54 protein-coding genes and 3 tRNA genes (2 of these 57 cut by a window edge) are annotated in these 55,840 nt (G+C 61.0%); 27 read left to right on the top strand and 30 right to left on the bottom strand.

From position 1 onward, the window contains the following. Both GRI42_RS13775 and GRI42_RS13770 read left to right on the top strand, forming a co-directional pair. Window positions 1-137: the end of a hypothetical protein gene (locus GRI42_RS13775; RefSeq protein WP_160609029.1), read on the top strand. It extends 559 nt beyond the left edge of the window; the window shows 137 of its 696 coding nt (coding positions 560-696); its start codon lies beyond the left edge, outside the window; its stop codon occupies window positions 135-137. A gap of 101 nt (window positions 138-238) precedes the next feature. Further along, a complete protein-coding gene (locus GRI42_RS13770; protein ID WP_234033961.1) occupies window positions 239-916 on the top strand; it encodes a thermonuclease family protein in 678 nt (225 codons plus the stop codon). On the opposite strand, the gene GRI42_RS13765 is transcribed toward GRI42_RS13770, so the two are convergent. From GRI42_RS13765 to GRI42_RS13735, 7 genes are all read right to left on the bottom strand, one after another. Beyond that, entirely contained in the window at window positions 913-2,130 is a 1,218-nt protein-coding gene (locus tag GRI42_RS13765; protein ID WP_160609028.1) for a hypothetical protein, read from the bottom strand. The two genes, GRI42_RS13770 and GRI42_RS13765, sit on opposite strands and share 4 nt — an antisense overlap. Before the next feature lie 6 nt (window positions 2,131-2,136). Beyond that, window positions 2,137-3,144, bottom strand: a complete 1,008-nt coding sequence (locus GRI42_RS13760; protein WP_160609027.1) for a 5-methylcytosine restriction system specificity protein McrC — start codon at window positions 3,142-3,144, stop codon at window positions 2,137-2,139. A gap of 31 nt (window positions 3,145-3,175) precedes the next feature. Next, the gene (locus GRI42_RS13755; RefSeq protein ID WP_160609026.1) at window positions 3,176-5,533 is read right to left on the bottom strand and encodes an MrcB family domain-containing protein; all 2,358 of its coding nucleotides are present in this window, start codon (window positions 5,531-5,533) and stop codon (window positions 3,176-3,178) included. A gap of 125 nt (window positions 5,534-5,658) precedes the next feature. Next, a complete protein-coding gene (locus tag GRI42_RS13750) occupies window positions 5,659-6,366 on the bottom strand; it encodes an endonuclease/exonuclease/phosphatase family protein (protein ID WP_160609025.1) in 708 nt (235 codons plus the stop codon). A gap of 1,051 nt (window positions 6,367-7,417) precedes the next feature. Continuing rightward, window positions 7,418-8,578 carry a site-specific integrase gene (locus tag GRI42_RS13745; RefSeq protein WP_160609024.1) on the bottom strand — a complete coding sequence of 387 codons (1,161 nt, stop codon included), beginning with the start codon at window positions 8,576-8,578 and terminating at the stop codon, window positions 7,418-7,420. A 268-nt stretch (window positions 8,579-8,846) separates the two neighbouring features. Further along, on the bottom strand, window positions 8,847-9,896 hold the full coding sequence (locus GRI42_RS13740) for a VapE domain-containing protein (protein ID WP_160609023.1): 1,050 nt from the start codon (window positions 9,894-9,896) through the stop codon (window positions 8,847-8,849). Window positions 9,897-10,128: 232 nt separating this feature from the next. Continuing rightward, window positions 10,129-10,491 (bottom strand): hypothetical protein, encoded by a 363-nt coding sequence (locus GRI42_RS13735; protein WP_160609022.1) that lies wholly within the window; start codon window positions 10,489-10,491, stop codon window positions 10,129-10,131. Window positions 10,492-10,598: 107 nt separating this feature from the next. On the opposite strand from GRI42_RS13735, the gene GRI42_RS13730 reads away from it, so the two are divergent. After that, a complete protein-coding gene (locus tag GRI42_RS13730) occupies window positions 10,599-10,910 on the top strand; it encodes a hypothetical protein (protein WP_160609021.1) in 312 nt (103 codons plus the stop codon). 315 nt (window positions 10,911-11,225) lie between these two features. On the opposite strand, the gene GRI42_RS13725 is transcribed toward GRI42_RS13730, so the two are convergent. Next, a complete protein-coding gene (locus GRI42_RS13725) occupies window positions 11,226-11,600 on the bottom strand; it encodes a hypothetical protein (protein WP_160609020.1) in 375 nt (124 codons plus the stop codon). Window positions 11,601-11,682: 82 nt separating this feature from the next. Beyond that, window positions 11,683-12,027, bottom strand: a complete 345-nt coding sequence (locus GRI42_RS13720) for a hypothetical protein (protein WP_160609019.1) — start codon at window positions 12,025-12,027, stop codon at window positions 11,683-11,685. A gap of 255 nt (window positions 12,028-12,282) precedes the next feature. Between GRI42_RS13720 and GRI42_RS13715 the strand changes: the two genes are divergently transcribed. From GRI42_RS13715 to GRI42_RS13700, 4 genes are all read left to right on the top strand, one after another. Then, window positions 12,283-12,960 (top strand): vWA domain-containing protein, encoded by a 678-nt coding sequence (locus GRI42_RS13715; RefSeq protein WP_160609018.1) that lies wholly within the window; start codon window positions 12,283-12,285, stop codon window positions 12,958-12,960. Next, the gene (locus GRI42_RS13710; protein WP_160609017.1) at window positions 12,950-13,717 is read left to right on the top strand and encodes a PP2C family serine/threonine-protein phosphatase; all 768 of its coding nucleotides are present in this window, start codon (window positions 12,950-12,952) and stop codon (window positions 13,715-13,717) included. Before GRI42_RS13715 ends, GRI42_RS13710 begins: the two co-directional genes overlap by 11 nt. Then, window positions 13,714-15,882, top strand: a complete 2,169-nt coding sequence (locus GRI42_RS13705; RefSeq protein WP_160609234.1) for a topoisomerase DNA-binding C4 zinc finger domain-containing protein — start codon at window positions 13,714-13,716, stop codon at window positions 15,880-15,882. Before GRI42_RS13710 ends, GRI42_RS13705 begins: the two co-directional genes overlap by 4 nt. A 616-nt stretch (window positions 15,883-16,498) precedes the next feature. Further along, window positions 16,499-17,992: a ComEC/Rec2 family competence protein gene (locus GRI42_RS13700; RefSeq protein ID WP_160609016.1), complete on the top strand. Its 1,494-nt coding sequence runs from the start codon at window positions 16,499-16,501 to the stop codon at window positions 17,990-17,992. Between the two features lie 63 nt (window positions 17,993-18,055). On the opposite strand, the gene GRI42_RS13695 is transcribed toward GRI42_RS13700, so the two are convergent. From GRI42_RS13695 to GRI42_RS13665, 7 genes are all read right to left on the bottom strand, one after another. Beyond that, entirely contained in the window at window positions 18,056-19,420 is a 1,365-nt protein-coding gene (locus tag GRI42_RS13695) for a hypothetical protein (RefSeq protein ID WP_160609015.1), read from the bottom strand. A 4-nt stretch (window positions 19,421-19,424) separates the two neighbouring features. Then, window positions 19,425-20,642 (bottom strand): hypothetical protein, encoded by a 1,218-nt coding sequence (locus GRI42_RS13690; RefSeq protein WP_160609014.1) that lies wholly within the window; start codon window positions 20,640-20,642, stop codon window positions 19,425-19,427. Between the two features lie 208 nt (window positions 20,643-20,850). After that, the gene (locus GRI42_RS13685; protein ID WP_160609013.1) at window positions 20,851-24,255 is read right to left on the bottom strand and encodes a DEAD/DEAH box helicase family protein; all 3,405 of its coding nucleotides are present in this window, start codon (window positions 24,253-24,255) and stop codon (window positions 20,851-20,853) included. 2 nt (window positions 24,256-24,257) lie between these two features. Further along, window positions 24,258-25,430 carry a restriction endonuclease subunit S gene (locus GRI42_RS13680; RefSeq protein ID WP_160609012.1) on the bottom strand — a complete coding sequence of 391 codons (1,173 nt, stop codon included), beginning with the start codon at window positions 25,428-25,430 and terminating at the stop codon, window positions 24,258-24,260. After that, window positions 25,427-26,968 carry a type I restriction-modification system subunit M gene (locus tag GRI42_RS13675; RefSeq protein WP_160609011.1) on the bottom strand — a complete coding sequence of 514 codons (1,542 nt, stop codon included), beginning with the start codon at window positions 26,966-26,968 and terminating at the stop codon, window positions 25,427-25,429. Before GRI42_RS13675 ends, GRI42_RS13680 begins: the two co-directional genes overlap by 4 nt. 202 nt (window positions 26,969-27,170) lie before the next feature. Beyond that, window positions 27,171-27,246, bottom strand: a tRNA-Thr gene (locus GRI42_RS13670). A gap of 20 nt (window positions 27,247-27,266) precedes the next feature. Continuing rightward, window positions 27,267-27,340: transfer RNA gene (locus GRI42_RS13665), tRNA-Cys, on the bottom strand. Between the two features lie 129 nt (window positions 27,341-27,469). Between GRI42_RS13665 and GRI42_RS13660 the strand changes: the two genes are divergently transcribed. Together GRI42_RS13660 and GRI42_RS13655 are read left to right on the top strand one after the other, a co-directional pair. Further along, on the top strand, window positions 27,470-28,249 hold the full coding sequence (locus GRI42_RS13660) for an acyl-CoA thioesterase (RefSeq protein WP_160609010.1): 780 nt from the start codon (window positions 27,470-27,472) through the stop codon (window positions 28,247-28,249). Window positions 28,250-28,365: 116 nt separating this feature from the next. After that, window positions 28,366-29,160, top strand: a complete 795-nt coding sequence (locus tag GRI42_RS13655) for a transglutaminase-like cysteine peptidase (RefSeq protein WP_160609009.1) — start codon at window positions 28,366-28,368, stop codon at window positions 29,158-29,160. A gap of 36 nt (window positions 29,161-29,196) precedes the next feature. On the opposite strand, the gene GRI42_RS13650 is transcribed toward GRI42_RS13655, so the two are convergent. The 4 genes from GRI42_RS13650 to GRI42_RS13635 all read right to left on the bottom strand — a co-directional run bounded on the left by GRI42_RS13650 (window position 29,197) and on the right by GRI42_RS13635 (window position 32,013). Further along, window positions 29,197-29,994 (bottom strand): crotonase/enoyl-CoA hydratase family protein, encoded by a 798-nt coding sequence (locus tag GRI42_RS13650; protein WP_160609008.1) that lies wholly within the window; start codon window positions 29,992-29,994, stop codon window positions 29,197-29,199. Further along, window positions 29,969-30,301, bottom strand: coding sequence for a helix-turn-helix domain-containing protein (locus GRI42_RS13645; RefSeq protein ID WP_160609007.1), 333 nt, complete (start codon window positions 30,299-30,301; stop codon window positions 29,969-29,971). The genes GRI42_RS13650 and GRI42_RS13645 overlap by 26 nt, the downstream gene beginning before the upstream one ends. A gap of 45 nt (window positions 30,302-30,346) precedes the next feature. Then, window positions 30,347-30,706: a hypothetical protein gene (locus GRI42_RS14030; RefSeq protein WP_234033960.1), complete on the bottom strand. Its 360-nt coding sequence runs from the start codon at window positions 30,704-30,706 to the stop codon at window positions 30,347-30,349. Window positions 30,707-30,828: 122 nt separating this feature from the next. Next, the gene (locus tag GRI42_RS13635; RefSeq protein WP_160609005.1) at window positions 30,829-32,013 is read right to left on the bottom strand and encodes an LL-diaminopimelate aminotransferase; all 1,185 of its coding nucleotides are present in this window, start codon (window positions 32,011-32,013) and stop codon (window positions 30,829-30,831) included. Between the two features lie 151 nt (window positions 32,014-32,164). Between GRI42_RS13635 and GRI42_RS13630 the strand changes: the two genes are divergently transcribed. The 7 genes from GRI42_RS13630 (at window position 32,165) to GRI42_RS13600 (ending at window position 38,787) form a co-directional block, all read left to right on the top strand. Beyond that, window positions 32,165-34,042, top strand: a complete 1,878-nt coding sequence (locus GRI42_RS13630; RefSeq protein ID WP_160609004.1) for a PHA/PHB synthase family protein — start codon at window positions 32,165-32,167, stop codon at window positions 34,040-34,042. A 108-nt stretch (window positions 34,043-34,150) separates the two neighbouring features. After that, window positions 34,151-34,966 (top strand): phasin family protein, encoded by an 816-nt coding sequence (locus GRI42_RS13625; RefSeq protein ID WP_160609003.1) that lies wholly within the window; start codon window positions 34,151-34,153, stop codon window positions 34,964-34,966. Between the two features lie 212 nt (window positions 34,967-35,178). Continuing rightward, window positions 35,179-35,541 carry an ATP-dependent Clp protease adapter ClpS gene (gene clpS / locus GRI42_RS13620; RefSeq protein WP_199800472.1) on the top strand — a complete coding sequence of 121 codons (363 nt, stop codon included), beginning with the start codon at window positions 35,179-35,181 and terminating at the stop codon, window positions 35,539-35,541. An 83-nt stretch (window positions 35,542-35,624) separates the two neighbouring features. Continuing rightward, window positions 35,625-36,854 (top strand): LptF/LptG family permease, encoded by a 1,230-nt coding sequence (locus GRI42_RS13615; protein ID WP_160609002.1) that lies wholly within the window; start codon window positions 35,625-35,627, stop codon window positions 36,852-36,854. A gap of 4 nt (window positions 36,855-36,858) precedes the next feature. Next, a complete protein-coding gene (gene lptG, locus GRI42_RS13610) occupies window positions 36,859-37,956 on the top strand; it encodes an LPS export ABC transporter permease LptG (protein WP_160609001.1) in 1,098 nt (365 codons plus the stop codon). Beyond that, on the top strand, window positions 37,953-38,471 hold the full coding sequence (locus GRI42_RS13605) for a GNAT family N-acetyltransferase (protein WP_160609000.1): 519 nt from the start codon (window positions 37,953-37,955) through the stop codon (window positions 38,469-38,471). Before lptG ends, GRI42_RS13605 begins: the two co-directional genes overlap by 4 nt. Window positions 38,472-38,532: 61 nt before the next feature. Continuing rightward, entirely contained in the window at window positions 38,533-38,787 is a 255-nt protein-coding gene (locus GRI42_RS13600) for a hypothetical protein (protein WP_160608999.1), read from the top strand. A 96-nt stretch (window positions 38,788-38,883) separates the two neighbouring features. Here the strand turns inward: GRI42_RS13600 and GRI42_RS13595 are convergent, their stop codons facing one another. After that, window positions 38,884-39,972 (bottom strand): fatty acid desaturase family protein, encoded by a 1,089-nt coding sequence (locus GRI42_RS13595; protein WP_160608998.1) that lies wholly within the window; start codon window positions 39,970-39,972, stop codon window positions 38,884-38,886. Between the two features lie 149 nt (window positions 39,973-40,121). On the opposite strand from GRI42_RS13595, the gene GRI42_RS13590 reads away from it, so the two are divergent. Continuing rightward, the gene (locus GRI42_RS13590; protein WP_160608997.1) at window positions 40,122-41,279 is read left to right on the top strand and encodes an N-acetyltransferase; all 1,158 of its coding nucleotides are present in this window, start codon (window positions 40,122-40,124) and stop codon (window positions 41,277-41,279) included. Window positions 41,280-41,456: 177 nt separating this feature from the next. Then, window positions 41,457-41,837, top strand: a complete 381-nt coding sequence (locus tag GRI42_RS13585) for a response regulator (protein WP_325065341.1) — start codon at window positions 41,457-41,459, stop codon at window positions 41,835-41,837. Window positions 41,838-42,040: 203 nt separating this feature from the next. On the opposite strand, the gene GRI42_RS13580 is transcribed toward GRI42_RS13585, so the two are convergent. Next, on the bottom strand, window positions 42,041-42,787 hold the full coding sequence (locus tag GRI42_RS13580; protein WP_160608996.1) for a Crp/Fnr family transcriptional regulator: 747 nt from the start codon (window positions 42,785-42,787) through the stop codon (window positions 42,041-42,043). Window positions 42,788-42,945: 158 nt separating this feature from the next. Here GRI42_RS13580 and GRI42_RS13575 point away from each other — a divergent pair, with 158 nt between their 5' ends. After that, window positions 42,946-43,734, top strand: coding sequence for a response regulator (locus GRI42_RS13575; protein WP_160608995.1), 789 nt, complete (start codon window positions 42,946-42,948; stop codon window positions 43,732-43,734). 83 nt (window positions 43,735-43,817) lie between these two features. On the opposite strand, the gene GRI42_RS13570 is transcribed toward GRI42_RS13575, so the two are convergent. Continuing rightward, window positions 43,818-45,497, bottom strand: a complete 1,680-nt coding sequence (locus GRI42_RS13570) for a CHASE domain-containing protein (RefSeq protein WP_170290023.1) — start codon at window positions 45,495-45,497, stop codon at window positions 43,818-43,820. Window positions 45,498-45,707: 210 nt separating this feature from the next. Here GRI42_RS13570 and GRI42_RS13565 point away from each other — a divergent pair, with 210 nt between their 5' ends. From GRI42_RS13565 to GRI42_RS13555, 3 genes are read left to right on the top strand one after another with little or no spacing between them, the layout of a single operon-like run. After that, complete coding sequence (locus GRI42_RS13565) at window positions 45,708-45,875, top strand: NepR family anti-sigma factor (protein ID WP_160608994.1); 168 nt, start codon at window positions 45,708-45,710, stop codon at window positions 45,873-45,875. Continuing rightward, window positions 45,875-46,483, top strand: coding sequence for a sigma-70 family RNA polymerase sigma factor (locus GRI42_RS13560; protein ID WP_160608993.1), 609 nt, complete (start codon window positions 45,875-45,877; stop codon window positions 46,481-46,483). Before GRI42_RS13565 ends, GRI42_RS13560 begins: the two co-directional genes overlap by 1 nt. Window positions 46,484-46,538: 55 nt before the next feature. Beyond that, window positions 46,539-47,717, top strand: coding sequence for an AI-2E family transporter (locus GRI42_RS13555; RefSeq protein WP_160608992.1), 1,179 nt, complete (start codon window positions 46,539-46,541; stop codon window positions 47,715-47,717). A gap of 58 nt (window positions 47,718-47,775) precedes the next feature. Here the strand turns inward: GRI42_RS13555 and GRI42_RS13550 are convergent, their stop codons facing one another. After that, window positions 47,776-48,387 (bottom strand): superoxide dismutase, encoded by a 612-nt coding sequence (locus GRI42_RS13550; RefSeq protein WP_160608991.1) that lies wholly within the window; start codon window positions 48,385-48,387, stop codon window positions 47,776-47,778. 162 nt (window positions 48,388-48,549) lie between these two features. Between GRI42_RS13550 and glmM the strand changes: the two genes are divergently transcribed. The 3 genes from glmM to thiD are packed head-to-tail and all read left to right on the top strand — an operon-like array spanning window position 48,550 to window position 50,908. Continuing rightward, a complete protein-coding gene (glmM, locus tag GRI42_RS13545) occupies window positions 48,550-49,887 on the top strand; it encodes a phosphoglucosamine mutase (RefSeq protein ID WP_160608990.1) in 1,338 nt (445 codons plus the stop codon). Beyond that, window positions 49,887-50,111 (top strand): DUF1272 domain-containing protein, encoded by a 225-nt coding sequence (locus tag GRI42_RS13540; RefSeq protein ID WP_160608989.1) that lies wholly within the window; start codon window positions 49,887-49,889, stop codon window positions 50,109-50,111. Before glmM ends, GRI42_RS13540 begins: the two co-directional genes overlap by 1 nt. Beyond that, a complete protein-coding gene (gene thiD / locus GRI42_RS13535; RefSeq protein WP_160608988.1) occupies window positions 50,108-50,908 on the top strand; it encodes a bifunctional hydroxymethylpyrimidine kinase/phosphomethylpyrimidine kinase in 801 nt (266 codons plus the stop codon). The genes GRI42_RS13540 and thiD overlap by 4 nt, the downstream gene beginning before the upstream one ends. A 7-nt stretch (window positions 50,909-50,915) precedes the next feature. Here thiD and GRI42_RS13530 read toward each other — a convergent pair whose 3' ends face one another. Both GRI42_RS13530 and GRI42_RS13525 read right to left on the bottom strand, forming a co-directional pair. Next, on the bottom strand, window positions 50,916-51,806 hold the full coding sequence (locus GRI42_RS13530; RefSeq protein ID WP_160608987.1) for an LOG family protein: 891 nt from the start codon (window positions 51,804-51,806) through the stop codon (window positions 50,916-50,918). A 54-nt stretch (window positions 51,807-51,860) separates the two neighbouring features. Beyond that, a tRNA-Trp gene (locus tag GRI42_RS13525) sits at window positions 51,861-51,936 on the bottom strand. Between the two features lie 88 nt (window positions 51,937-52,024). Between GRI42_RS13525 and aat the strand changes: the two genes are divergently transcribed. Then, on the top strand, window positions 52,025-52,708 hold the full coding sequence (gene aat / locus GRI42_RS13520) for a leucyl/phenylalanyl-tRNA--protein transferase (RefSeq protein WP_160609230.1): 684 nt from the start codon (window positions 52,025-52,027) through the stop codon (window positions 52,706-52,708). On the opposite strand, the gene GRI42_RS13515 is transcribed toward aat, so the two are convergent. The 4 genes from GRI42_RS13515 to GRI42_RS13500 are packed head-to-tail and all read right to left on the bottom strand — an operon-like array spanning window position 52,657 to window position 54,704. Next, window positions 52,657-53,145: a DUF2155 domain-containing protein gene (locus GRI42_RS13515; RefSeq protein WP_160608986.1), complete on the bottom strand. Its 489-nt coding sequence runs from the start codon at window positions 53,143-53,145 to the stop codon at window positions 52,657-52,659. The two genes, aat and GRI42_RS13515, sit on opposite strands and share 52 nt — an antisense overlap. 2 nt (window positions 53,146-53,147) lie before the next feature. Next, window positions 53,148-53,546: an NADH:ubiquinone oxidoreductase subunit NDUFA12 gene (locus GRI42_RS13510; RefSeq protein WP_160608985.1), complete on the bottom strand. Its 399-nt coding sequence runs from the start codon at window positions 53,544-53,546 to the stop codon at window positions 53,148-53,150. A gap of 58 nt (window positions 53,547-53,604) precedes the next feature. Next, window positions 53,605-54,102, bottom strand: a complete 498-nt coding sequence (locus GRI42_RS13505; protein ID WP_160608984.1) for a DUF192 domain-containing protein — start codon at window positions 54,100-54,102, stop codon at window positions 53,605-53,607. Further along, the gene (locus GRI42_RS13500) at window positions 54,099-54,704 is read right to left on the bottom strand and encodes a regulatory protein RecX (protein WP_160608983.1); all 606 of its coding nucleotides are present in this window, start codon (window positions 54,702-54,704) and stop codon (window positions 54,099-54,101) included. Before GRI42_RS13500 ends, GRI42_RS13505 begins: the two co-directional genes overlap by 4 nt. Window positions 54,705-54,832: 128 nt before the next feature. Between GRI42_RS13500 and GRI42_RS13495 the strand changes: the two genes are divergently transcribed. Then, window positions 54,833-55,840, top strand: the 5' portion of a protein-coding gene (locus GRI42_RS13495) for a fatty acyl-AMP ligase (protein WP_160608982.1). Its footprint extends 726 nt past the window's final position; 1,008 of the gene's 1,734 nt are visible here — the first part of the coding sequence; the start codon lies at window positions 54,833-54,835; its stop codon lies beyond the right edge, outside the window.

The raw sequence follows: 55,840 nt of genomic DNA, 5'->3' as shown, positions 1-55,840 counted from the left end.
AGCCAGTGACGGCCGGTTACATGCCTGGCTCGCCCGAGGCTGCTGCAGCTGAAGAAGCTCGCGTTCAGGAGGCGGCTGCCGAAGCTGAAGCCAATCGTCCACCTGCCGAGGTTAAAATTAAGACCCGTGGCAACTGATGACCTGATGTGGTGGCGCGTAAGAATGCTGCCCGCGAGGGGACGCAAGTCCCTGTAAAGACCCCGCGTCCCCTCGCTATCGCACTCGGAGCTTTCCCTGGATGAATTTCGCTATGCGCTGGCTTCTGCTTTTCGCTGCCCTTCAGTTCCCTTCAGCTGCCAGCGCGCAGGTCTTCACCGGTACGGCTATCGCCGTTGACGGCGACTCTCTTGAGATGACAGGCGCGCGAATTCGCCTTCACGGCATTGATGCGCCCGAGGGCACCCAAGCGTGTCAGCGGAACGGCGAGGCTTGGGCCTGTGGCGCTGAGGCCAAAGCTATGTTGGCAGGCCTCGTGGATGGAAAGTTGGTGACCTGCGAACAGCGTGACATCGACGTGTACGGCCGTTTGGTCGCCACCTGCAAAGCCGGTCGCGTCGATCCCGCGCAAGCTCTAGTGCGCAGCGGTATGGCGATAGCACTTTCCGAGTTCAGCGATGCCTATCTCGCCAGTGAAGCCTCTGCAAAGCAGGCAAAGGTCGGGCTGTGGAGCAGCGAGTTCCAACTGCCAGCAGACTTCCGGGCGGCCAACCCGCAAAGCGCCCCGCAGGTCTATAAGCGCCCAACCGCACCAGGCGTACGCTATGACCAAGCAACTGGCGGCGGACTCTACTTTCGGAGTTGCAGGGAGGCCCGAGCGGCTGGTCGCGCGCCAATCTATCGTGGGCAGCCCGGGTACAGAAGCGGTCTGGATGGTGACAACGATGGGATCGCTTGCGAGCCCTATCGCGGACGCTAGTTCGGGTCTCCGACCAGTTCGGCAACCAGAGACCTGACCTCCGGTCGTAATACATTGATCCACTCGTTCACGCGTTCACGCAACCAGGCGAAGGCGCGTCCTCTAACGCTTGGGTCCGCCAAGTCGCCCGCCTTGTACCTTTCCGTGATCGTGAGTCGGTCCCGGATCTCCGCCAAAGTAGCGTCCCCTCCCAATTGCGGTTGCAGGGTCTCCCACTCACCCACAAGGGCTTGTCCGGCATCTTCTCCCAGATAACCTCTCGACCAGCCAAGGGTCAGGCCAACTTCCCCAGTCGCCACTTCGCGCCACACCGTAATCCAACTGCTTCCGCTCGGAGCGGGCAACATGAAAGCCAGGTAACCTTGCTTTGAGGGCTTAGGGATTGGTTGCTCCGGATCGTCGAGGCGAAGGCCGGTCAAGAACTCGGACCAAAACTGCTGGCGTTCGTTCGACAGCTCGGAGACTTGTCGATCTTCGCTCGTCTCCTCTGCACTTTCTTCCTGCAGGGCAAATCCGTCAGGGAGCGAGACTACATTTCGTGAAATAATCGACGTTCTCGCGAGGATGCGAGGCGCAACCAATCTCGACTGATCGGGCAGAGTGAAGATCGGCATCTCAACGAGCCCCATCGAAAAATGAAGGCCGAGATGGCTCTGGAGGTAACCGGCGATCGCTTCAGTTCCCTCACGAATACCGTCCCCAACAATTAGTAGCAGAAATCGGCCGCGTCGTAGGTTGGCCGTGAGCGCATCGTTAAATGCCACTTCATCGATCTCGTGTCCCGCCTCGCGAAGAAGACGGAGGATCGGATTGCCCTCGCCGCCAACCCGCCGAGCAACTTCTCTTTGCAGGTCGGAAGAGGTCCATAAGGCCAACTCCTTCGCATAATCCAAGATTTGACCGACGACCTCGCGACGCCCCTCCGGATTGCGCCAGAGCTTACATTCCACGAGCACTGGAAGTCCTGACGGCGTAACCAGAAAGTTGTCGATCGGGCCTGCGGGCGTGTTCAGTTCGCAGCAGATCGAAACTGGGTTGGCGAAAACCGAGTCCACCTCCTCAATGGGCAGACAAGAGGGGTGTCGGTGCACAAGCTCCTGTATCCAAGCCTCGCTGACACTTTCCGGTGATGGACCGTAGGTGAGCTGCACGAGAGGGCTCGAGGTCTCACCATCCGCCGAGACTAGAATGGGTTTGGTGTGCTGCCTGCTCATGCTGTCCTAGATCTCCGCGAGTTTGAGCAATCGTGCATGGATCACCTGCCACTCCTGACCAAGGTCGATGGTCGCGACACGGACAGGGCGGCCGAATATCGTTAGCTGACTGTCTATCGGCTGCTCGCGCTGAGCGTAAAGCAGTAGACCCCGATGGGCAGCGGCTGCCTGGTAATGTGCAGCATGCGAAAGGTACGCGTGGAGCTGATAGAGATGGCCGGACCGCAGCTTCTCGCCTCCGTGTTGCGACGGGACCAGGACCTTACGATTGAACTTCGCTTCGATTGTAAGTGTTTCCTGCGGCGAACGTACCGTGATGTCTGTTCGCATTTTCGGTAGCAGCGCTAGCCCAGGCGCATCTTGCGGCCCTGCGGCCCAAGTATACTCCTTGGCTACTACCTCTCGTCCTGCGAGGTGCGCGCGGTAAAACGCCCGTAAGAACTCCTCAAAGAGTGCTTCCATGCGCGTCTTGTCATCTTGAATACCCTTGAACTGGGTTTGGCTGCCTTCCGGATCCGGCATGAGCTCATGGAAGAGAAGCTCGCAGATATGCATAAGAAGTGCGTACTGGGAGGTGTTCCGCGACAGCACCACCCGGCGAAAAATGCCCTGAGTCAGATGGACCCGAGAAACGTCTCGAAAGCGCCGAGCTGTCAGGCCGACCTCATGCCTAGTTTTCTGCTCCACTCCTTCCGACCGTGCCAGCCGCAGCAAAGTCTCGTAAATGATCTGGTTGTGCAGGACGTCGGGGGAGAGTTCATCGTACTCGTAGATGGCCGTCCCGCGCAGCCTCACTGTCTGTCGCTTCGCGATGTCGCTGACCTGAATTCGTCCACGAACCGAGCGCCCCTCTTCCACCTGGCTGAGGTAACCGCGGTCTAGGCCTCTGCGCAGCAGGCGGTGGACGTTCGCGTCGAGGACTCGCGCTAGCAGAGTCGGCAGGTTTGGACTTTCATCGCGCCCAACCAACTCGAGTTCGCTCGGCCGAAAGTGCCCCCAGGCGTAGAGGAGCATGTAGTAGATGTTGCGAGGCGGGATCACCTGCTTACTCGGCTAGTAGCTTTTCGCGCCACTGGTCGGCCTTCTCGGGCTCGTCGAACCAGTACTCCAGCAAGAGCGGATAAATCTCGGTTCGCACGACGCGATCGTACCAGACTTCCGGCTGATGCACCGGCGCACGCGGCACGAAAAAGCTGTGCCCGATCCTAAAGCCGGGCCCTAGGTTGTTCTTGTCCGCAGCAATTGTGGCGTTCAGCTCCTCCATGCGCGTCGCAATCTTCTTCCGGAGCTCACCTGGGATGCCACTCTGCGCGAGTTTCCCCTGAAAGCCTGCAGAGCTGAACTTGGGCGGCACTTCAGCAAAGGCGAACCGGCGACGCAAAGCGTAGTCCACAAGGGACAAGGAGCGGTCGGCCGTGTTCATCATGCCAAGAATGAAGAGGTTATCGGGGACCCAGAACTCTTCTTCGTCCGGGTTGGAGTAGGCCAGGCGCGCGGTCCACTCGCGCTGTCCCTCACTCGCGGCTTCACGTTTGTCTGCCTCAATAAGCAGCATCAGTTCGCCAAGTATCTTGGAGAGGTTCCCGCGGTTTATCTCGTCGATGAGCAGGACATAGCGGTTTTCCGGATCATCCGCAGCCTGCTTGCAGAACTCGTAGAAGACGCCGTCCTGCAGACTGAACCCGCCGTCCGAGCTCGGCCTATATCCTCGGACAAAGTCCTCGTAGCTGTAGGACTGGTGAAACTGGACAGACCGGACCCGCTCAGGCGCCTTCTCACCGAGTAGGCAGTAAGCCAGTCGGCGAGACACGAACGATTTCCCAACCCCGGGAGCGCCCTGCAAAATGAGGTTGAACTTGTTCTCCCAGGTCGCGAGCAACTCTTCGAGCTCTGCTCGCTCAAGAAACAGCTCGTGGAGAGCGTCGTTCAAACTGTAGGGTTGGGCAGTTTCCTGCTCGTCTTGGCTATGACCTTCCTGGAGAGCGATGAGCTTGTCGTAGGCGGTCAGGAGCTCTTCAAGATCCGCTAGGACCTCTTCGTCACCTGGGATGGACCCGGTGTCGTAGCTCTTGTGGGCGATCGTCCCGACTTCATAGTTGGCTGAGGCGGAGGTCGGCGATTGCAGATCGATGTCGTTTGACAGTGCAAAGCGATCTTCCAGCAGCGCCCCAACCTTTTCGCGCGCGTCAGCGGCAAAGTTTTCCATTTGCTCGACCGCACCCCGTTGGCCACGCCGTTGTACGAGCTCGGTCATTCCCTGGTTCAGCGTAAGGTAGGTGACGGAAAGGTCGTCCGACACCAGGAAGACGATGTAAAATCCGCGCTGGGTCGAAGTCGTCACGCGGTCGTCGAGCAAGGCGATCCAGGGCGTCCGCGTCCAGTTCCCCTGGCCCACGCTTATCTTAACCCTGATCGTGTCGCGCGACGCAATTGGCCGACTGTTTTGCAGCCAGGTCTGCAGGGCGGTCTTCGTCCTAGAGACGGCTCCTACCGTGGTGAACGGCCCTGTTCTCCCTTCGCCGTAGGCGTCCAAGAACGCGGTCAGCGTAGCTGCAAAGGTGTTCGACGGCTCTTCGTCAGTCTCGTCAGCTACGACCGCTGGGCTCGGTTGCCAGACGGCCTTCATGTCGGGCGAGTAAAAGTCGATAGGCCGGCCTTCGCGCTCTTCCAGTTCTCCCCGCAGGCCGAGCAACGCCTGATCGATCTCTTCTTGGCTTCTCCTGTTCCAAACCGCCCTGGTCTCGCCCTTGAAGGCGACGAGGATGGCGACTTTGTCCTTCTTCGAAGAGATGCGCTCAAAGGTCTCCGGGAAGATGAGGTGCGGGAGAATCTGATAGATTGCCCGGGTATGTATCTCCTCTTGTTCACCAAGCCAGGAGAGGAATGCCCACGGATCCCCGAGCTTACTCTCCTGCCAGTCGCGAGGCCGCTCTTTCCACGCGCTCATGACGTTGATGAAGGCAACCACTTCCTTCCAGCGGAGGGTGTTGAAGGCAACGCCGGCGTGCCCAACTCCTTCGAGCACCTCGTCGGACAGCAGCGTTTCGTTCAGCTCTTGCACGCTCCCCGACCACGACCAGATCCGCGTGACGGTGTCGCGCTTAGTCGCCGGCGATATCCGGGACGCGAACAGCAAGATGATCCAGTTGATCTCAGCCATAAGCTTGATGGCGCTTGCGGACGCCCCATCGAGCTGGGCCTCAAGTTTGGTGAGGAAGTCGCCCTCCCCTTCGTCGAGGTTCTGGACAAAGTACTCGTCCAGCTGGTCAAGGCTCTCTGACGTCCACACGTTTGCCTCTCCCGTGAGAACCGACGCCGTCCCAAGCAGGGAAGATTGGACCCACTGCTGGACCGCGGAGTAGGTCTGCTGGATGTGGGCGTGGTGAGGATTGTACGTAGACATTGAGCAAACGTCCCCGAGCTAGGTGCGCGTTGATTTAGCGTCCTTCTTTTACGCTTCAGTCGGAAAAGAAAAGGAAAGTTCGGCCAAATCTTTAGCTACGGCGGCCAAACCAGCCACCGAGCGGATCATGCTGCTACGCACTTAACCCTAAGCCCAAAGTGATCGCTGATAAGCCGGCCGGCCGGCCCGACGTTCGAGATTGCGTCTAGGTGTTGGAGCTGAAGGTCGGGCGACAAACAAATGTGGTCGATGGCCTGTCGTTCGATGCCAGCGATCAAGCCCGCCGTCGCCGGAGCGAACTTCCCCAGGACAACTCGATCAAGCTCATCAAAGATGGACTGCGGCTGGTACTTGCGGGGGATCCGCTGATTAAAGTCGCCCAAGACGATGCTGCGCTCCGGTCGATTAGGCAGCCGGTCGTCGAGTGCAGTCAAAAAGGCGCGATGCAACTCCCACGTCTGCCTCTTGGGGTTCCCGTACCTGACGCCGCTGAACCGGTACGGGATCACTATCCCATAGACCCGCAACGGGCCGAGCGCGGTGTCGGTCGTCGCCGCCAGGTAATAGCCGGCCAGCGCGCTTTCGCCCTCGTCGACGGCCGTCCACGGCTGCCGGCTCCAAAGCAGGACCTTGGTTCGCGAACCGTCGGGCCCAGCCGCCGCCAAAACGTGCCCCTCTTCCCCGAAGAATTTCCGATCCGCTTCGGTTAGGCAAACTATGTCCACGCGTCCCAGCCGCTCGCGGATCAGGACCGCATCATCGGAGTGTGCCCGCCGCCACTCCGTGTTGAAAGTCGCGACAGTTAGCTTTGCCGGCTTACCGTCCGCCGACATCGGGAAATACCTTCAGGACGTACCGAGCTAGTCGATGCTGCGAACTTAGCCCCAGAGCATGTAGAGCAACGTGGTAGGCTGCCTGCCATTCCTGTGGCGAGCTCGGTCCTCCCATCTCCGTGTCGTTGATAAAGTTGACCAAGACCAGGCGGGCGTCGACTCCTTGGCTTCTTAACCAGTGCAGGTGCGCTAACCGGTTCGCCAGCTGATAGAAAACGCGGTGCCAGTCCGCACGTTCAGACCTAGCTCCAAGCGCCTCTGCCGTCCGGTCGAGAGCCGCCTGGATTTGCGCTAGCGAGGTCGCAGATGCGCTTGAGCCAGGTGAGCACATTTCGGCGATGTGGGATTTTGCTTCCACGAGCAACACGGTGCTGCCCTGTGTGATGCCCAGCGCATCCCACTGCGGGCCCCTGGAGGGCCAGAATGCGCGCAGCTGCGGTTGAAGGTGATCAAGTCCGAGACATCCCAAGAAGGCACCATCGCGATACTCAGCGTTTTGATCTTCGACTAACGGCGACCGCCACTCAATCACCTGACCTTCACCCAAGTAGTCCAGGATAGGTTGATTGAGAGTCGACCACCCCTCATTCACGGCGCGCTGGATCCATTTGAGGCTACCGCGGACGCCCGTCGGCTGAGGTATTCTGGCCATCCTTCAGGCATACACCAGCGAACAGTAAAAACCAGCGAGCGCGCAGTTCGCCGACGCTGTCGCACCAGCAAAAAAAGAAAAATAGAACGGGACCGGACCCCCCGAAGAGGATCCGGCCCCAAGGCGGAGGTTGCAGTTACTCTGAAGGATCGGTTCGAGGGTGCAGGCGGTACTTGCCATTGCCATCTTTGAACCAGCTGTGGCGGGCGGGACTAAACCCCGTGTGTCGGCTCAGTAGAATACCCACGTGCTTCCGGTCGAAACCAAGCTCCACCAACGTGCGGACGATTGCTGGCCCCTCGTCGATGCCTTCGCTAATGCATTCGCTGATCATGATCAGGACTTGATCGTTCCTGCCGCAGCCTGAGGCCAAAAGCTGGTCGCGGAGCTGGACTAGACTCATTGCCCTTCTCCAACCCGCATCTTCTTCGCGCCAGCTTCCACGGCTGCCCGGAGCGTGTCGTTCGCCAAGTGGCTGTACCGCATTGTCGACTGATAATCCGCGTGGCCGAGGACCTTGCCGATGGCCAGTAGATCGATACCGGCGTTGACCATGAAGCTCGCGGCCGAGTGGCGGAGATCGTGGATGCGGAGATTGGGTAGCCCCGCCTTCCGCCGGGCCGTGTCGAACGGATGCTTGAGGTCCGTATACGGCTTTTTGGTCTGCGGATTTGCCAGCATGTAGGGGCATCCAGCGATGCGCGGCAGCGTTTCAATGACCTGCATCGCCATGGCCGACAGGGGTACGTGGCGGGCCTTGCCGGTCTTCGTATCAGGAATGAACCAGCTTCGGCGCTCAAGGTCGACGTGCTCCCACTTGGCCGTGAGCAGTTCGGTTTTCCGGGCGCCGGTCAGCAAGAGGAGCTCGACGATTGCACCCAGCCGCTCGTTGGTCGACTCGTGGGCGTGAAGGATGAGCCGCTGCGCTTCGTCAGCGGTCAGGTAGCGTTCCCGGGCGTTGTCGAACTTGAACCGCGGGATGCCCTGCACTGGGTTCACCTCTGCACCAGAAATTCCCCACTGCCTTCCGAGGTTGTACGACCGCCCCAGGGTCACGCGCAGCTTCTCGACCGTCGCCGGGGCAAGCGTTTTGCGCTTTTCGGCGAGCCACGCAGCCACCGCCTGCTGTTTGATCTCGTCGAGGCGATAGCGCCCCCATCGGGGAAGCAGGTGCGTCCTGATTACGGCCTCTGTGTTCGCTGGCGTTTTTTGATACGTCTTCGCATGATCGATATGCTGCTGCGCGAGCTGCGCGTATGTCGGTGTTGAACGCTTCTTCGCTCGGGCCTGGTACGGATCTCCGCCCAGAACCACTTCCGATCGAAGTGCCTGCGCCTTCGTTTTTGCCTGCGCAAACGTGATGTCCGTGAAGCCGCCAATCTTTATCTGCCGTTGGCGGCCATTCAGCTCCATGTAGCGTAGGCAGTAGGTTTTGCCGCCGGTCTCCCGAGTTTCGAGCACGAAGCCCTTTATCTGGGTGTCCCAGTAGGTCTCTTTTGACTTGCCTTTCGGACAGGTCGCGGCGTGACAAAACGCCGCATCAAGCTTTCGCTTGGGCATGGTGGTTTTCCTTTGTGAAAGTGAGTTAATTGGCGCTGCACAAGCGCGGCAGCTGGCCCCGAGGGGGTCAGGCACCGTGTCGCGCCGAGTTTGGTTCAGAGGTGGGCGAGGTTGCGCGCTGGCGGCATCTTGCGCGCAGCTGTCCGCCCCGAGCGCGGAGGTTGGTCCAGAGGCCAGTCCCCGTCGACGCCGTCCACCCCGTTTTGCCGCCCCCTCCCCGCCCCAGGCGGTTCGGACCGGGGTGGGAGGGGGAAGCAGGTTTGACGGGTCAGTACTCGTCCTCATCGTCGGTATAGACGCCGGCTGATGGGTTCTCTTGCCGGAAGGGTACCCGCCAGCGATTGAAGCCCCCGCTGCGCTTCGAGTCCCCGAGCAGGTTGCGCAGGGCGACGTTGGCTTCCTTCGCCTGCGGGTTTGTCGGCTTCTCGATGCCCAGGCGGTGGAGGACCTGAATGGCGGTAAGGCGGGGAAGGTCGGTTCGGGCCAGACGAGTCAGGTCGAGGGCTTCACCAATCTTTGCCTCGATCGCCGAAACCACCCGGTGCTGGTAGTTGATCGCCGCAAGCTCTTGCTCCTCGGCTTGGGTCAACCACCACTGTGCCCCCGCGTCGTACGCGACTTTCAGTTCCGCAAAGACCTGTTGCATGTCGATGTTGTGCGCATGGTCGATTTGCGCGGCCGGGATTGTCCAGAAGCGGCTGTTGCCGGTGTTATCGAGCAAGAACTGCTGATCGTTGACCGAGGCGGCGAAGATCGTGCTTCGGGGATACTCGGCTTCCACCCTGGCGTAGGGCGGTCGGATCTTGTCGTTCTCTTCGGTAATGAACGCCTTGAGGCTGGCCATTTCCTTCCGAAACGAGCCTTCGAGTTCACCCAGCTCGACAATCCGATGCCGCAGGGCCGTCAGTCGTGCGTCCTTGCTGCCGCCGTCCCAGCTGTGGCCGAGCTTCACGACCTCGTCACGTAGCGCTTGCGGCGTGACCAGCCGGGCGACCCATGAGGTTTTCCCGAGCCCTTGCGCCCCCTGAAGGGTGAGCACCCCTCGTGCCCTGAAGCCCGGCCGCCTGAACGTCGCCGCGACGATGCTCAGGAGCCACTTTCGGATCAGGACATCGCGGAAAGCTATGGGATAGCCCTCCTGTGGCACGATCGTTCCGCAAGTTGTGGCGAGCCGGCTGGTACCGTCCCACGGCTTACTTGTGATCCAGTCCGCGACCGGATCGAAGGCGTTCTGGTCGGCCAGTGCCAGAAGGTACTGGGTCGCTTGCCCGGTCGACATCTCGTTCCGGATGAGCAGACTTTCGAGGTGTGCCAGCACGACAGCATCTCGGTTCTGCCGCTCCAGGCTAAGGCCTGGGATCGTGATCTCGGGCCGTTTCGCGACAAGATTAAACCTGACCTTGATCCCGACCTCGGTCAGGAGGTGCCTGAAGTTCTCGTAGGTCGCTGGTATGTTCCCGCTCGACCTTGGAGCATCCGGGTACGTTTGCCGGTCGACTTTGCTGAACTTGGCGAGGGGGACTTGTGTCCCCCCGCCGGTTTCGGTGCCACTAGCCTTGGATGGCATGGTATTCGCCTTCTGGGCTGCAGGTCCAATGCTCGTTGGTCGCCTCTTCCAATAGAAACGCCCAACCTTCCCGCTCCGCTTCGCCGACAATTGCGACGACACTCTCGAGGAGGTCAGCGCTGCAATGGACACCCGTCGCCATAAGGGCTTGCAGCAACTTGACCCTCCCTTCGTATCCAGCCGCAGCTAGCTTGAGTTTGATTGCATGCAGCTGGTCGATGAGTTCGAAGCCGAAGGTTGGGGTTACTAGAGATTTATCGCTCATTTGTTCTTCCTCTGTTTCAGCCGGTTCGCCGGCATTCGCTTTTTGAATTGCGCCGCAGCCATTTTCGGCAACGACACCCACGGAGTGGGTTAATCCAACAGGTTCAAGGAAGTATTTGAAAGATAGTTGTAAAACGCCAATTCACGCTTTACTGATAAACAATAAATTTTCAGTGAGGAGAGTGAGCGATGAAGGTGATTAGGCTATCGCGGTTCTGGCGGCCCGAGAGGCTCGAGGTGGTCGCCAACCGCAAGGTCACGACGAAGAATGAACGACCTAAGGGTATCGGCTCGAAAAACAGCAAAGCTTGGCTTCTTTGGAAGAGGACTAATCACCTGCTCGAGATACGCTTCAAAGCCGAAGGCCATCTTTCTCCGAACGACACGGTTGACCTTCTGCTTTCACGCTCCGAAGTGATGCTGGTTGCATCTCGCTTTTTCGAAGGCAGGCCGGACAGCGAGATTGTCAGTGCAATCCGGAAAGCGAGAGACGCAAAGTGAGTTAGGCAGCTTCGGCCGGCTGGCCAGCTTAGCGCTTCCTTCATCGCTGTGGCTGCGGACCAGCCGTACCGAACCTAGTTTACTTTGCGTTGTTGCTAGTAAGTAGATGTCCGAGGAATAGCACAAGCAATCCAACTCCGGGGTGAGCCGCGAACGCTCCCAGGAGTGCCAGAATGGCAAGCACGCACAGGGTTTGCCTTGGGGCGACAACCAGAGCGATTAACAGGATAATCCCACCAATTAGGAACCCGACTGCCAGGGCGGCCCTAAGCACCGCGAGCCCAATACACAGGGCGATGATCCAGCCGAGCAGTCTCACAGGATGATCTCTTGCGTACGACACAGATCAGCCAGCGGGATTCCATCTTCGTCCGCCACGAGCACGATGTAGGCGAACCCCGCGTTGCCGACGGTGAACAGCAGCTCCCACCAGCCGTCGTGCTGCTCCAACCAGTCGCAGTCGAGGCACTTCCTGGTCGCGTCAAATCGAGATCGAAGCGGCGAGAACCCCACTGCTTTGATCATGTCTTCTTCGCTGTCGCCGGCCTCCACGACAAGGACGTGCGTGTAGTCCTGCAGGCAGCAGTGGATCGTATCTGCGAGGCGGTCCGCCAGAAGCGTCTTCAGCCTTTCGTCCAGCGGCTGGTCGAGCACGGCGCGAAGTGCATCTATGTTGGGTAGGTCGTACATGTTGCCTTCCTTTCGGGCATAAAAAATGCGCCCGAGGCGGGATGCCTGGACGCGGTTGGTCTGAGGTTTTGCTGGTGGCTGGTTAGCTGGTTAGAGACCGGCAGTACTCTAGGATTTCTGGATCGATTGCGGCTTGATCCGGAACGAGCACGACGTACCCGAACCCGTCGTCGCCGGTGACGAGCACGAGCTCGAACCAGCCGCCTGCACAGTCGACGTACTCCCACGGTGGGGGATGCAGGGTGTGCTGCAGTACCCCTTCGATATCAGAAAACCGATCGCCCAGCTCGACTAGGACTACTAAGCACAGTTCATTGAGCGGCTGGTCGCTGGAGCCGGACAACCGATCGCGGAGTGCCGCTAGGTTGTTCGCAGCCCCCGTTTCGATCTCGGAATGCAGGCCCGCCCATGTGGTGATGGTGCGCATATCCCTTTCTCCAAAGAAAAAGGCCCTCGGAGTTGCTCCGAAGGCCTGGGCTCGCGGAATGGCAGGTTTGCCCTTCCACATAAGATACTCGTTTTTCCGCGCGCTGCATGCTCAGGCCCAAGCAGCCTTCCGCACCGGCGGTAGCTGCCTAAGTTCAGTGCACGCTGCGAATTACTTAACGAATATACTGTTAAGCCTATTGGCGAAGGCCGCCCGATTTGGCAGTGTTTCGCTTTGTTTTGTTTGGGGGAAAGTATGGACGAGCTGGAGCAACAACCTTTTGGCGATGCAGAGTTCGCAGAAAATCCCGAGCAGCGCTGCCCGTGCGTGCTCCTTCTTGATACGTCGTCTTCTATGCGGGGCGCCCCGATCGACCAACTGAACGCGGCGCTGGGCACCTTCAAAGACGCCTTGCTGGAGGATCCGATGGCGGCCAAGCGGGTAGAGCTGGCCATTGTCAGCTTTGGGCCAGTGCAAGTCCGCACAGAATTCACGACTGTGGACGGTTGGTACCCAGAACACCTCGAGGCGAATGGCGCAACTCCACTGGGCGAGGCCGTCGTAACCGCGCTCGACCTTCTGCGAGAGCGTAAGGATCGGTATCGCGCGAACGGGGTGAAGTACTATCGCCCCTGGGTTTTTCTTATCACCGATGGCGCTCCGACCGATAGCTGGCAGGAAGCCAAGCGGCGCGTGCATGAAGGAGAAGAGCGCAAAGAGTTCATGTTCTACGCGGCCGCGGTGGATGGAGCCGACATGTCGGTGCTTTCTCAGCTTGGTACTCGCCAACCTCTTAAGCTCAAAGGTCTAGCTTTTGAGGAGCTTTTCCAGTGGCTGTCGAGCTCGCTGAGCGCGGTTTCCCAGTCGAACCCTGGCGACCAGGTTGCCCTGATAAACCCTGCTGCACCTGACGGATGGGCCATTGCCGGATAAGGACCGCCGATGGCGTTGGGCTGTCGGCTCGGAAATCGGTAGCTCCCACCTAAAGCACGGCACACGCAAGCAGGACGCCTACGTGGCGAAGGCCTTGCCGCACGGCGCTCTTCTTTTCGCTGTAGCCGACGGTGCTGGCAGCGCTTCTCTTGGTGGCCAGGGTGCCTCGCTTGCCTGCCGTCACCTGGCCACCTGCACCGGGGAGTGGTTCGCCAAACGGAACGACCTGCCGTCTGCCGATCAAGTCATGGGGTGGCTTGACGATCTGCGCGATCTTTTCACGTCTCTAGCGGATCGCCGCGAAGAGCTGCGAAGGGAGTTTGCTTCTACTCTCGTTGCGCTTCTTCACACTCCCGACGCCGCTCTGGCCATCCAAGTTGGCGATAGTGCTCTGGTGGGCCGGACCGAGGAAGGGTGCTGGGAAGCAATCTGCTGGCCCGAAAACGGGCAGTATGCCTCTAGCACCTACTTTCTGACGGACGACCCCGAGGTTCGGCTTCGGACGGCGGTGCTTGAAAACTCCTACGATGCTTTTGCTCTCTTGTCGGACGGACTTGAAGACATCGCCCTGGAGCAGGACACGCTGCGCCCGTTTGCTGGTTTCTTTGATCCGATGCTTCGGCCAGTCGACAATGCAGCTGGGAGCGGGAAACTATCGGCCCTCTCGCTTGCGCTAAGTAGCTACCTGCAAAGCGAAGCCGTTTGCCAACGTACCGATGACGACAAAACGCTTATCCTTGTTTCAGGGAAGCAATGAGCGAGCGAGTTTGGATTGCTGGCCAAAGCCTCAGCCTCGGCAAGCGCCTTGGCAAGGGAGGCGAAGGTGAGGTGTTCGCCCACAGCGCTGACCCCACCTTAGCAGTCAAAATCTACAAGGAAGCTCTGAGGCAGCAGAGGCACCCGAAGGTTGCGGCTATGATCCAAAGCGGGCTGGCCAGTCGCACTCAGCTGGTCGCCTTCCCAATCGGCTTAGCCACGGACAAGCGCGGCAAGTTTCTCGGCTTCTCCATGCGGCTGGTGAAGGGCTACCGACCACTGCACGAGCTCTACAGCCCCAAAGACCGTAAGAAGCATTTCGCCAAGGCCGACTACCGTTTCCTGATACGGACCGCAGCGAATATCGCTCGGGCGGTTGAGACGGTGCACCAGGCCAACTGCGTCGTCGGTGACTTTAACCACTCGGGTGTCCTGGTGGCCCCAGACGCGACGGTTTCTCTGATCGACGCTGACAGCTTTCAGTTCGCTGCTGATGGCAAGCTTTACCCTTGTTTGGTCGGAGTTCCTGACTTCACTCCGCCTGAGCTGCATGGCGTCAACCTTGCCCAAACTCGGCGCACGAAGGAGCATGACCGGTTCGGCCTCGCTGTTGCAATTTTCCATCTGCTTGCGATGGGCAAGCACCCTTACGCCGGTGTGTACGCCGGCAAAGACCTGACCATGAGCGAAGCGATTGAGCAGCACCGCTTTGCATACTCGGAGAAAAGAAGAAACGAGACGAAGACAAGCCCGCCTCCGGGCGCTGTCACGCTCGGCGTCTTTCCGGAGTACATCGCACACGCGTTTGAGGCCGCGTTTGGTCGGGAAGCCGCACGGCGTCCCACGGCCCTAGACTGGGTCGAACGGTTGACCAAGCTTGAGCAGGCCCTCAGTCGTTGTAGCCAGAGCAAGACCCACTTCTACCCAACCAAAGCCGGCAAGTGCATCTGGTGCGGCCTAGCTCAGAAGTCTGGCGTCGACATGTTCCCGGAGCCCCTAACCGACAGGCTCGGAGCTCAGCTCAGCGGCCGGGTCGATCTCAGCGCGATCATAGGGCAGTTCCGCAACATAAGATTGCCGAAGCCGGAAGACTTTCTCCCAAAAGCCGTTTCCGGCCTTTCGCCCTCTCCTAGCGTTGCAGAAGCACGGACGGAGGCAATGCACGCCCGGTTCTGGGGTGTTGTAATCCTCGCGGCAGCGGCCTTTCTGATTTACAACTTTTCGGACCTACTACTTCTGTGGCTGGGCCTCGGAGCGTACGGACTGAGCTGGTTTGGGAAGGCCAGCGTCAACGCCAAGCCTTTCACGGAAGCCTACCTCCGTGCCGACCGCGAGGCACGCGCCGCCGAAGAAGCATATCTCGCGAGAATTGGGCTGGCTGAGCTGTACACTGTGCAGCAGGAAATGCAGGCAGCGATCGAGGAGTATCAAGGGCTCGAGAAAAACCTCTCTAGTGAACTTCGCGCTCTAGTTACCAATCGCGAAGCTCGACAGCGTGCTGCCTACCTCGATCGATATCGAATTCGCTCGGCAGGTATCAGCGGAATCGGGCCTGCCAAGGTAGCGACACTAAGGTCCTTTGGCATCGAAACCGCAGCGGATGTTACGTTTGCGGCGGTTTCCCGCGTTCCAGGCTTTGGCGATGTCATGACCCGGCGGCTGGTCGACTGGCGCAACTCGAAAGAACAGCGGTTTCGGTACAACCCAGCACCTCTGCCAGAAGATGCGCGGGCTGACCAAGCAGTGCGGGCAAAGTACGCCCAGCGGAAGCTAGCCCTCGAAACAAAGATCCAACCGGCGGCGGTGACGCTGAGCACCGCGAAAGTAAGAAGCCTTTCGCACGACCAAAGCCTACTCGCGGCTGTGAGGAGACGAGCCCAAGCCGCAGCTGACTTGGAGGCGCTTGGTGCGCCCGTCCCTTCCAGCCCGCCGCTAAACCTCGTGGCAGCCCCGCCTCCAGCACCGCCGCCCGCTCCTTCCCGAACCACGCGAGTTATACCGCAGCCTACCCTTCAACAAACAGCGAAACCTTACACCGGACCACCGAACTGCCCGAAGTGCAGTTCCCGGATGATCAAGCGGCTGGCGAGGCAGGGCCGCAACGCCGGAAACCATTTCTGGGGGTGTTCGCGGTACCCAGCCTGTCGAGGCACCAGAAATATATGAGCCTACCCTTCACCTCCGACGCCACCACCTGCACTCTGGATTGCTATCGATGTCGTTCCTCTTGTTTCTGACCGCAAACGTCGTCGTAGTCCCAGCCGGCGAAACCTTCACCTGCACGCCCGAGCGGGTGTGGGACGGTGATGGGCCGCTTTGGTGTGAAGAAGGGCCACGCCTTCGTTTGGCCGGGATCGCCGCGCGCGAACTAGATGAGACCTGTGCTGCCGGCCATCCTTGCCCATCTGCGGGCGGCTTGGAGGCGCGCGACGCCCTTGTCCGGCTGGTCGGCGTAAAAGTTGGCGAGAGCGACCAGGGCCACGTTCTCGTGACCGGTCCTGCCATGCGGTGTGTCTCAACCGGCTCTGCTGGTGGGAAACGGACGGGCGCTTGGTGTGTGTCGCCCAAAGGCGGCGACTTGTCCTGTGTCATGGTGCAGACTGGTTATGCTGCGCGTTGGGACCGCTACTGGGGCAATCATAGTTGCACCTAAGTGTTCTGTCATGCCGCTGAAGACAGCGGTGCATCTCCTCCAGGCTCACAAAAAACGACGAGATAAAGTTTGCCAAACCTCCAAAATTACGAGGCCTGTCTGATAAAGGGCATCCTGCAGCATGGTCTATTGAACCAACAGCAGGTGATTGCGGTCTTCTCGCGCCCCGATCGCACACTGCATCACAACAAAGTCTCAAACATTGCCAATGGGTTGCTCTATGGAAGCAATGTCGACTTCCCTCCTGCTTCACGCGAGAAATGCCTGCGGTTTCTAAGCCTCTTCTGTGTCCATCCCATAGATACGTTCGCAGACTCGGAATTCCGCTTTGAATACGACTACCGCCCCGTTGGACAGGGCCTCTTCTGTTCGGCACGACTGGAAAGGAAGAATGGCCCGACTTTAAGGTGGGTTTATGATTGCGGAACGGAGAATGGTGACAAACGCACACCACGAAAGAGAGTCCGAAGAGAGATCGTTGCACTCGCCCGGCAGCAAGAAAAACCAGCCGGTGGCCGCCGCTCCCTCGATCTGGTGACACTTTCGCACTTCGATCAGGATCACTTAAGCGGCTTGACCGACCTCCTGCGAGTTTTCTCCGTCCGAATTCTCCTACTACCCTACCTTTCACCGTGGGACCGACTGCTGGTCGCCTTGGAAAAGGATGTGTCAGGGAGTTCGGACTTCTTTCGCTTCCTGCTTGAACCGACCGCTTACCTCGCCAGCTTACCGGGCGTCGAAATCGAACGAATCCTTATGGTCCCCCCGAGCGGCGAGGGTCCCGCGGCGCCACCACTCTTCCCTCCCGAAGGGCCAATTGACGAACTGGGTCCTCGGTCACGGTTTGACCCAGTGTACGAGGCCAAGGCGCGACAAGCAGAAGACGATGGAGACGGTCTCGGCTCTGACAAAGGCCTCGCTGAGCCCAAGGTGGGTCTGCTCGTTCGCGGCGGCGGGATAACAGTCGGGGGCGTTTGGGAGTTCGTTCCCTACAATGACGCAACCCTTCTGCGTCACGTGACCGCTGATTTCCGAGCCGAAGCTCGGGAACTCACCGAGGAACTGCGCCAAGCAACCTCGGACACCGAACGCGATGAGAAGCTTAGATCGCTTAAGGCGCTTTACGAAAAGACTTTTGCCGCTTCGGCTAAGCCAATCTCCTCAAAGAGGAAGAACTTGATATCCCTTTTCCTCTACTCAGGGCCGCTCGGGCATACAGGACCTGCCCTCATGCGCGAATGGCAGTTGCGGCATCGTCTTCCGGAGAACAAAACCACGCAGACTTGGCTCCTCGCTGCGGATGAAGAGTTCGGCCAGCTTTATACTGGGGACGGCTATCTAAACACCAGGAGGCAACTAGCCGAGTTAAAGAGTTTCTACGAACCGCACGACCGTCTCAGGCGTGCCGCCGTCCTCCAGGTCATGCACCACGGCTCAAAAGCAAATTGGCAGGCCGGTTTGGCTGATGAGCTTGGCCCAAGTACCAGCGTGTTTTGTTCTGATCCTGCTCACCACTACGGCCACCCGCACATTGAGGTTCAGCGGGACTTCCTTCACCGCAATCCAAAGCAGGTCGACGCTGCCTTCGGTTACCGTGTTGAGGGTTACTTCATTCAACCCTGATTAGGATGCAGCCTCAAGGAGAGCTTCGGAAAGAGCAATTAGAGAATCTAAGCCCTTGAATCATTAATACAATTTGAGGTTCTTCTTGTCGTACGCGATCGGATTTCCGTTCTCTACTGAAGGCAGGCCGAATGCCAGCCTCGCCATTACTGGGATACATAATTTTGAGAAGACAAGTATTCTGGTGTCGTTTCTGAGCTCCCTATTGGATACATGGAACTCAGTCTCTTTGTTGTGCACGACAGAACAACGCAAGAGGTAGACCAGTCGAGGGAAAGTGTCCTTCAAAACTCCCCACTGTGAGAAATCGAGATCCGCCGCACCTGGCTTGATCACAGTTAGGCGCCTCAAGAATTCCTGGAAATCCGCGTCCTCGTATCCCGCGCTCGCCTTTAGGGCCTGAACGCACCTTCTTGCATATTCGGCCAGCGTCTCAGGCCCGATTGATTTATCCCAGCATGCAAGATGCAGCTCGGTCAAGTGCTTCTGCTCGTTGCCATCCGACGCCAACGAAAGGCGCTTGAAATCACGAATGCTGAATATTCTATCTTCGCCCTGGGAATTTGTCGCACCAGCAATCTTCGCTCGCAACATATAGTTCTCAAGAACATGATAAAGGCTCAAGAAGCCATCGAGGAGCGAAGAACGAGAGTTGAACTCTCCCAGTATTTCAAACGATTCGATGAACTGACTATATCGATCCGACAAGCTTACGGCTTGTGAGATCTGAGCTAGGTCACTTATTGCAGATATTGCCTTGGGTTGAATAAGAACTGAACCACCAAGAACAAGCTGATATCGCAGCGTTGCCAGCCGCTGCTCTCGGCTACTGCTTCTACACACACACCAACATTTCCCCAGAAGGGGATCGCCAGAACGCGTCAAAAGCAGAGAGGCAATCGCAATCGCCGGCAGACTGCTGTCGAGGCCGCCGAAACCGGGGTCATTGAGCAATTCTTTGACATCAACGAGCTCGCGAAGATCCATGAAAACCATCGCGTCATGGGTGGCACCAGCCCGCCCAAACGCCGCAACCCTTACTCTGGCAGCGTCTCGCTTCGTAATAGTATCAAAAGCAGGAAGCTCGAAAATTTCGAGACCGTAGAGGTCTGCTGGGAGCTCATTCTCCCAAACTTCCTCAGCAAGTACATCTGCAAGTTGCAGAGCTATAAAGAGATTATCTACTGTCGGGATAATTTCGCCATCAAAGATCAGCGAGCTTTCAAATGACCCCTTAAGGTCAAGCAGGTCCGCAACAAACCTGTTACCCTCAGCGGACAGTTGATCAAGCCGCCCAAGATGTTCTTCAAGCTTTGCCTCCTCATCCAGCAGCTGAAGCTCTCGGCCTTCGCCTAACTCGTGGTAAGCCTCCTCGGGCACCTGAAAAGCCTGCCGAATGGCCTCAAAAAAGCTTTCGCGAAATGACATGGGCTCAGACCCCAAAGTGTCGTTGCCAGTCAACCTTCTTCGAACTAGGCGCCTCAAGAAACTCCAGAGTCGCATCATAAACCGCTCTCTTATTCTTGGTGCCAATGTTCACTTTTGAAAGCTCGAGGCTATTTCGGACCTTTTCGAAAGCCTCCAAATCTAACGAAGCAATGTAATCAGAAACGTTCTCTTCAAAATATTTTAGGGCATCAGTCGATGTTATTCTGTGCTCCCGCCCATATCTCCCAATTGCTCCAAATAACCCGACCAGAACAACCTCTCGACTTAACCAACCAATACCAGCCTTGGTGGAAAGGCCTGCATCCAATCGAGATAGTGTGCGGGCAAATTGGCTTATGAGGCCTTCGTCCACACGCAGAAGCTCGTCCGTATCGTCTTCATCGGAAGGGAAAGAATGTGAGGCTGAAAACTCTGAATTGGTTGTAATCGGCTTCCCAAGGTTCAGAGACTCGAAAGAGGCGATTAGGTGCGCAAAATGAAACTGCCTGGGCTGCCGCTCCTTGCTGTATCTTTGTGCAGATATTTCCTTTTCCCTGAAAATTGTTGAATTGGGAAGAGCACCCTTAAGAACACTTAAATACTCAATGAACAATAACTCAATTTGGTGCTTTATATTAACTGACTTATGGCCGGCATTGAGTATCAACATTTTCCGAATTTGCTCAGACTGACTAAGGTTGACCCAAATTTCCAACCAAATGTGATTGTCATCAAATAGAGCAGCTAGGCTTTCACCGACACCAAGCTTACGCTTAGCTTCAAGCATCTTCACAAAAAGAGAAGGCGCACACTCCAGCTTCCGAAGGTGTTCGCTATACTTGCGAGCCATCCGTGTAGGCGGCACTGAGGAGTCATCTTGAAACTCTCCCTCCAAGAAAAAGATCGTTTTCCATATTATGCTCAGGCGATTGCTACGCTGAAGTCCATCAAGCACCTTAAACTGGCCGGCTAGATCAAAATATTCCAGTGCGGCTGGAGCGCTTGGGTCTTCGTCTGCCACCAAGACAATCGTGGGTATGTGCCTTTGCCGAGAAATTGTGTCCCAGATCTGGTCAAGAAATTTGTTCTGAACAATAGCGCGTTGCACAAAGTAATCTTGGAAGTCCTCGCCCAATGACTCCACATAACTTCTCAAAGTCGCTTTGCAGAGTAGGCACTTCGCTTCCTCTTCGCTTACCTGGTCAAGAAATTGGAGCTTCATGTCTTCCCTTTAGGCTGGGACCAAGCGCGCGAACGGTCGCGGCTCGGCGGTCGATCCAAGGCAGAGATGACAGGTTCTGCCAAGCAGGCAAAGCCATCTCTGAAAGTGAAGGATTGAAATGACAAGGGTATTGAGTTCGCCCCTGAGGCTATGAAAAGTTGCTGTCCTAAATCTGAAGTCGAACGCCTGGTCACGGGTTTCTCCGAATTTAGGCTGCAGCCCTTCCGCTTACCTCGTGCAGGACCTGCACGATCCGTTTCACCTCTGCTTGCGGAAACACACCGCTGACACCCTGGTCATCAAAGTCAGTGAAGGGACTCTCGTAAAGGCGACGCGGGTCCATGGCCCCGCGTTCGGTAAGGTGATCAATAATCAAGTTGATGAACTCGATCTGGTTTGCATTGAGGTTCTGACCCGTCAGCACACCTGAGAACGCGTCCTTCGCCGCGTCACGGTCGAGGCCAATCAGCGACCGTACGAACAATCCCAAACCGCCTTCATTCGCGATCAGTCCGATGTCGGCTTCGCTCGCCTCCGTTTCCTCCCTCAGGATGCGCTCTAGTTCCGACAGGTCCTGCGGGGTGAGCTGCTCGTTTCGGTAGAGCTTCTGGATCGTGATGTGATCTGAGTGCGCCTTGAGAAAGTGGCGCGCCTTCATAAGGAAGCGGGGCTTGTCGGTCCCAATGCCGGCATGTGGGAGTTCGATGCGCGTCGCCTCGCCCATCTCGTCCTCGAAGTCGGTATAGATGATGACTGCTTCGTCGCCTTCGATCAGTTTGATCAGCGAACGGAGACGGCGACGCACTTGTTCAAGGGCCCAGGCGTCGATGGCAGCCCAGTAGTCAGGCGCCTGAACTTCGAGGATCAACTCCATCTGTGCCGCAACCATCGGCACGTTGCCGAGCTCTTCAAGCTTGGATGCCACGGCGATCACCTTCTCCTGACACTGCACAAACGATGCATCGTTTTGCAGCAAGGCAAGCTGGCCCTTCAGGATGATGTAATCGAACTGCTTAGCGGCGATGTCCGTGTCTTCGAACGCGGACGGCAATCCGGCGATCTCGCCGATCAGCACGTCGGACGCATCTGGCCCAATCTCTTTCCAGGCTTCGCGCTGCTGGAATTGCTCCACCTCTTTTCGCTTGGCCCGAACAAGGAAGTTGTCGAGATCCATGGCCGCAACTTCTTCAAATAGGCGCTCCCGCGTGTCGCTATCGAGTTGAGCGAGCCCGTCTGCACGCTCTTCCTCGGACATACCCGCCAACTGCATCACCAGCTGGACACGGGCGGCAAAGAGCTTCTCGGTGAGTGAGGCCGACTGCCTCGCTTCTTTCAAGTCCGGGTTCTGGTTGAAGAACTCGAAATTCTGGCAGTAGTCGAAAATCAGAAACTCGGTCTTGTGGCGGCCGGGGCCGAACAGGTCTTCGCGCAGACGTGTGCCGCGTCCGATCATCTGCCAAAACTTGGTCTTCGAGCGCACCACCTTGAAGAAGACCAAGTTGAGCACCTCTGGCACATCTATGCCGGTGTCGAGCATGTCGACCGAGATCGCGATGTGGGGCGGCTTTTCCGCGATCGAAAAATCATCAATCAGCGATTGCGGGTACTCAACCGAATAGTCGATCACGCGCGCAAACGAGCCCTTCTGGTGCGGATAGTTGGCGTCGAACCGCTCGGCGATGAACTGCGCGTGCTTGTGGTTCTTCGCAAAGATGATCGTCTTGCCCAGCCGATCGCCCTCAGCGACCTTGAGGCCGTTGACCATCAGATGCTCCAGCACCTTGTCGACGGTATCCTCGTTGAACAACCATTTGTTGAGTGCGGCTGGATCGACATCGCCTTTCGGCAGCTGCCCCTCCCACTCGAGCAGATCCCACTGTTCCTTGTCTTCGTCCGAAAGCTGATCGTACTTGATACCCTCGCGCATGAAGCGCGTCGGTACCGAGATGGGGGTCGGCGGCACAAGGAAGCCATCCGCAACGGCCTCTTCGAGATCGTAGCTGTCGGTCGGGATACCCCGCTCCAGCTCGAACAGCTTGTAGGTGTCGCGGTCGATCTCATCGCGAGGTGTGGCTGTCAGCCCGACCAGCAGGCTGTCAAAGTAGTCGAAGATTGACCGGTACTTGCGATAGACCGAGCGGTGCGCCTCATCGATCACGATCAGATCGAAGTGCCCTGAGCCATACCGCTTCTGCCCGTTTTGCATTTCGTCGATCAGCCCCATCATCGTGGGGTAGGTTGCCACGCACACGCGCGCGCCGTTGTGGTCGTTCTTCTTGGCGTCGTGCTTCTCGATCAGGTTGGCGCTCGGTGTCGACGGGATGTGCGTCTTGAAGGCGTTGTGCGCCTGCTTCACCAGCGCCACACGATCGGCCAGGAACAGCACGCGCTTGCACCAGTTGGCGCGCATCAGCTGGTCTACAAGCGCGATTACCGTGCGGGTCTTGCCGGAACCGGTTGCCATAACCAGCAAAGCCTTGCGCTGGCGGTCCTTCTCGAAGGTCTCACCGATCCGGCGAATGGCACGTGTCTGATAATACCGCCCGGCGATGTCCTCATCGATCCCAGTCGTCGCGATCGCCCGGCGCGTGCCCTTGCGCTGGCGCCAGAGCTGTAGCTCGTCCTTCTTGTAGAAACCTTGCACCTCGCGGGGCGGATAAGCTTCATCATCCCACAGCCAGTGCTTGTAGCCGTTCGTGTAGAAGATCAGTGGGCGCACGCCGAACTGCTGCTCCAGGCAGTCGGCATACAGCTTGGCCTGCTGCTGACCTTCACGCGGGTCGCGCTTGGTGCGTTTGGCTTCAATAACGGCGAGCGGCTTGCCGTCGTCGCCCCACAAGACGTAGTCGACATATCCTTCGCCGGAGTTGTTGGGCATGCCCGTAACGGCGAACTCACGGTCGCGCGCCTGATCGAGCGGCCAGCCCGCTTCGGCTAGCAAACGATCGATCCAGATGTCGCGGGTCTCGGCCTCGCTGTAGTCGTGGGTATCCTCGACCTTGGCGTTCTCCGCCTTGATCGCCTCGATTTGCGCCTGGAGCTCCTTGATCTGCGCATCGAGCGCAGCGCGGTCTTCCTCACTTTTTACGCGAGCGGCTTGTTCTTCGGCAAAGGCGGCCGTGGCCTCCTCGTGCTCCTTCGCAATGCGCTGCAAGTTCTGGAGAGTCGATGCTTCCACCTGCACCGCGCGCGGCAGCTTCTCGATGGAGAACTGCACGGCTGGATCGGGCTTGACTCCGCGTGCATAGGTGCGAACCAACCAGTAGCTAAAATCGAAGAGCTGCTTCAGGCTGTCGGTTGCCGCTTTCTCGGAGATGGAGCGTGTATCGTGCGCCGCGACATTGCCCAGATCCTTGATGATCCGTGCCTTGGTGACGAGCGCGTTGCCGACCAGCGAGCGGAACGTGCCCTCGTGGATAAGCGCGGCGAGCGTCCTGTCATAGGGTGACCTGAGGTTGCCATCATGCGCGTACATCCACTTGACCGCGCTTTCGAGCGCGAGGCGGCCATGAAAGCAGCTCCCGCGTGGATCAGACAGTGCTAGCGCTTCCGCCTTCCTAGCTAGGTCAAAGACCTCGGAAAATTCGGCCTGGAGGAAGGTGAACTGCGACATCGTTACAGCTCTCCTTTGAAGGCACGGTGCTGAAGAGAAGAGCAAAGTCGATCGAGCAAAGCCTGCTCTTTTTCCATCGTGACTAGCTGGCTTTTTATTTGTCGATACGCGCAGCAGAACTTTTCCTGAAGTTCAACAGGAGGTAGTGGCAGAATCAGCTCCTTCAATTTGGTTGAGTTCACACCAGGCTGTGCTGCGCCCTGAGCCATATTCTTTATTTGATTCCAATAGAGCTTGGTTTGAAAAAACCCGAACAAATACTCTGGACGTACGGCTCCTGAGGGTCGCACCCTAATCAGGTATGATGCAAAAACGGCTCTGTCTGGGCATTCTTCGATCAAAAAGCTTTTTCCGGTCGTCGCACCCGTGCGAGCGAAGACGATGTCTCCAGAAGCAAGTTTATTATCAACAATCTGCTTTGTATTAGCTGCGCAAACAGGAACCGTGCCCCAATCAACTTTTCCATCCTGAATGTCGGTAATTCTTAGAAACTTTGGTCCGTCCCCGCTTTCTTGAGCTGAGGCCGTCAATCCGTAATCGATCTGTGCTGCAACATCACCCAATCGGACAGCCTTATAACCTCGCTCTGGGTCGCCAAACATATCGTGAAAGATGGCTTGGCCGAGCTGGTAGAGGCGGTCGACGGCGCGCTGGCGCTTGCGGCGCAACTCGTCTGCCTCATTCAGGATTGCCGCAATCCGCTTTTGCTCTTCTAGCGGCGGCAACGTGACTCTAAGAGAATTCAAGTTACCAATTGAGATGCTAGCTTGGTTCACGGCCTTATTAACGAAAGGCATTATCTGAGAGCGAAACCAACTTGACCGAAAAAACCACTTCAAGAAATTGGGATCAACGCGATCAATTTTCGGCCTGAAGCACAGAAGGTTCATACCATGAACAAGGTCGTAGCCACCATCAAAAAGGGCACATTTCCCAATGTGTTCAACACTGTTGATGTGGCTGAAGAGGATATCACCTTTTTTGAGAAGCCACTTCTCTACTTCTGCCCTTGAAAGACCAGCATAGCCTACGCGTTGCGCATCAACTTCTCCATGTGAGATAGTTTCGATACGCGTGATGGGAAGTCCGTTTTTTTCTTTGCTTTGCTTAACGTTCATACCGTTCCGGATGAACTCAAAGAACGACGGAAGTTCCGCCTCTTGGGCGACGTTCATCCTAGCATCGCCTCCAGCTTAATAAGGCCTTCGCTTGCCTCCTTCTCCAGCGCGCGCAGTTCCCTGATGATATCGCTGGGCTTTTCGTACGTGATCTCTTCATGCTCGACCTCTTTGTAGCGGTTGAGTGAGAGGTCATAGGTGCCGGTGGAGGCGATCTCGTCCTTGGGCACGGTGAAGCTCTGCGCCGTGCGCGGTTTCTCGCGCTCTTTCCCCTCGCGCTCAATCCAGCGTTTCAGCACATCAGGCAGGTTGTTCTTGGCATGCTCCTCCGCCGACAGCAGCCCGGTGAATTTCAGCCCCAGCTTTTCCGCGGGCAACAACGCATTGCGTTTGTCGTCAAGCGAGTAGCCGTCGGCCTGCATGTCGTAGAACCACACTTGATCCGTGCCTCCCACGCCGGTCTTGGTGAAGAATAGCACGGCGGTCGACACCCCGGCATAGGGGCGAAACACGCCAGAAGGCAGTTTCAGCACACCTTCGAGCTTGTGCTTCTCGACTAGCAGCTTGCGCAACTCCTGGTGCGCCTTCGATGATCCGAACAGCACGCCGTCAGGCACGACGACGGCCGCGCGCCCGCCCGTCTTAAGCAAACGCAGGAACAGAGCGAGGAACAACAGTTCAGTCTTCTTGGTTTTGACAATCTGCTGAAGGTCCTTGGCGGTCGCATCGTAATCGAGCGAGCCGGCAAAGGGCGGATTGGCGAGGATAAGGCTATATTTGCCCGCATCCTTGCCATGTTCTTCAGCCAAGCTGTCGCGGTAGCTGACATCGGGATTGTCCACCCCATGCAGTGTCATGTTCATGCTGCCGATTCGGAGCATGGTCGGATCGAAATCGAACGCGTGGAACATCTGCTCATGGAAGTGTTTGCGAAGTTTTTCGTCCCGGAACAATTGCGGGTGGTTGTCGCGAAGGTACTCGCCCGCAGCGACAAGGAAACCACAGGTCCCAGCCGCCGGATCGCAGATCACGTCCTCCGGTGTTGGTTGGGTCATTTCAACCATCAACTGGATAATGTGCCGCGGTGTTCGGAACTGGCCATTGGTTCCCGCGCTCGCAATCTTGCCGAGCATGTATTCGTAAAGATCGCCCTTTGTGTCGCGATCATCCATCGGAATCTTGTCGAGCATGTCGACGGTTTTGGCGAGGAGCGCGGCGTTGCTGAAGCCCAGTCGAGCATCCTTCATATGCTCACCATAGCTGGAGCCCTCTTCGCCAAGCTGGCGCAGGAAGGGAAAGACACGCTCGGCGACAACATCCATCATTTCGCGAGCTTCGAAGTTCTTGAAGCGCGACCAGCGCAGATTGGAATAGGAACGCCCCAGCTCATCGTTGCCGTCTGGAAAAATCCGCCTCTCCATCGGGATGCCGAGGTTGGCTGCCTTGTTCTCCTCCAGCGTGTGGAGATCGTCGAGCCGTTTAATAAACAGCAGGTATGTGATCTGTTCGATGACGGAGAGCGGGTTGGAAACGCCTCCGGCCCAAAAGGCATTCCAAATCTGATCAACTTGATTGCGAATTTCGCCGGTTAGCATCAACTCATAGCTTCCAGTCTAAATGAAGAAATGAAGCTTCATTCCGCCTTTTGCCGCTGAATGCAAAACAGAATTTGGATTTATGCTGGATAGAGATCGCTCGGGTTCTTTCTCAAGCCAAACCGACCCAAGCCGGACCCAAGCGCGCGACCAGCCGAACAGGTCTCCCGCTGCAAGTGTCGATTTTTGCTTCTGAAAGTACTGGTGCCGCTTACGTGACTCGAACACGTGACCCCATCATTACGAATGATGTGCTCTACCAACTGAGCTAAAGCGGCACATTCCCATCTGAGGGAAGTGGAGGCCCGAGCCGGAATCGAACCGGCGTGCAAGGATTTGCAGTCCTCTGCGTAACCACTCCGCCATCGGGCCTCGCCCGACCTCTCGGACGGGAAGCGGCGCACTAGCGATTCTGACCGGCCAATGCAATCGGCTTTGCAAGGATTCCCCTTCCGTTACGTCAGTCTGGACGAAGCCTGCGCAAGCGGCAATGGAGGGCCGATGAGCATTGCCAGCCTGATCGACCCGATCCCCGCCGAGGGCGGACATGTCCGTTTCGACAATCTCGACCACTGGTTGCAGGGGCGCACGCTTTATGGCGGCGCGTCGGCACTCGTCGCCTATACCGCCGTGATCCGCGCCTTTCCCGAATTGCCGCCGCTCCGGGCCGCCCAGGTCGCCTTCGTGGCGCCGACCGCTCCCGAGGCGGAACTGCGCCGCGAAATCGTGCGCCAGGGTCGTAATGTCGCGCAGGTGCGCAGCGAAATCTGGTGCGAGGGCAAGTGCACGCTGACAGCTTTCTGGCTGTTCGGCACCTCGCGCGAGGCCAATGCGCAGCATCCCGCAGCGCCTGTCGTCGACTGGCCGGGTTCTCCCGAGGAAGCCGAACCGGCCATGGCCGGCAAGGGTCCCGCCTTCATCCAGCACAATTTCGAGATCCGCCGCGCCCAGGATGCTCGCGGACCGGGGGATCCCGTCGTGCGGCGCTGGGCGCGGCTAAACGACCGTGAGGGTCTCGACGCGGTCAGCGAACTTATTTTGCTGGGCGATGTTCTTCCTCCCGGAGCGATGCGGGCGATGAAGCGGCAGGGTCCGATCAGCTCGATCAACTGGTCTTTCAACCTTCTCGAAACCGAGCCGGCAACGCGCGATGGCTGGTGGCTGTCCGAAAATGCCAGCCAGCATGCCGACGGTGGTTATTCTTCAGAGCGGCTGCGGCTCTGGAATGCCGACGGCAAGCAAGTGCTCGACGGGATGCAGAGCGTCGCGATCTTCGGCTGACGCGCACCAACCCCACCTGAAATGCGACATGCGGTGCCCGGCGCGAGTCGGATAGAGGGCCTGTCCGATTGCTGCACATAGCCGTGGCTGGCATTTTCCCTCCCCACGGGATCGACATGGACAAATTCATTAAATCGAGGCCGCGCGCGGTGCTGGTTGCAGCGACAGGCTTGTGCCTCGCTTGTCCGTCGCTGCTTCTTGCCGGATCGGAGGCCCCGGTCCTGCCCCTGCCCAGCCCGATTGCCGCGCCCGATCCCATTGAGGAGTGTCAGGCGGACGTAGCATTCGTCATGCCTGCTACCGGCTTTGCGTTTACCCTTCCCCCACTGGACACCGCCGCTGCAGCGCAGCCCTGCGAACCATTTGAGCCGCCGATACCGACCAGGCCGGCCGCACCCAGCCTTTTTCGGATGGTAGCCCTGCCGGTCGGCAGCATCGCTGCACCAATGGGCAACTGGGAAGCCGCACGCATGATTGCGATCGGCGAACAGGCAGGGCCCTGGAATGAATTCCTTGCACAGGGCGACCGGTTTGGAGCGGACAACCCGCTGGGAGCGGTCAATCGCTGGGTCAATTGGCGCGTTCGTTATGTCGACGACAAGCGCGGTGACGAATGGTCCGCCGCACCAACGACCCTTGCCCGCGGCTATGGCGATTGCGAGGATTTTGCCCTCGCCAAGATGGCCCTGCTGCAAGAGCTCGGCATTCCTGCGGATGACATGTTCCTGGTCCTGTTGCGCGATCGCGCACAGGGCGAACACGCGGTCCTGGCAGTCAGGCTGGACGGACGCTTCCACGTGCTCGACAACCGGACGGACAAGGTCCTCCCTGCTGAACGGATCGAGGACTACACACCCATCATGAGTTATTCCGGCGCATTCGCCTGGACCTACGGCAAACCGGCCGGCTGATTCCCGCGCTCCGCGGATCGAGAGCCGGCCCTGCGATCAGGCATCCGTGAAGTTCGGCACCCTTTTCTGCATCCCTGCCATGACTGCCTCGACCTGGTTCGGCCTGCGCATTACGGCTGCCTGCTCGACGCTTTCCGCCATCAGGATTTCATCTCCCGACTGCTCGACCATCGCTTCAGACAGGCGCTTGGCACCGCGAATGGCTTCGGGATTGCGGTTGGCAATTTCGGCAGCGATGTCGTTCGCCTTGCCAAGCGGGTCCTCGCTCACGAAGGTCGCGAGGCCATAATCCTTGGCATCCTCGCCAGAGAATTCGCGATTGGTGTAGACCAGCTCGCGCAGGACATCGTCCCGGACCAGCCCGCGCCACAGGGCATAGCCGCCCATGTCGGGCACCAGGCCCCATTTCATCTCCATGATCGCCATGCGGCTGGCCGGATGAACCACGCGGATGTCGGCTCCGCTGGCGATCTGCAGGCCCCCGCCGAAACAGACGCCGTGGACCGCCCCGATCACGGGCACCGGGCACTTGCGCCAGGTCATGGCGACTTCCTGGAACTTGTTCGCGTTTCCGTGCGTGCGTTCGGTCAGCGGCTTGCGCTCGCCATCGGGCGCGGCAGTGAAGCTGGAAATGTCGAGTCCGGCACAGAAGCTGCGCCCCTCGCCCGCGAGAACCACTGCACGCAGGCCCTTCATGGTGCGCAGCTGTTCACCTGCGTCGATGATGGCATCGAACATCGCCGGATCGAGTGCGTTCATCTTGTCGGGGCGGTTCAGACGGACCTGGGCAACGCCGTTGTCGGCAAGCTCAATCGTAACGCGGTTGCTGGACATGGGACTCCACAATGCTTTCTCTCGAGAGCCTGCGTTCCTGCGTTATCATCGCCCCGCTGTCCAGCGCCGCACGCCTGTCACGCGCAAAGGCCTTGAAGCTCGCGCCCCCTTCCGTGCTCAGGCAATAGCCGCCGTCGGGGTGCGTCTGGACGAGCCAGGCGAGGCCGGACACCGCCAGCTTGGCCCGCAGGCGCGAGACATGTACCTCAAGCGAATTCGTCTCCGGCTCGTGCCGCAGCCGCCAGACATCGGTCAACAGCGCTTCCTTGCCGACCTGTTCGCCGGGACATTCTGCCAGCCGCCACATCAGCGCGAATTCACGCGGATGCAGACCGATCCAGCGCCCGTCGGCCTAGCCGTCGCGGTAGAACAGGTCGAGGCGCAGCGGACCCACAGTGCGGTGGCGGGGGACCATCTTGCGCAAGCCTTCGAGCTTGACCATGCGGGCCGCAAGTTCGACCAATGCGACTTGGCTCGGCAGCGCATCGGCAAACCCGCTGCGGATGAGATCGGCCCGCGCCTGAGCCTCTTCCACACCGACCACGATGGCGTGCCGCCTTTCCGCCATGTCAGCCCAGTCGGGGCATCTCCCGCCAATCCGCCAGTCGAGCATGATCGGAGTGGCAGGCGAAATATCGGACGAACGGAAGGCCGGGGTCATCCGCCAGTCGAGCAGGCGAAGATCCCAACGTCCGGGCGGGCTGGCAGCCATGGACAGCCAGAAAAATTGAGGTTGCGACACAAGCCTTCTCCTAGGCTCTCCCGTCGCGCTACCCAATATTCAATTTGGCTAAGCGTCAGTAATCGCAAGAATACCTAGGAAATGACTGCCGGTCATTTCCCCCGCTCGGCGAGGAACTTCTTGATGTTGCGCGCGGCCTGCCGGATGCGCTGTTCGTTCTCTACCATGGCGATGCGGACATGGCCTTCGCCCTCTTCGCCGAAGCCGACACCCGCCGCCACTGCCACACCGGCGTGCTCCAGCAATTGCTTGGAGAATTCGAGGCTTCCCATGTCCTCGAAGCCCGGCGGCAGCTTGGCCCAGGTGAACATGCTGGCAGGCGGATTGGGGATGGCCCAGCCGGCCCGGGTGAAGCTCTCGACCATCACGTCGCGGCGGTGCTGGTAGCGCAGGCGGTTTTCCTCGACCACGTCCTGCGGGCCGTTCAGAGCGGCGCAGGCAGCGGCCTGGATCGGCGTAAACGCGCCGTAGTCGAGATAGCTCTTCACCCGCGTCAGCGCAGCGACCAGCTTCTGGTTGCCGACACAGAACCCGATCCGCCAGCCGGCCATCGAGAAGGTCTTGGACATGGAGGTGAATTCCACCGCCACGTCTTTCGCCCCCGGCACTTCGAGGATCGAGCGGGTCGGCTTGCCGTCGTAATATAGTTCGGAATAGGCGAGGTCTGACAGCACCCAGACCTTGTTGTCTCGCGCCCAGTCGACCAGTCGCTCGTAGAAGGCGAGGTCGACCGTCTCTGCCGTGGGATTGCTGGGATAGTTCACCACCAGCACTGTCGGGCGCGGGACGGTGTAGAGCATCGCGTTGTCCAGCGCGCGCCAGTAGCGTTCGTCGGGAGTGGTCGGGACGCTGCGGATCGTAGCTCCGGCAATCATGAAGCCATAGGTATGGATCGGATAGGCGGGGCTCGGAGCGAGGATAACATCGCCCGGCGCGCTGATCGCGGTGGCCATTGACGACAGGCCTTCCTTCGACCCCATGGTCACCACGACCTCGCTCGCCGGATCGAGGTCTACGCCGAAGCGACGCTTGTAATAGTTGGCCTGCGCGCGGCGCAGCCCCGGAATGCCCTTCGACTGCGAATAGCCATGCGCATCGGGCTTGTTCGCCACTTCGCACAGTTTGTCGATCACGTGCTGCGGCGGCGGCTGGTCGGGATTGCCCATGCCAAGGTCGATAATGTCGCGCCCCGCCTGCCGCGCGGCATGCCGCATCGCGTTCACTTCGGCGATGACATAGGGAGGCATGCGTTTGATGCGGTAGAATTCGTCGGACATTTCGGCTCCAAAGCGCGGGCACGGGAATTCGGCTGCGCGGTCACATTGATTACCTATTCACCGTGCAAGCGCAAAGTGGCTCGCTAACACTCTTGTGCGAATTATCGTGTAAGTGGCTAAAGAGGCGCTACAACGCCCGGAAAGACCGATCATGACCGAGACGCCCGACCCCTTCACCAACATGTACGAAGCCCCTGCCAAGCTCGCGCGCGCACTCTTCGCGCCGATGATGGGGACGATGGATGCAGGGGCGGCCGCGCAAGGCATGTTGACGCCCGAGGATGCGCGCCACTGGGGCGAAGTCGCCGCCAAGCTGCAGGGCATGTGGGCACAGTACCAAGCCGAACAGCTTGCCAGCCCGCAGGCGCTGGTGCCCTATTTCGACCCGGCGCGCTGGATGGCGCTGGCGACCGACTGGTACCGCCAGATGCCGCTGGCCCAGGCCGACCAGCAGAAGGCTCTCATGGAAGAGGGCATGAAGCTTTGGGAAGACGTGCTGGGGCAATACGGCCTCGGCCCGAAGGCTGCCGAACACGCGGGCGGTGATGTCCAGCTGCCGCGCAAGGACCGCCGTTTCGCCGACGAGAAATGGCGCGCCCATCCGGCCTTTGCGCTGATCCACCAGACCTACCTGTTCCTCGCCGAACGGGTGGCCGAGATGGTCGACAAGGCCGAAGGGCTCAATCCGCAGCAGCGCGAACAGCTTCGCTTCACAACGCGCGCGATCACCGAGGCGGCCAGTCCCGCGAACTTCCCGCTTACCAACCCCGTGGTCATGGAACGCACGCTGGAAACCCGGGGCGACAACCTCGTGAAAGGCATGGAGCACCTGCTCGCCGACATGCGCCGCGGCCAGCTGTCGCACACCGATGCGAGCGCTTTCCGGCTCGGCGAGAACATCGCGACCACGCCGGGCAAGGTGGTTCACGAAACGCCGCTCTGCCAGCTGATCCAGTACGCGCCTGTGACCGACAAGGTCATGAAGACGCCGCTGATCATCTTCCCGCCGTGGATCAACCGGTTCTACATCCTCGACCTCAACGCGAAGAAGAGCTTCGTGAAATGGGCCGTCGAAGAGGGTTTGACGGTGTTCATGGTCAGCTGGAAATCTGCCGACGCCAGCATGAAAGACGTGGTCTGGGACGATTACGTTCGCGCCCAGATGGACGCCATCGACCACGTGCGCGATCGGCTCGATGTGCGCAGCGTCCACGCGATCGGATATTGCGTCGCCGGCACGACGCTGGCCGCGACCCTCGCCATCCTCCACCGCCGTGAACAGCAGGACAAGGTGAAGAGCGCGACCTTCTTCACCGCGCAGGTCGATTTCGAGAAGGCAGGCGAACTGCTCAACTTCATCGACGACCAGCAGCTTGGTGCGATCAAGGCGCTCTCGCCCGACGGCTATCTCGACGGGCGCTACATGGCAGCGACCTTCAACCTGTTGCGCGGCACGGACCTGATCTGGAACTACGTCGTCAACAATTACCTGCTGGGCGAGGACTATCCGGCCTTCGACCTGCTGCACTGGAACGGCGACGTGACCAATCTGCCGGCCAAGTGGCACCAGCAGTATTTGCGCGACCTTTACCGCGACAACCGCCTTGTCGAAGGCGATGCGCTCACCGTCGACAACACGCCGGTCGACCTCGGCCGGGTTGCCACGCCGACCTATGTCCAGGCAGGCAAGGAAGACCATATCGCGCCGGCCGAAAGCGTCTGGCGCATCACCGAACACTTCAAGGGGCCGATAAAATTCGTGCTCGCAGGCTCAGGGCATATTGCAGGCGTGGTCAATCCGCCCGAGGCGGGGAAATACCAGTACTGGACTAATGACGGCTCGCCCCGCAGCCTGGCCGAATTCCGCGAGGGCGCGGTGGAGCATCCGGGCAGCTGGTGGCCGGACTGGATCGACTGGCTGCGCGAACAGGACAGCGAAACCGTGCCCGCAACCGGCAAGCGAAAGCCCGGTAGCAAGGGCGACAAGGTGATCGAGGACGCCCCGGGACGCTACGTCGCCACGCGCTAAGCACTTATAAATGCGGCGCTAACCGCATTATTGTGCAGTGCACAAAAATATCCTTGACTTCGCACTTGCAATGCCTATTTTGTGCAGTGCAACAAAGCGAGGTTTCCCATGGCTGACAGCCAGAGCAAGATCGATGCCGCTGCCGAGAAGGCGTTTGCCGAAGCTGCGGAGAAGAAGACTGCGGAAGCAGTGAACACCAAGGCCGTCGAAAAGGCGGTCGAGGCCGACAAGTCTGCACCGGTGAAGACCGAAGCGGTCGCCAAGGCGGTTGCCGCTCCGGCGAAGAAGGCTCCGGTTGCCAAGAAGAAGGCTGCTCCGGCCAAGGCCAAGAAGGTCGCTGCCAAGAAGGCTCCGGCAAAGAAGGCCGCTGTGAAGAAGGTTGCCGCCAAGAAGGCTGCACCGAAGAAGACGGCCGCTGCCAAGAAGCCCGCGACCACAAAGACCACCCCGATTTCCAAGTTGAAGGATACCATCATGGCTACTGCCAAGACCGCAAAGACCACCGACTATACCGCCAAGGCGAAGGAACTGGCTGCCGACGTGCAGACCCGCGCTAAGGCTGCCTACGACAAGGGTGCAGAAATGACCCAGGACGTAGTCGAATTCCAGAAGGGCAACCTCGAAGCTCTCGTTGCCTCGGGCAAGATCCTTGCTTCGGGCATGCAGGACATGGGCCGCACCTACGTCGAGGAAGCCAAGTCGGCTGCCGAGACCGTCCAGGCCGACGTCAAGAAGTTCGCCGCCGTGAAGTCGCCGACCGAGCTGTTCCAGCTCCAGGGTGAAATCGCTCGCCGCAACTTCGATGCCATGGTTTCGACCACCTCGAAGAACACGGAAGCCATGGTCAAGCTGGCCAACGAAGCTTTCGCTCCGCTCTCGAGCCGCTTCAGCCTCGCAGCCGAGAAGGTTCGCAAGGCCGCCTAAGGCACACGGACTTCAACCCGCCGGGCTCTCTCTCCTCTCTCCCTCGCCCGGTGGTTGGACAGGACGGGCCGGACGACATCACTGTCGTCCGGCCCGTTTCCTTTTTTGCGATGCCCGAAGGCCGCATTTCGACGTTTTCTTAACCCGCGGGAACGCACAGGCATGCTCGCGCCTTGCGAATACGCCAATCGATACGATATTGCCGCTCGACCATGACCAAACCGATCCTCACCTTCCCGATTTTCGCTGCACAGGACGGCGATGACCCGCGCGAGGGTGACGGTCAGGTCGGCATCGCCACCAAGACCCGCGCCAAGCCGAAGAAACCCAGCCAGTACAAGGTGCTGCTACTCAACGACGACTACACGCCGATGGAATTCGTCGTGATCGTGCTGAAGCGTTTCTTCCGCATGGACATGGAAGAGGCGACCCGCGTGATGCTGCACGTCCACCAGAAGGGCGTCGGCGTATGCGGCATTTTCCCGTACGAGGTCGCCGAAACCAAGGTGAACCAGGTGATGGATTTCGCCCGCGAGAACCAGCACCCGCTCCAGTGCACGCTCGAGAAGGCGTGATCCGCCCTTCCCGCGCACGGGGGCATGACGCGCGCGATTTTTCCCGCTAGAGCCGCCCGACCCGCCAAGCAGACGGACCGCGCGTGTTCAAATTCATCCCCGCCATCGACCGCTACATCTTCCGGCTGGTAGTCGTGCCGATGCTGGGCGTGTTCGCGCTCGCCGCCTCGCTGCTCACGCTCGACAAGATGCTCCGCCTGCTCGACTTCGTTGCGGTGGAAGGCGGCCCGATCGGTGTGGTGTTCAAGATGCTGGCGACGCTGGTGCCCGAATACGCCAGCCTCGCGATCCCGCTAGGCCTGCTGCTCGGCATCCTGCTGGCATTCCGCAAGCTGGCGACGACGAGCGAGCTCGACGTCTTCCGCGCCGTCGGCCTCAGCTACGGCCGTCTGCTGCGCATCCCCTTTCTCATCACCGCATTCCTGATGGCGGTGAACGTGGCGCTGGTGTTCTTCGTGCAGCCGGTCAGCCGCTTCACTTACGAACGGCTCGAATACGAGCTGCGTTCGGGCGCGCTGGGCGCATCGATCAAGGTGGGCGAGTTCACCACCCTTGCCGACCGCATGGCCCTGCGGATCGAGCAGAGCGAGGACGACGGACGCAAGCTGATGGGCATCTTCGCCCGCGTTGCCAACACCAAGGGGCAGGTTCTTTCGATCTCCGCACAGGAAGGCGCTTTCCTGGCGACCACCGACGATCCGGACACGATCATTCTGCGCCTGACCAACGGCACGATCGTGCAGGACACCGGCAGCCAGACGCCGCGCGTGCTCACCTTCACCCGCCACGACCTGCCCATCGACCTCCCTGCAATCGAGGAATTCCGCGACCGCGGCGAGGACGAGCGCGAATATATCCTGCCCGAGCTGCTCCGTATCGGCTGGGCCGACAACCAGACGGAGACCAAGCGCGATGCCAGCCAGGCAAGCTTCAATTTCCGCCTGGTCGAGGTGGTCATGATGGCCTTGATGCCCTTGCTGGCGGTGTCGCTGGGCATTCCGCCCAAGCGATCCACGAGCGCGCTGGGCGTCTTCCTGTCGATCATCATGGTCGTCGCCTATCACAAGATAAACCAGTACGGGGAGGACGTCGCCGCGCTGGGACTTGCCGATCCGATCCTGGCGCTGTGGGGGCCATTCGTCGTCTTCGCCGCACTGATATTGTGGATGTACTGGCGCGTGGCGCATGTCCCGGGCGGACAGGCCATTGGCGCGCTGGAAAACTGGTTCGCCAAGATATCCAAGCGCATCGGCAAGCTGTTCCGCAGGCGGCGGAGGCCGCTGATCGACGACCCCATGACGGCGGAGGGCTGAGACAATGCAGCTCGCATTCTTTCCCTCGCGCACGCTGACGACCTATCTGGCCAAGCTCTTCGTGGTCCGCATCCTTGCAGTGCTGATCATGCTCGTGCTCGTTCTCATGATGCTCGATCTGTTGTCGAACAGCGGCAAGATCCTTGCGGTGGAGGGGAACGGGCAAGGCGAACTTCTCACCTATGCCGGGCTCAGGATACCGCAACTGATCCAGCGCTTCCTGCCTTATTCGGTTCTGCTGGCGACGCTGATCAGCCTCGTCACGCTCAACCAGAACAGCGAGGTCATCGCGATGAAGGCCGCGGGCCTGTCGGCCCACCAGGTGCTGGCCCCGCTGCTGCTGACCGCAGCGATCGTGGGCGGAGCCAGCTTCGTCTTCAACGAGCGCGTCGTGACCCGCGCAACGGCCACGCTCAAGGCATGGGAGGCGGCGGAATACGGCCCGATCCCCGAGGAATCGAACGTCCGCGCCAACGTCTACCTGACCGACGGCGAGAACGTCCTCACCGCAGCGCAGCTGGCAGGATCAGGCAACGCAATCGCCATGCGCAAGGTCACCTGGTACCGCCGCAGCCCCGAAGGCGCGATCATGGAACAGGTCGTCGCGGACCGCGCGACCTATGCCGCCCCCGGCTGGAAGCTGGAGGACGTGGAACGCTTCGAAGTGGCGACCGCGACCTCGCGCAAGGAAGACGAATTGCTCGTCGGCGAAGGCCTTACCCCCGACCAGATCGACCTCGCGCGGATCGATCCCGACGCGGTCCCTTTCTGGGAACTGGGCGCCTCGATCGACGCCTACGAGGAAGCCGGTCGCCGCACCGGGGAACTGCGCGCCAAGTGGTGGCACAAACTTTCCGGCCCGCTGTCCTCCTTCCTGATGCCGCTGCTGGGCGCGGTGGCCGCGTTCGGCCTTGCGCGATCGGGCCAGCTGTTCCTGCGCGCGATCATCGGCATGGCGCTGGGCTTTGCCTATTTCGTGGTCGACAATGCCGCTCTGGCGATGGGAAGCTTTGGCGGCTACCCGCCTTTCCTTGCCGCCTGGGCACCGTTCTTCCTGTTCCTGCTGATCGGCGAGACCGTGCTGATCCGCACAGAGGAATGAGCGACTTCTCGATCAGGCTCGCGCGGGTCGAGGATGCGGCACATCTACCCGAAATCGAACTGGCGGCCGGCAGGCTGTTCCTGAATTTCGAAGGATTGGCCGGCGTCGCTGGCATGCACGCTATCCCCGCAGAGAAACAGGCTTCGCTGATCCGCAAGGGGCACTCCTTGGTCGCTGAGGCCGAAGGCCGCCTGGTCGGCTTTATCTCGACCGAACCGTTCCGCCGCGAGCTGCATATCCGCGAATTCTCGGTCCATCCAGACATGCAGCGTCGGGGCGTCGGCTCGGTCCTGCTACGAGCGCTAGGTATCGACGCGCACAACAGCGGTTTCGCGTCGCTGACGCTTACCACCTTTTTGGACGTGCCGTGGAATGCCCCCTTCTACGCCCGCCACGGGTTCGAGACGGTCAGCAACCTCGATGCGCACCCCAGGCTCAAGGCGGATATTGAACAGGAAGTCGCGCACGGCCTCCCGCGCGAGCGTCGCTGCGCGATGATACGGTTTCTCGGATAGGCGGGAACCGCCACATTTCCGGCGCATTGATGCCCGAATGTCGCCACAAAGGAGATGTGACATGAAGAAGTTCGCAATCCCCGCCCTCGCCGCCGCCCTCGCCCTCGGCGCGTGCGCCGAAGCCAATGCGCCGGAAGCCGAAGACACTGCCGCTACCGAAGGCACCGACACCACGGTCATTCAGCCGACCGCGACCGAAACCGTCGTGGCCGAGCCGGCTGAAGGTGAAGAAGGCTCGAGCCTGACCATCGACGGCGCCGATGTCGACGCTACTGTCAGCGAAGACGGCGTGAAGGCCGAAATCGACGCCAACTAAGCATTTCACAAAGGGTCGCAGACCCGTGATAGCGAAGGGCCGCCCCCATCCACCGAGTGGGGCGGCCCTTTTATTTTGTCTCGTGAAGGAAAGCGCCTAGCGGCGGCCCATCGTGCTGCGGGCGATGCGGGCCACGAGCACGCCCATGCCGGAGTGGTTGGCACCGTGGTAGGTCGAGCTTTCGCCCAGTTCGCGCGCAAGGCGGCGATGCGCCTCGGGCAGCGAGTGGTAGGGCATCGAGGGCATCAGGTGATGCAGCGCGTGATAGCGCAAGCCCACCGGCGCCCAGATCTCCGCGATGAAGCCGGGCGGCGGCACGTTGACGCTGTCGAGGAACTGGGCGGTAACGGTCATCGCCTCGCCTTCGTTCTCCCACAAGTGCGCCACAAGCGTCCGCAATTGGTTCAACAGCGCGACGGCCGAGGCCACGCCCAGCGCAATCAGCAGCGGCTTCCAACCGAATGCGAAAACGCTGCCGATCAGCAGCCACGACCAGACGAAACCGCCTGCCTCCTGCAGCAGGACGCGCGGCGCAAGATCACCTTCGGGCGCGCGGCGGCGGAAATCCGGATTGATGGCGAGCGCACTGGCCCGCTGCCAGGTCAGGCGGCGGATCGCAGGGATAATCGCGCCAAGCGGCACCAGAACCGTAAAGCGGATCAGCAGGGCGACCGGGGCGAGGATCGCGATGATCACGAAAAGCGGCAGGCTCCACGGCTTCATGAGGGCGAGCGGCAAATATTCCGGATCCTCGATCGTGCCGTACTGCGTGCGCTTGTGGTGCAGCGTGTGCACCTGTTCGTACATGAAGGACGGCGTCAGCATGGGAATGCCGACGAAGAGGTTCCACGCCGCACGGAAGCCGGGCAGCGCGCCGTTCCGGAAATGCGAAATCTCGTGGATGAAGAGCAATGCGCGGTAGAGCGCGAGAACCGAGACCACTGCCAGCGCGACAGCGACAGCGGTATTGTCCACCAAAATCGCCCCTGCCAGCGCGGCATAGCCCGCCACGGCAGAGCCGACCATGTCGGTCCAGTAGATGGCGGCGCGGTGATCGGCGATGTCCTTGGTCAGGTCGCGTGCGGCGCGCAGCATCGCCTTGTCGTCGGCGATTTGCGAATGCCAGCCGCGGCCATCGCGCAGGGGCGCGGCACTATCGGCAGAAATGGTCTGTTCGGCGTTCATCATCGGTTTTCCTGGGGGTGCCCTTAGTCGAATGGCGCGAAAAATGACAGTCTCACCTCTCGATCATAGTGATCGGGCGCGCGCGATTCCTTGACAAAGATCATGTGCCATACGCAGGGCTAACCCCCGCTGAACAAGGGACCGGATGCGTGGCAGACCAGAATATCGTAATCGAGGAAGCGAATGGCAAGGCGGGGCGGGCAACCTTCGTCGACCTTGGACGGGAATTCGCGGCCAGTGTGCCGCATTCCGTGCCGCAGATCCGCTCGGAACAGCTGGAACTGATCGATCCCGGCAAGAACCCCTTCTTCGGCCACGCCAGCGTGCAGCTGTTCATCGCCTACCGCGCCGGCAAGCCGGTGGGGCGCATCGCGGCGCACATCGACCACCTCGCGCTGGAACTTCCCGTGGAACAGGGCATGGGCCCGGGCACGGGCATGTTCGGCTATTTCGATGCCGAGGACGAGGCGGTCGCCCATGCGCTGCTGGCACGGGCGGAGGCATGGCTGCGCGACAAGGGCATGACGCGCGTCATCGGACCGATCTCGCTGTCGATCTGGGAAGAACCCGGCCTGCTGGTCAAGGGCCACGACCATTCGCCGATGATCATGATGGGCCACGATCCGGCGCACTACCAGCCGTGGATCGAGGGGGCCGGCTATGGCCATGCCAAGAGCCTGCTGACCTACGATCTCGACATCTCGAGGCCCTTCCCGCCGCTTATCCAGCGCATCGTCCAGTCCGGCGAGCGCAACGAGCGCATCCGCATCCGCCCGGTCGACAAGTCGCGCTGGCCGGAAGAAATCCGGCAGGTCCTCGCAATCCTCAACGATGCCTGGTCGGACAATTGGGGCTTCGTGCCGTTCACAGAAGACGAGATTGCCTATGCGGCCAAGAAGCTGAAGCCGGTCATCAAGCCCGAACTCAACATGCTGGCAGAACTCGACGGGCGCCCCGTCGCCTTCATGGTCGTGCTGCCCGACATCAACGAAGTGCTCACGCGGACGGGCGGCAAGCTCTTCCCCTTCGGCTGGTTCCACCTGCTGCGCGCGCTGGGCAATCCCAAGGGACTGGGCATGCGCGTCCCGCTGATGGGCGTGCTCAAGGAATTCCAGAGCTCGCGCCTCGCCAGCCAGCTGGCCTTCATGCTGATCAGCAAGATCCGCGAGAACGCCAACAGCCTTTACGGCTCGACCCGCGGCGAGATCGGCTGGATACTCGACGACAACAAGGGGATGATCGCCATCGCCGATGCGATCGAGAGCAAGATCAATCGCGAATACGTGATCTACGAAAAACCGCTCTGACCTTTTCGCGCGTTGCAATCCGGCAACGCGAGTGAAGAATGGGTTGAGCGCGGGAACTCACTCCCCCGCGCTGCCGTTGATTCCGAAAGGCGCGATCATTGCGCCCTGCCTACAGGATCGACCGCAATCGCCCGCACCAAGCCATCGAGGAAGTCCCTGCCCGCCCACGTGTTGCTGGTGGAGGACGAAGCCGTGCTCGGCATGCTGATCGAAGACGCGCTGCGTGCCGCCGGCGTGGCAGAGGTCGATACCTGCTCAACCACCGACAGCGCCCTTGCCGCGCTCAGGCGCAAGCAGCCCGATGCGATCGTGCTCGACGTGCACCTCGCCGACCGGGACGACGGCTGGGCGATCGCGGAACTGGTCAAGACGCTTGGCCCCGACAGCCCGCGCATCATCTTCTCGACCGGCCAGCCGGAGGACATTCCGGCCAACATCGCCGAGATGGGAAGCGTGCTCGAAAAGCCCTACGAACCGGCGGTCCTTGTCGAGCTGCTCTCGCAGCCCGAAAAGCGCGGCGTGATCTCGCGCCTGCGCGGCGCCTTGCGCCCCGGCTAAGCAACCAGCCCCGCCCGGCCTTCCCTCTGCGCAATTCCCGCCCGCTCGTACGGGCAAGAAAAAAGGCCTCCGCTCACGGGGAGCGAAGGCCTTTCGGGATCGTATCACCAGCCGCTTGGACGGGAGGGGGGTCTCGGCGGTGACATAGGAGAAATGTCCGGACGGGAAGGTAGTTCCCTGCGGCGAAAAAATTTTTTCGTCTGTCAGATGAAGGGCCTGACCGTCTTTTCGGACAAGTCGAAATCGGCGAATTCGGCAGCCTTCTCCATGTCCGGCACGCAGATCTCGCGCGAGGTCCACTGGACCAGCCCATCGCGGTCCAGCGCGCGGATGGTGCGATTGGTATGGACGAGCGACAATCCGAGCATGTCGGCGATCTGGGACTGGGTAATCGGCATGGCGAACTTGTTGCCTTCGCGCGCGATGCCTGTCGCCAGCGCGCGGTCGAGCAGCCAGACGGCAAGGAACACGACACGCTCGCGCGCGCTGCGTTGCCCGAGCGAGACCAAGTGCCCCTCCAGCGCGCTTTCCTCTTTGGCAGCCAACCAGGTGATATCGTAGCCGAGCCGGGGATGTTCCTTGATCAGCGCGACGAAATCATTTCGGCGGAAACGGCAAAGGCGCAGCGGCAGGATCGCCTCAACCGAATGGCTGACCACGTCATCGAATGCGCCCTGCAGGCCGATGAGGTCGCCGGGAAACATGAAATTGACGATCTGACGGCGCCCGTCGTCCAACGTGAGGAAACGGATCGCCACCCCTTCGAGGATCGTGAAGAGGTAATCGCAGCTTTCCTGTTCCTGCAGCACGGTATCCCCGCGCTCGAAGCGGTATTCGCCCGTCTTGATTGTCTGGATGTAGTCCAGCTGCCGCTCTTCCAGCGGTCGCAGCCCCGGACAATGCTGCAGGGGGCACTCCCTGCACGGATAAGGTTTCGCTACTTCAAACATCCCGGCTCTCCCCAGCAACCAGAATTCCATCGAGCGCCCGCGGTTCTTTGATTTCCCGGCTCGGTGCTTTTTACAAACAACGCGGATTTTCCTGCGTCGGGATAGGAACCACCGTCGCGATGGGACGTTCCATGCGCGCAAACCACGGAAGGGGTTATATGTCGCTTGGTGATCAAATCGCGAAAAATCTGCCTTACCTGCGCCGCTATGCGCGCGCGCTGACCGGCTCGCAGGCAACGGGGGACGCATTCGTCCGTGCCACGCTGGAAGCCGCCCTGGCGGACGACCAGCTGAAGGCTTCGCTGGAAGGTGGCCGCGTGCCGCTCTACCGCGCATTCAACAAGGTCTGGGCCAGCGCTTACATGGACGTGCCGGAGCCGGTCGGCGAAGGTCATGAAGGCGCCGCGCAGGACCGGCTGAAGTCGATCACTCCGCTCAACCGCCAGGCATTGCTGCTGACGACGCTGGAAGACTTCTCGGTCGAACAGGCCGGCGAAATCATGGACCTCGCTCCCGACCAGATCGAACGGCTGGTGCAGGAAGCGGTCAGCGAAATCGACCGCGAAAGCGCGACCAGCGTGCTCATCATCGAGGATGAGCCGCTCATCTCCATGCAGCTCGAAGACCTCGTGACCTCGCTCGGCCATGAAGTCTGCGGCACCGCTGCCACGCGCACACAGGCACAGGAAGTCGTCGCCCAGAAGACGCCGGGCCTCGTGCTGGCCGATATCCAGCTGGCCGACGGCTCCTCGGGCCTCGATGCGGTCGACGATATCCTCGCCATCGACAGCGTGCCGGTGATCTTCATCACCGCCTATCCCGAGCGCCTGCTGACCGGCGACCGTCCCGAACCGACCTACCTGGTGACCAAGCCGTTCCAGGAACAGACGGTGCGTGCCGCCATCAGCCAGGCCCTGTTCTTCGGTTCGAGCCGCCCGCTCGGCTGAGTCGCCAGACGCGAAAGGAAAAGGCCGCCCGGACCATCGTCCCGGCGGCCTTTTCCGTACCTGCGATCAGGTGACGGGCTTGATCAGTGGCCCTTCTGCGGGGGCGGGCCGCTGCGCAGCATGAATTCGTTGGGTTCGCGCACCGGGACCAGCAGCTTGCACCGCACGCCAGTCGGCAGGAACTCCAGTTCCACCGGATGGCGCAGTTCGTGGGCGACGATCTTCTCGATGAGGTCGGTGCCGAAGCCGCGCTTCTGCGGCTCGGTCACGCGCGGGCCGCCGCTTTCGGACCAGTCGATCCGGGCAAGCCCTTCGTTCACCAGCGTCCAGATGACGGTGACCTTGCCGCCTGCACGGCTCAATGCACCGAATTTGGCGGCATTGGTCGCCAGTTCGTGGATCGCCAGCCCCATCGAGAGCGCATCGTTGGGGGCCAGTTCGACATCCGGCCCTTCCATCACGACCGTGTGGTCTTCGGCATTGGCATAGGGTGCCAGTTCGACCTCGATCACCGAACGGATCGGCGTGGTGCCCCATTCGGACTGGGTGAGCAGGTCGTGGGTCGCCGACAGGGCGCGGATGCGGCTGTCGATGCCTTGCGCGAACTCGTCCAGATTGTCCGCCCGCCGCCGGGTCAGCGACACGATAGACAGCACATTGGCGAGCGTGTTCTTGACGCGGTGATTCAGCTCGCGAGTAAGCGAATTGCGGATCGAGTTCTGTTCGGCGAACCATTCGAGCGAACGGCTGTCCTCCTGCGCCTGCTGGGTCAGCAGGCGGGCCACCACGAGCAGGAGGCTCGCGACCGCGAGGCCGAACAGCAGCGTGATCATCGAGAGCGGCGAGAGGGCGTCGGCTGCACTGGACTGGACGACCAACAGCATCTTGCGGTTGGCCATGTCGACCTCGCGCTCGACATAGGGAATGTCGGGCTTCCAGCCCGGCAGTTCCGCCATCAGGTCGCGCTTGTCGTCACCGATGTCGTAGAGCCGGACCCCGGTTTCGTCATCGCCGACGAGATCGGCGGCGGAGGCGAGGAATTCGCTGGCATTGAACGGGCTGTAGACAAAGCCCTTTAGGACACGGTCGGTGATGCCGCCGTCGAAGACGGGCATGTAGATAAGGAAGCCCGGCTCCTCCACGCCGCCTTCCTGAACCAGCACGACCTTGCCGGTCGCGGTGGGCCGTGCGGACTTGGTCGCCTCGTCCAGCGCTTCGCGGCGGGTCGGCTCGGAATACATGTCGAATCCGAGCGCGCGGCGGTTTCTCAGCGTGTCGGGCTGGAGATAAAGCACGGGGACGAGCTGCGAGCGCGGCCGGTCGACGATACTGGGCGTAATCCTGACGCGGCTGACGCGCCCCTCGCTCAGGAGGTCTTCGGTCCTCACGATTTCGGCGGAAGAGATCGCCGGGGCCCAGCCGATACCCTCTGCCCCGCGGTAATCCGCATCGAGCCGCAGTTCGGTGACGAATTGCCGGAAGCTGTCGCTGCTGACCTCGCCTTGCGAGCTGAACAGGGCAGCCGCGGCGCGCAGGAATGCGGAATTGGAATAGGCGCGCCGCTCGATCGCGGAGACCATCGCCTGCGCCTTGCGGTTGAGTTCCGCCTCTTCGCGCACGGCCTGCCCGCTCTCGATCGCGACGACGCTGACGAAGGTGACGGCCGCGACCAGCAGGAAGATGGCCAGCGGCACCACGCGCGGGTAATCGACCAGCCACCGCCGGCGCCGTCCCCTGCGCAGAATCCTGTTCTCTTCCAGCATCCGTCCCCGAAGGCTCACAACCTGTGATGCTCTATATCCGTGGGCCGCTGTAAGGTTCCGCCGAAGGAGAATTCCAGCAAAAAAGCACTACATAGCTGGAACCCTCACGCCTCCGCTGCGTTAGCGGTGCACCAAAGGGATCGTTATGCTTATCCGGCCGGGTGCGTCCCGGCCCGCGATAGGGCAAGGCAAGGACGTATTTTAGACACGATGACCTCTTCAGCATCTTCCGACAATCAGGGCGGGAAGGCGAAACCGCAGGGCGAAAAGCAGCCCGAGTGGGCAAACGGCCTGCGCAAGCTGTATGATTCCGTCGTCGACGAGCCCTTGCCCGACGCGTTCAAGGACCTGCTGTCCAAACTGGACTCGAAGGACTGATGGGGGCCGAGCAACGCACGGCCTCCGAGAAGGCCGACTTCAAGCGCGAACTGACCGAGGTCGTTCCGCACTTGCGTGCCTTCGCACGTGGCCTGTGCGGTCGTGCCGACATGGCCGACGACCTCGTCCAGGAAACTCTGCTCAAGGCATGGGCCGCGCAGGACCGCTTCCAGCCGGGCACCAGCATGCGCGCCTGGACCTTCGTGATCCTGCGCAACGCCTATCTCACCGACATGCGGCGCAACCGCTTCCGCGGCGAATATGACGAGACGGTCGCCGAACGTGTCCTGACCGCGCCTGCCGGACAGGAAGAGCCGATCCATCTTGCCGACATGCACCGTGCGCTGCTGACCTTGCCGCCGGAACGGCGCGAGGCGTTGCTGCTGGTCGGTGCCGGCGGCTTCTCCTACGAGGAAGCGGCCAATATCTGCGGCTGCGCCGTGGGCACGATCAAGAGCCGCGTGGGCCGCGCCCGCGCAACGCTCAATTCGATGCTGCAGGAAGGCTCGATCCCGAGGCGTTCGCTCGACGACGATACCGCGCACCGCGCCATCCTCGAGGAGCTCGACGATGTCGCCGCCGGGCTCGGCGTAGCGGCGCGCAGCTGACCGCCGTCAACGTCCCGCTTGCCCGGCAACCCGCGTCGCGGCAGATAGACAGGCGATGAGCGAGAGCGAACCCGACAAGCGGCCGCAAGAAGGCCCTGCAACGCCGCACCACATGCCGCGTTACGCTTTCGCGCAGCAGGAACTGCGCCTTATTTCGGTGCTAGTGCTGATCCTTGGCGCAGGCCTGTTCCTCGCCCTGCCCTTCGTCCTCTCGATCGGGTCGGTCGTGTTCCTGCCGGTGGTCACCGCGGTCATCCTGACCGTCATCCTCTCACCGCTGGCGGACAAGCTGAACGGCTGGGGCCTGCCCAACGCGCTCGCATCGCTGGTTTCGCTGGTCGTGTTCTTCGCGATCCTGCTGCTCGCGCTCGCGCTGATCCTGCAGCCTGCCATCACGCTGTTCGACGAGCTGCCCGCACTGGTTCAGCGCGTGGGCGAACGCTTCCTCGAATTGCGCGAGCGTTTCTCGTGGATCGAGCAGATCAACCGCCAGCTGGTCGAGCTGGTAGAGCGTGACGGCCAGCCGCGCGAAGTGGTGCTGGCAACGCCGAGCTATCTAGAAGAACTGGCCTTCGCGACGCCGACCGTCATCATCGAGGCGATCCTGACGCTGCTGATGGCCTATTTCATGATCGAGGCGCGCGTGCGCCTGCGCCAGAAATTGCTGTTCGGGCGCACCAGCTTCGGGTCGAGCATCAAGGCCGCGCGCGTCATTCGCGAAGTGCAGGACCGGGTCGCAGCCTACATATTGACCGTTGGCTGGATCAACGCGCTGGTCGGTGTGATCGTTGCGCTCGGGGCATGGGCACTGGGCGTCGATGCGCCGATCATGTGGGGCGGGCTGGCCGCGATCCTCAACTTCCTGCCCTATATCGGACCCACCGTGATGGTCGGCCTGCTTGCCCTGTTCGGCATCGGCACGGCGGACACGGTCCTTCTCGGCCTCGTTCCTGCAATCGCCTATCTCGGCCTGCACACGATCGAGGCCAATGTGGTGACGCCGTCGATCCTCGGCGCGCGGTTCACGATGAACCCCGTGCTGATCCTGATCGCCCTGTCCTATTTCACCTGGATCTGGGGCGCGTTCGGCGCACTGCTGTCGGTGCCGATCCTGCTGATGCTGACCGCATTGTTCGACCATGTCGGCCGCCCCAACCTCGTCGGCTTCATCTTCGGCGAGCCCTTGTTCCCGGGCAGCATATTGGGCGAGGAAGAACACACCCCCGAAAACTGAAAGGCCCGCCGCGCATCGTCAGCGCAGCGGGCCATCTGTTCCAGCCTGGTGGCGGTGATCAGGAAGGATACTTCCAGGTGCTGCCGCGCGACAGATTGTCGTGCGCAAAGCTCCAGTTGAGCTTGCCGTTGACGGCTTCGAGATATTCCGGACGCGCATTCTGGTGATCGAGGTAATAGGCGTGTTCCCACAGGTCGATCACGAGCAGCGGGTTGACGCCGTCCATGTCGGCCAGCGTGTCGCCGTCATGGGTTTCCTCGATCGTCAGCTTGCCGTCCTTTTCAGCCAGCCAGACCCAGCCGCTGGCGAAGTGGCCGGTGCCGCGTTCCTTGAGCTTGGCCTTGAGGTCGGCAACCGAACCGAAAGCGGCTTCGATCATGCTCTTCAGCTCGTCGGAAATCGAGGTTTCCGATGCGGCCATCGAATGCCAGTAGAAACCGTGGTTCCAGCTCTGCGCGGCATTGTTGAACAGGCCCTGGTTGCTGCCTCGCGCGGCAGCGATGACGTCTTCGAGGCTCTTGCCGGCAAGATCGGTGCCTTCGATCGCGGCATTGGTCTTGTCGATATAGGCCTTGTGGTGCTTGCCGTGGTGGTACGACAGGGTGCGGGCCGAAACCGCCGGTTCCAGCGCGGTGTCGTCGTAAGGCAGGTCGATCAGCTCAAAAGCCATGGATGGTTCCCCTTTTGGTGTCCGTGTTCGTTTCGCGATTTACCCAGCCAACGCATGGGCGCGCGGGTGGTTGCATAGCGGCTGGGAAAATCCGCGCCATGGCTTTTATTCCGCGCCAATCGCGGCCAAGACGTTAGCGCAAAGAGACGGAGCGCATAATCGATGGCACGCAAGTTCTTCGGCACCGACGGTATCCGCGGGCGCACCAATGAAGGCGTGATGACCGCAGCTACCGCGATGCGCGTGGGGCAGGCGGCAGGCACGCACTTCCTGCGCGGCGGGCACCGGCACCGGGTGGTGATCGGCAAGGACACGCGCCTGTCGGGTTACATGATGGAAAGCGCGCTGGTGGCCGGTTTCACCAGCGTGGGCATGGACGTGGTGATGACGGGACCGCTGCCCACGCCCGCCATTGCCCTGCTGACCCGCGAAATGCGCGCCGATCTGGGCGTGATGATCTCGGCCAGCCACAACCCCTACGAGGACAACGGCATCAAGCTGTTCGGTCCCGACGGCTTCAAGCTGTCCGACGAAGCCGAGGCGGCGATCGAGATCTTGCTCGAACAGGAACCGCTGCTGGTCCAGGCCGACCGGATCGGGCGTGCCCGCCGGATCGACGATGCACGCGGCCGGTACATCCACGCGATCAAGCAGTCGGTCGCCTCCGACATCCGCTTCGACGGGCTGAAGGTCGTGGTCGATTGCGCCAACGGCGCAGCCTACCAGGTTGCCCCCTCGGCGATCTGGGAACTGGGTGCGGACGTGATTGCCATGGGGGTCGAACCCAATGGTACCAACATCAACAAGGACGTCGGCTCGACCTCGCTCGATGCGATCAAGGCCCGCGTAGTCGAGGAAGGTGCCGACATCGGCATCGCGCTTGACGGCGATGCCGACCGGCTGATCGTGATCGACGAGAAGGGCCAGGCGGTCGACGGCGACCAGATCATGGCGCTGATCGCGACCCGTCTCAAGGCGCGCGGCGACCTCAAGGGCGGCGGCGTGGTGGCGACTGTGATGAGCAATCTCGGCCTCGAACGCTATCTCGAAACGCAGGGCCTGACGCTGGAACGCGCCAAGGTCGGCGACCGCTACGTGCTCGAAAAGATGAAGGCGGGCGGGTTCAACGTGGGCGGCGAACAGTCGGGCCACATGATCCTGCTCGATCACGGCACCACCGGCGACGGCACCGTTGCCGCCCTGCGCGTGCTCGCCAGCCTCGTACGCTCGGGCAAGCCGGCAAGCGAGCTACTGCACGTCTTCGATCCCGTGCCCCAGCTGCTCAAGAACGTGCGCTATTCCGGCGGCAAGCCGCTGGAGGCCGACAGCGTCAAGCAGGTCATTGCCGATGCGGAAAAGGAACTGGAATGCACCGGCCGCCTCGTCATCCGCCCCTCCGGCACAGAACCGGTCATCCGCGTCATGGCGGAAGGCGACGATGCGGCGCAGGTCGAACGGATCGTAGACCGTATCTGCGATGCGGTTAGGGAGGCCGTCTGATGCTGGAAATGCGCCCCGATTGCGAACGCTGCGGCGCCGATACGCCGGCCGATGCGCCCGGCGCCTTCATCTGCAGCTTCGAATGCACCTTTTGCGCGGATTGCGCCGAGGCGCTCGACGACCTGTGCCCCAATTGCGGGGGCGAGTTGATGGATCGCCCGACCCGCGCGCGCAAACTGCTCGACAAGTTCCCCGCTGCGACTGAGCGGAAGTTCAAGGGATGACCGGCACCCCGCCGCGCGTGCTGACCATCGCCGGCTCCGATTCCTCCGGAGGCGCCGGCATCCAGGCCGATATCAAGACCATCACCATGCTCGGCGGCTATGCCATGAGCGCGATCACCGCCGTGACGGCCCAGAACACCACCGGCGTGCAGGGGGTGGAGGTGTTCTCACCCGGTTTCGTGATGCAGCAGGTGGAAAGCTGCCTGTCCGACATCGGTGCCGATGCGATCAAGATCGGGATGCTCGGCTCACCCGAAATCGCCATGCGCCTTGCCGAACGGCTCGACACCTTTCCCGGCCCGATCGTTTTCGATCCCGTCATGGTGGCGACCAGCGGGTCCGCGCTGGCGAGCGCGAAGACCGTCAATGCCTTCGGCGCGCTGATGGATATAGCCACCGTCGTCACGCCCAACCTGCCCGAGCTCGCGGCGCTGACGGGCCGCGCCGACATTCCCGACGACGAGGTCTTCAACGCGGCGCGCGTGCTGGCGGAAAAGCACGACACGGTGGTGCTGGCCAAGGGCGGCCACGGCGAAGGCGATGAGGTGCTGGACCGCGCCGTGTCCTCGACCGGAAAGCTGGCGAGCTTCGGCCACGCGCGCATCGATACGCCGCACACCCACGGCACGGGCTGCACGCTGTCGGCGGCGCTTGCGACCTTCCTCGCCTATGGCCAGCCGACAACGCACGCCATCAGGCTGGCGCGCGGCTTCGTCTATGCGGCAATCGAGAATGCACCGGGCTTCGGCGCAGGCTCCGGCCCGCTCGGGCACCAGGCGGTGCGCAAGCTGGGCTAAGCCTGCCTCAGCAGCCGAGGTTGTAGAAGTCGCAGAGGTATTCCCACGCCTCTTCCGCGGTTTCGCACCAGCGGAACAGTTCGAGATCCTTCTTCGAGATTGTGCCTTCTTCCGCGATGGCTTCGAAGTTCACCACCCGCGTCCAGAAATCCTTGCCGAACAGCAGGATCGGGATCGGCTTCATCTTGCCGGTCTGGATCAGGGTCAGCAGCTCGAAGAACTCGTCGAACGTGCCGAACCCGCCCGGGAACACGGCCACCGCCCGTGCGCGCAGCAGGAAGTGCATCTTGCGCAGCGCGAAATAGTGGAAGTTCAGGGACAGGTAGGGCGTCACATACTGGTTGGGTGCCTGCTCATGCGGCAGGATGATGTTGAGGCCGATGGATTCCCCGCCCGCCTCGCTCGCACCGCGATTGGCCGCTTCCATGATCGAGGGGCCGCCACCCGAGCAGACGACGAACTGGCGCTTGCCGTTCTCGATGATCGACTTCTCGGTCGCCAGCTTCGCCAGCTTCAGCGCCTCGGCATAATATTTGGACTTCGCCACGAGGCTCTCGACCACCTTGCGGTCTTCCTCGGGCAGGTCCTTCGCGCCTTCGAGCGCGGTTTCGGCGGCTTCGGGAGGAGGAATGCGTGCACTGCCGTACATCACCAGCGTCGAGCCGACGCCAGCCTCGTCGAGAATCATCTCGGGCTTGAGTAGTTCGAGCTGGAAGCGGACCGGCCGCAATTCCTCGCGCAGCAGGAAGTCCTTGTCCTGGAAGGCGAGCTTGTAACTGGGGTGTTCGGTCTGCGGCGTGTGGACCGCGAGGCCCTTCTTCTCGAACTTGGCTTCCTGTTCGGCCGCGTAGAACTTGCGGTCCTGGATGCCGCGCTTTTGCTTTTCTTCTTCTGTCATGACGGGCGCAGTAGGCCCCGCCGATGAAAGCGACAAGTCATTGAAGAAAGGAAATGGCAGGGGTGACAGGATTCGAACCCGTGGCCCTCGGTTTTGGAGACCGATGCTCTACCAGCTGAGCTACACCCCTGCAGCCGAGGGCGCGCATTAGTCGCTCTGTGCGCTGCTGGCAAGCCGCGTATCGCATGGAAATGCAAACTGCTAGGATGGTCCCTGCCATGCATGCCCCCGTGCCCGATCTGATCCCTGTCGACCTGCTGCTGCACGCCTATCGCAGCGGCATCTTCCCCATGGCCGACCACCGCGGGGACCGCGAGGTGTACTGGGTCGAGCCGCGCGAGCGGGCGATCATCCCGCTCGACGGGTTCCGCTTCTCCAAGAGCCTGCGCAAGGTGGTGAAGCAGGACCGCTTCCGCGTGACCTGCGACCGCGATTTCCGCGCGGTCATCGCCGCCTGCGCCGAACCGCGCGAGGAACACGCGGAAAGCTGGATCAGCTACCAGATCGAATCGAGCTACATCGCGCTGCACAAGGCGGGCCATGCCCATTCGATCGAGGTGTGGGACGACGGCGAGCTGGTCGGCGGGCTCTACGGCGTGGCCTTCGACAAGGTGTTCTGCGGCGAAAGCATGTTCAGCCGCACCAACAATGCCAGCAAGACCGCGCTGGCCTGGCTGGTCGCGGCCATGCGCGAAGCGGGTTATTCGCTGCTCGACTGCCAGTTCATGACCGACCACCTGGCAACCATGGGGGCGGTAGCCCTGCCCCAGTCGGCCTATCTGGAGAAATTGCGCGAGGCGCGTGGTCCCGCGTCAGGTTCGATACCGCAGGCCGTGGCCGCGGCGAACGCTCATTCCTCGCCCGGGAATTCCATCGCGCAGTCCTTGACCCAAACGTCGTAGATCGGGTGCTCGACCACGTTCAGGCTGGGCGAGTTCTTGAACAGCCAGCCGGAAAAAATCTTGCGGAACTGGTTCTCGCTGCCCCGATCAAGGACGAGGACCTGCACGAAGGCGCCGGTTTCCTGCGGCATTTCCCACGGCGCGGTGCGTTCGCAAGCGGACAGGCGCACGATCACGCTGCCGACGCGCTGCTGCTGACCGGGCTTCAGTTCGAGCTCGCGGGTCTCGTTGTTACGCTTGTTGAGCAGGCCGATCGTCGCGACCCGGTCTTCCATCGGGGTGCCGATCGCGGCTTCCGCGGCGGCTTCGACCTTGGGCAGTTCGACGCGCTGCAGCTCGTCGGGAATTTCGGTGCTGACGGCTTCCGGCTCGGGCGGGTCCTGCGAACAGGCAGCCAGCAAGGCCAGGCTGCAAAGGATCGCACCGGTGCGGAGCACGATCAGGCGTCCGGCGACCAGGCTTCGTAATCGCCCACGGCGGCGGCGCGCTTGCCGCCGCGTTCGAGCGCGCCCTGCGGACGGTATGCGGACGCAGTGCCGGTGGCATTCGGCGTGTAGTCGGCTTCCCATATGCGCGGCGCGGGCAGGAAGCTTTCAGGCACGTCGTCACCCGAGCCGTGCAGCCAGCCGTGCCATTCGGCCGGCACGCGGCTAGCATCGTTGGTGCCGTCGTAGATCACCCAGCGGCGTTCGCGCTGGCCTTCGCCGTGCTTCTTCGAACGGTAGTACTTGTTGCCCTGCGCGTCGGTACCGACGTGCTCGCCGTTGCGCGAGGACCACAGCATGGTGCCGATGGTGGCACCGTCCCACCAGGTGAAGATCTTTCCGAGTACGCTCATGGCCGCGCGCCTAGCCGATTCCCGCGCGTGCGCCAAGCACGCGCATGCGGGAAATCGCCTACCATTCGACGAGATCGCCCGGCCCGATGCCGAGTTCGGCCGCCAGGCCGCCGCGGATTTCGAGCACGCCGCTGGTGAGCCCATCCGAATAGACCGATTCGAGCGAATAGGGTTCGGTCATGGCGGCGATGTTGAGGATGCGCCCGTCGGTGCCGATGAAGATGATGTCGAGCGGCAGCGGCGTGTTCTTCATCCAGAAGCTGCGCGCGGTCTGCGGCACGCTGGGGAAGATCATCGCCGCATCGTCCGGCAGTTCGGTACGGAACATCAGCCCCTTGCCCTGCGCCTCTCGCGAATCGGCCAGTTCGGCGCGGAAGACGTGCTTCACCTTGCCCGCGGTGACGGTGACCGGGATGATCTTGAGGCCGGAGATCGGATGCACTTCGTCCTGCGCCTGCTGCGAGGCAGAAGGCGCCGGCTCGTTCGCCGTGCCCTGCTGGGCGCAGGCCATCAGCGCCAGCGGGAGTGCACAGATCAGCGCGGAGCGGAATTTCATGCGGTGGTTCCTGTAGTTGGGCCCGTTTCCTCGCCCTCTTCGAGCCATTCGTCGAGAGCGCTTTCGTCGCGGGCGGACAGCACCGCCTGCGCGTGGGCGAAGGTGTGGCCTGCACGGACCATCGCCGCAAGCTGCTTTTCGCGCCGCTTGTGGCGCTCTTCCACCGGTTCGTCTTCGTGGACGATGCCGAAGGGACCGAATCGGCGCCGCCGGGCAAGCGATACGGCCGCTTGCCGCGCTTCGCGTTCGGCCGGGGCGAGCTCGTCGCGCAGCCGCTCGTCGATACCGGCTGACCGCAGCGTCTCGTCCACCCGGCGTGCGCCATAACCGCGAGCGAGCAGGCCGCTGGCCTTCATCCGCCCGAACCCGCGATCGTCGACATAGCCTCGATCGACGAATTTCCCGACCAGCCCATCGATATCGGGGCCTTCCTCGCCGTCCCAGCCGCGTTCGCGCAGCTTGCGATTGAGATAGGTGCGCAGCTTGCCCGCGCTGGTGGCGAACCGCGCGACATAGGCCAGCGCGAGATCGTTCAGGCGCGTGCGGTCGAGCGGTTTGGGCGTGCGACGGCTTCGCCGCGATGTTGCGTTACGTTCAACCATCGGCCATATTCGTGCCACACTCCTTATCGAATGGGAAAGCTCGATAACGCGCCGGCTCGGGTTGCACGGCGTACGGAACAATGGGGATGGCCGCAAGGCACTGACTTTTCACGGGAATCGTAATAAAAATGACCGACGCCGCATTGACGCCGACGCCCAATGACTGCGACCTGCCGAGGCGCAGGGCCGACTTCGACACCTTCAACGAGGCGGTCGATTACGCTGCGCGCAGCGAAAAAGGCCTCAATTTTCACGATATGCGCGGCGACCTCGTGCGCCCCTATCCGTTCAGCGAGATGCGCGAAGACGCGTTGAAGTTCGCGCGCCAGTTGGTCGCTGCAGGCATCGGCAAGGAAGACCGCGTCGCGCTGATAGCGGAAACCTGCCCCGAATTCGCCGCGCTGTTCTGCGCTTGTACCTATGTCGGCGCCTGGCCGGTCCCGCTGCCACTGCCGACCGGCTTCGGCGGCAAGGAAGGCTATATCGACCAGCTGTCGGTACAGCTGCAGAGCAGCGATCCCAAGATGCTGATCTATCCCGGCGAGATCGAGGAGATGGCGCAGGCCGCTGCCGAACGGCAGGGCTGCGAAGGCCAGAGCTGGCAGGATTTCAGCCAGCGCCCCGACCCGGAATGCGAACTGCCCGAAGCCTGGCCCGACGACATCTGCTACTTGCAGTATTCGTCCGGCTCGACCCGCTTTCCTACCGGTGTCGCGGTTACCCACCGCGCACTGCTGCACAATCTCTTCGGCCATTCGACTGGCGTGGACCTGGGCGTCAACGACCGCGTGGTCAGCTGGCTGCCGTGGTACCATGACATGGGCCTCGTCGGCTGCCTGCTCTCGCCGATCGCGAACCAGGCATCGGTCGACTATCTCAAGACCGAACACTTCGCCCGCCGCCCGCTGGCGTGGCTCGACCTCATCAGCCGCAACAAGGGCAATACGCTCAGCTATTCGCCGACCTTTGGCTACGACATCTGCGCGCGCCGCATCTCCAGCCAGAGTCATGTTGGCGACCGCTTCGACCTGTCGCGCTGGCGCACGGCGGGCAATGGCGCGGACATGATCCGCCCCGACGTGATGCAGAACTTCGTCAATGCCTTTGCGCAGGCCGGTTTCAAGGCCAGCGCCTTC

The organism is Qipengyuania gaetbuli (genome assembly GCF_009827315.1).
Taxonomy (GTDB): Bacteria; Pseudomonadota; Alphaproteobacteria; order Sphingomonadales; family Sphingomonadaceae; genus Qipengyuania; species Qipengyuania gaetbuli.
The sequence above is the reverse complement of the archived record's forward strand: the minus strand, read 5'-3'. Positions and strand labels throughout refer to the sequence as shown.

Coding starts and splice junctions, on each gene's coding strand:
- GRI42_RS13765 (WP_160609028.1), bottom strand. CDS start 2,130: ATGAGCAGGCAGCACACCAAACCCATTCTAGTCTCGGCGGATGGTGAG.
- GRI42_RS13685 (WP_160609013.1), bottom strand. CDS start 24,255: ATGTCGCAGTTCACCTTCCTCCAGGCCGAATTTTCCGAGGTCTTTGAC.
- GRI42_RS13575 (WP_160608995.1), top strand. CDS start 42,946: ATGTCGCTTGGTGATCAAATCGCGAAAAATCTGCCTTACCTGCGCCGC.
- GRI42_RS13600 (WP_160608999.1), top strand. CDS start 38,533: ATGAAGAAGTTCGCAATCCCCGCCCTCGCCGCCGCCCTCGCCCTCGGC.
- GRI42_RS13595 (WP_160608998.1), bottom strand. CDS start 39,972: ATGAACGCCGAACAGACCATTTCTGCCGATAGTGCCGCGCCCCTGCGC.
- GRI42_RS13560 (WP_160608993.1), top strand. CDS start 45,875: ATGGGGGCCGAGCAACGCACGGCCTCCGAGAAGGCCGACTTCAAGCGC.
- GRI42_RS13580 (WP_160608996.1), bottom strand. CDS start 42,787: ATGTTTGAAGTAGCGAAACCTTATCCGTGCAGGGAGTGCCCCCTGCAG.
- GRI42_RS13505 (WP_160608984.1), bottom strand. CDS start 54,102: ATGAAATTCCGCTCCGCGCTGATCTGTGCACTCCCGCTGGCGCTGATG.
- GRI42_RS13770 (WP_234033961.1), top strand. CDS start 239: ATGAATTTCGCTATGCGCTGGCTTCTGCTTTTCGCTGCCCTTCAGTTC.
- GRI42_RS13750 (WP_160609025.1), bottom strand. CDS start 6,366: ATGTCGGCGGACGGTAAGCCGGCAAAGCTAACTGTCGCGACTTTCAAC.
- GRI42_RS13705 (WP_160609234.1), top strand. CDS start 13,714: ATGAGCGAGCGAGTTTGGATTGCTGGCCAAAGCCTCAGCCTCGGCAAG.
- aat (WP_160609230.1), top strand. CDS start 52,025: ATGCATGCCCCCGTGCCCGATCTGATCCCTGTCGACCTGCTGCTGCAC.
- GRI42_RS13540 (WP_160608989.1), top strand. CDS start 49,887: ATGCTGGAAATGCGCCCCGATTGCGAACGCTGCGGCGCCGATACGCCG.
- GRI42_RS13605 (WP_160609000.1), top strand. CDS start 37,953: ATGAGCGACTTCTCGATCAGGCTCGCGCGGGTCGAGGATGCGGCACAT.
- GRI42_RS13635 (WP_160609005.1), bottom strand. CDS start 32,013: ATGTCCGACGAATTCTACCGCATCAAACGCATGCCTCCCTATGTCATC.
- GRI42_RS13725 (WP_160609020.1), bottom strand. CDS start 11,600: ATGTACGACCTACCCAACATAGATGCACTTCGCGCCGTGCTCGACCAG.
- clpS (WP_199800472.1), top strand. CDS start 35,179: ATGACCAAACCGATCCTCACCTTCCCGATTTTCGCTGCACAGGACGGC.
- GRI42_RS13550 (WP_160608991.1), bottom strand. CDS start 48,387: ATGGCTTTTGAGCTGATCGACCTGCCTTACGACGACACCGCGCTGGAA.
- GRI42_RS13755 (WP_160609026.1), bottom strand. CDS start 5,533: ATGTCTACGTACAATCCTCACCACGCCCACATCCAGCAGACCTACTCC.
- GRI42_RS13625 (WP_160609003.1), top strand. CDS start 34,151: ATGGCTGACAGCCAGAGCAAGATCGATGCCGCTGCCGAGAAGGCGTTT.
- GRI42_RS14030 (WP_234033960.1), bottom strand. CDS start 30,706: ATGGCTGCCAGCCCGCCCGGACGTTGGGATCTTCGCCTGCTCGACTGG.
- GRI42_RS13570 (WP_170290023.1), bottom strand. CDS start 45,497: ATGCTGGAAGAGAACAGGATTCTGCGCAGGGGACGGCGCCGGCGGTGG.
- GRI42_RS13720 (WP_160609019.1), bottom strand. CDS start 12,027: ATGCGCACCATCACCACATGGGCGGGCCTGCATTCCGAGATCGAAACG.
- GRI42_RS13630 (WP_160609004.1), top strand. CDS start 32,165: ATGACCGAGACGCCCGACCCCTTCACCAACATGTACGAAGCCCCTGCC.
- GRI42_RS13760 (WP_160609027.1), bottom strand. CDS start 3,144: ATGCTCCTCTACGCCTGGGGGCACTTTCGGCCGAGCGAACTCGAGTTG.
- GRI42_RS13680 (WP_160609012.1), bottom strand. CDS start 25,430: ATGAACGTCGCCCAAGAGGCGGAACTTCCGTCGTTCTTTGAGTTCATC.
- GRI42_RS13650 (WP_160609008.1), bottom strand. CDS start 29,994: ATGTCCAGCAACCGCGTTACGATTGAGCTTGCCGACAACGGCGTTGCC.
- GRI42_RS13645 (WP_160609007.1), bottom strand. CDS start 30,301: ATGTGGCGGCTGGCAGAATGTCCCGGCGAACAGGTCGGCAAGGAAGCG.
- GRI42_RS13730 (WP_160609021.1), top strand. CDS start 10,599: ATGAAGGTGATTAGGCTATCGCGGTTCTGGCGGCCCGAGAGGCTCGAG.
- GRI42_RS13655 (WP_160609009.1), top strand. CDS start 28,366: ATGGACAAATTCATTAAATCGAGGCCGCGCGCGGTGCTGGTTGCAGCG.
- GRI42_RS13660 (WP_160609010.1), top strand. CDS start 27,470: ATGAGCATTGCCAGCCTGATCGACCCGATCCCCGCCGAGGGCGGACAT.
- GRI42_RS13675 (WP_160609011.1), bottom strand. CDS start 26,968: ATGCTAACCGGCGAAATTCGCAATCAAGTTGATCAGATTTGGAATGCC.
- GRI42_RS13555 (WP_160608992.1), top strand. CDS start 46,539: ATGAGCGAGAGCGAACCCGACAAGCGGCCGCAAGAAGGCCCTGCAACG.
- GRI42_RS13500 (WP_160608983.1), bottom strand. CDS start 54,704: ATGGTTGAACGTAACGCAACATCGCGGCGAAGCCGTCGCACGCCCAAA.
- glmM (WP_160608990.1), top strand. CDS start 48,550: ATGGCACGCAAGTTCTTCGGCACCGACGGTATCCGCGGGCGCACCAAT.
- GRI42_RS13715 (WP_160609018.1), top strand. CDS start 12,283: ATGGACGAGCTGGAGCAACAACCTTTTGGCGATGCAGAGTTCGCAGAA.
- GRI42_RS13530 (WP_160608987.1), bottom strand. CDS start 51,806: ATGACAGAAGAAGAAAAGCAAAAGCGCGGCATCCAGGACCGCAAGTTC.
- GRI42_RS13745 (WP_160609024.1), bottom strand. CDS start 8,578: ATGCCCAAGCGAAAGCTTGATGCGGCGTTTTGTCACGCCGCGACCTGT.
- GRI42_RS13695 (WP_160609015.1), bottom strand. CDS start 19,420: ATGTCATTTCGCGAAAGCTTTTTTGAGGCCATTCGGCAGGCTTTTCAG.
- lptG (WP_160609001.1), top strand. CDS start 36,859: ATGCAGCTCGCATTCTTTCCCTCGCGCACGCTGACGACCTATCTGGCC.
- GRI42_RS13565 (WP_160608994.1), top strand. CDS start 45,708: ATGACCTCTTCAGCATCTTCCGACAATCAGGGCGGGAAGGCGAAACCG.
- GRI42_RS13510 (WP_160608985.1), bottom strand. CDS start 53,546: ATGAGCGTACTCGGAAAGATCTTCACCTGGTGGGACGGTGCCACCATC.
- GRI42_RS13690 (WP_160609014.1), bottom strand. CDS start 20,642: ATGAAGCTCCAATTTCTTGACCAGGTAAGCGAAGAGGAAGCGAAGTGC.
- thiD (WP_160608988.1), top strand. CDS start 50,108: ATGACCGGCACCCCGCCGCGCGTGCTGACCATCGCCGGCTCCGATTCC.